General features: G+C 64.0%; 32 protein-coding genes and 13 pseudogenes (2 of these 45 cut by a window edge). 19 read left to right on the top strand and 26 right to left on the bottom strand.

The features are described 5' to 3' along the window. A protein-coding gene (locus CKW46_RS22210; RefSeq protein WP_482052409.1) for an acyl-CoA dehydrogenase family protein crosses the window boundary here: on the top strand, positions 1–78 show its 3' end. Its footprint begins 1,104 nt before the window's first position; the window shows 78 of its 1,182 coding nt (coding positions 1,105–1,182); its start codon lies off the left edge, out of view; its stop codon occupies positions 76–78. A 21-nt stretch (positions 79–99) separates the two neighbouring features. Here the strand turns inward: CKW46_RS22210 and CKW46_RS22205 are convergent, their stop codons facing one another. The 3 genes from CKW46_RS22205 to CKW46_RS22195 all read right to left on the bottom strand — a co-directional run bounded on the left by CKW46_RS22205 (position 100) and on the right by CKW46_RS22195 (position 4,031). Next, positions 100–1,314, bottom strand: a complete 1,215-nt coding sequence (locus tag CKW46_RS22205) for a CaiB/BaiF CoA transferase family protein (RefSeq protein WP_482053460.1) — start codon at positions 1,312–1,314, stop codon at positions 100–102. 8 nt (positions 1,315–1,322) lie between these two features. Further along, positions 1,323–2,537 carry a cytochrome P450 gene (locus CKW46_RS22200; protein ID WP_117437088.1) on the bottom strand — a complete coding sequence of 405 codons (1,215 nt, stop codon included), beginning with the start codon at positions 2,535–2,537 and terminating at the stop codon, positions 1,323–1,325. 78 nt (positions 2,538–2,615) lie between these two features. Beyond that, on the bottom strand, positions 2,616–4,031 hold the full coding sequence (locus CKW46_RS22195; protein ID WP_117437089.1) for an AMP-binding protein: 1,416 nt from the start codon (positions 4,029–4,031) through the stop codon (positions 2,616–2,618). Between the two features lie 80 nt (positions 4,032–4,111). Between CKW46_RS22195 and CKW46_RS22190 the strand changes: the two genes are divergently transcribed. Continuing rightward, complete coding sequence (locus CKW46_RS22190) at positions 4,112–4,279, top strand: hypothetical protein (RefSeq protein WP_153269198.1); 168 nt, start codon at positions 4,112–4,114, stop codon at positions 4,277–4,279. Positions 4,280–4,291: 12 nt separating this feature from the next. On the opposite strand, the gene CKW46_RS22185 is transcribed toward CKW46_RS22190, so the two are convergent. Then, the gene (locus CKW46_RS22185) at positions 4,292–4,759 is read right to left on the bottom strand and encodes an STAS domain-containing protein (protein ID WP_499019323.1); all 468 of its coding nucleotides are present in this window, start codon (positions 4,757–4,759) and stop codon (positions 4,292–4,294) included. Further along, positions 4,754–6,174, bottom strand: a pseudogene (locus CKW46_RS22180) (ATP-binding SpoIIE family protein phosphatase); the annotation flags it as partial. The pseudogene CKW46_RS22180 and the gene CKW46_RS22185, both read right to left, overlap by 6 nt. Positions 6,175–7,429: 1,255 nt before the next feature. Between CKW46_RS22180 and CKW46_RS22175 the strand changes: the two are divergent. Together CKW46_RS22175 and CKW46_RS22170 are read left to right on the top strand one after the other, a co-directional pair. Next, entirely contained in the window at positions 7,430–7,741 is a 312-nt protein-coding gene (locus tag CKW46_RS22175; protein ID WP_482052408.1) for a PE family protein, read from the top strand. Continuing rightward, a complete protein-coding gene (locus CKW46_RS22170; protein ID WP_499019322.1) occupies positions 7,638–9,554 on the top strand; it encodes a PPE family protein in 1,917 nt (638 codons plus the stop codon). The genes CKW46_RS22175 and CKW46_RS22170 overlap by 104 nt, the downstream gene beginning before the upstream one ends. 135 nt (positions 9,555–9,689) lie before the next feature. Here CKW46_RS22170 and CKW46_RS22165 read toward each other — a convergent pair whose 3' ends face one another. The 6 genes and pseudogenes from CKW46_RS22165 to CKW46_RS22140 all read right to left on the bottom strand — a co-directional run bounded on the left by CKW46_RS22165 (position 9,690) and on the right by CKW46_RS22140 (position 16,044). Next, entirely contained in the window at positions 9,690–10,895 is a 1,206-nt protein-coding gene (locus tag CKW46_RS22165) for an amidohydrolase family protein (RefSeq protein ID WP_482052406.1), read from the bottom strand. Between the two features lie 71 nt (positions 10,896–10,966). Beyond that, positions 10,967–11,986: a hotdog fold thioesterase gene (locus tag CKW46_RS22160; RefSeq protein ID WP_117437092.1), complete on the bottom strand. Its 1,020-nt coding sequence runs from the start codon at positions 11,984–11,986 to the stop codon at positions 10,967–10,969. A gap of 80 nt (positions 11,987–12,066) precedes the next feature. Beyond that, on the bottom strand, positions 12,067–12,510 hold the full coding sequence (locus CKW46_RS22155; protein WP_020786628.1) for an Rv1419 family lectin: 444 nt from the start codon (positions 12,508–12,510) through the stop codon (positions 12,067–12,069). Between the two features lie 286 nt (positions 12,511–12,796). Further along, a pseudogene (locus tag CKW46_RS22150) lies at positions 12,797–14,000 on the bottom strand (ISAs1-like element IS2404/ISMul1 family transposase). Positions 14,001–14,061: 61 nt separating this feature from the next. After that, positions 14,062–14,475 (bottom strand): Rv1352/Rv1906c domain-containing protein, encoded by a 414-nt coding sequence (locus tag CKW46_RS22145; protein ID WP_117436635.1) that lies wholly within the window; start codon positions 14,473–14,475, stop codon positions 14,062–14,064. A 300-nt stretch (positions 14,476–14,775) separates the two neighbouring features. Continuing rightward, a complete protein-coding gene (locus CKW46_RS22140; RefSeq protein WP_235065723.1) occupies positions 14,776–16,044 on the bottom strand; it encodes a PE-PPE domain-containing protein in 1,269 nt (422 codons plus the stop codon). A 252-nt stretch (positions 16,045–16,296) separates the two neighbouring features. Between CKW46_RS22140 and CKW46_RS22135 the strand changes: the two are divergent. Further along, positions 16,297–17,500: pseudogene (locus CKW46_RS22135) on the top strand (ISAs1-like element IS2404/ISMul1 family transposase). Here CKW46_RS22135 and CKW46_RS22130 read toward each other — a convergent pair. The 6 genes and pseudogenes from CKW46_RS22130 to CKW46_RS22105 all read right to left on the bottom strand — a co-directional run bounded on the left by CKW46_RS22130 (position 17,497) and on the right by CKW46_RS22105 (position 23,883). Continuing rightward, positions 17,497–17,937 carry a PE family protein gene (locus CKW46_RS22130; protein WP_482052405.1) on the bottom strand — a complete coding sequence of 147 codons (441 nt, stop codon included), beginning with the start codon at positions 17,935–17,937 and terminating at the stop codon, positions 17,497–17,499. The pseudogene CKW46_RS22135 and the gene CKW46_RS22130 overlap by 4 nt on opposite strands. Positions 17,938–18,140: 203 nt before the next feature. After that, positions 18,141–19,634, bottom strand: coding sequence for a class I adenylate-forming enzyme family protein (locus CKW46_RS22125; RefSeq protein ID WP_117436194.1), 1,494 nt, complete (start codon positions 19,632–19,634; stop codon positions 18,141–18,143). Then, entirely contained in the window at positions 19,631–20,566 is a 936-nt protein-coding gene (locus CKW46_RS22120; RefSeq protein WP_020786633.1) for an acyl-CoA dehydrogenase family protein, read from the bottom strand. Before CKW46_RS22120 ends, CKW46_RS22125 begins: the two co-directional genes overlap by 4 nt. Continuing rightward, positions 20,563–21,720 (bottom strand): acyl-CoA dehydrogenase family protein, encoded by a 1,158-nt coding sequence (locus CKW46_RS22115; RefSeq protein ID WP_117436195.1) that lies wholly within the window; start codon positions 21,718–21,720, stop codon positions 20,563–20,565. Before CKW46_RS22115 ends, CKW46_RS22120 begins: the two co-directional genes overlap by 4 nt. 3 nt (positions 21,721–21,723) lie before the next feature. After that, a pseudogene (locus CKW46_RS22110) lies at positions 21,724–22,832 on the bottom strand (acyl-CoA dehydrogenase family protein). Next, positions 22,829–23,883, bottom strand: a pseudogene (locus CKW46_RS22105) (acyl-CoA dehydrogenase family protein). The pseudogenes CKW46_RS22110 and CKW46_RS22105 overlap by 4 nt, the downstream one beginning before the upstream one ends. Positions 23,884–23,966: 83 nt before the next feature. On the opposite strand from CKW46_RS22105, the pseudogene CKW46_RS22100 reads away from it, so the two are divergent. Further along, positions 23,967–24,815 (top strand): annotated as a pseudogene (locus tag CKW46_RS22100) (LLM class flavin-dependent oxidoreductase). Positions 24,816–24,937: 122 nt separating this feature from the next. Here CKW46_RS22100 and CKW46_RS22095 read toward each other — a convergent pair. Together CKW46_RS22095 and CKW46_RS22090 are read right to left on the bottom strand one after the other, a co-directional pair. Continuing rightward, a complete protein-coding gene (locus tag CKW46_RS22095; protein ID WP_193376235.1) occupies positions 24,938–25,624 on the bottom strand; it encodes an MFS transporter in 687 nt (228 codons plus the stop codon). A gap of 24 nt (positions 25,625–25,648) precedes the next feature. Further along, entirely contained in the window at positions 25,649–26,149 is a 501-nt protein-coding gene (locus tag CKW46_RS22090; RefSeq protein WP_252872408.1) for an MFS transporter, read from the bottom strand. Between the two features lie 160 nt (positions 26,150–26,309). Between CKW46_RS22090 and CKW46_RS22085 the strand changes: the two are divergent. Continuing rightward, positions 26,310–27,512 (top strand): annotated as a pseudogene (locus CKW46_RS22085) (ISAs1-like element IS2404/ISMul1 family transposase). Positions 27,513–27,528: 16 nt separating this feature from the next. On the opposite strand, the pseudogene CKW46_RS22080 reads toward CKW46_RS22085, so the two are convergent. The 3 genes and pseudogenes from CKW46_RS22080 to CKW46_RS22070 all read right to left on the bottom strand — a co-directional run. Next, positions 27,529–27,813, bottom strand: a pseudogene (locus tag CKW46_RS22080) (MFS transporter); the annotation flags it as partial. 89 nt (positions 27,814–27,902) lie between these two features. Continuing rightward, the gene (locus CKW46_RS22075; RefSeq protein ID WP_015356624.1) at positions 27,903–29,168 is read right to left on the bottom strand and encodes a cytochrome P450; all 1,266 of its coding nucleotides are present in this window, start codon (positions 29,166–29,168) and stop codon (positions 27,903–27,905) included. A gap of 742 nt (positions 29,169–29,910) precedes the next feature. Further along, the gene (locus tag CKW46_RS22070; RefSeq protein ID WP_020726071.1) at positions 29,911–30,732 is read right to left on the bottom strand and encodes a FadR/GntR family transcriptional regulator; all 822 of its coding nucleotides are present in this window, start codon (positions 30,730–30,732) and stop codon (positions 29,911–29,913) included. Between the two features lie 97 nt (positions 30,733–30,829). Here CKW46_RS22070 and CKW46_RS22065 point away from each other — a divergent pair. The 4 genes and pseudogenes from CKW46_RS22065 (at position 30,830) to CKW46_RS22050 (ending at position 35,540) form a co-directional block, all read left to right on the top strand. Further along, positions 30,830–33,236, top strand: a pseudogene (locus tag CKW46_RS22065) (CaiB/BaiF CoA-transferase family protein). 17 nt (positions 33,237–33,253) lie between these two features. Beyond that, positions 33,254–33,445 carry a ferredoxin gene (locus tag CKW46_RS22060; RefSeq protein WP_117438190.1) on the top strand — a complete coding sequence of 64 codons (192 nt, stop codon included), beginning with the start codon at positions 33,254–33,256 and terminating at the stop codon, positions 33,443–33,445. A gap of 534 nt (positions 33,446–33,979) precedes the next feature. After that, entirely contained in the window at positions 33,980–35,155 is a 1,176-nt protein-coding gene (locus CKW46_RS22055; protein ID WP_482052403.1) for an aromatic ring-hydroxylating oxygenase subunit alpha, read from the top strand. 64 nt (positions 35,156–35,219) lie between these two features. After that, positions 35,220–35,540: a hypothetical protein gene (locus CKW46_RS22050; RefSeq protein ID WP_036426428.1), complete on the top strand. Its 321-nt coding sequence runs from the start codon at positions 35,220–35,222 to the stop codon at positions 35,538–35,540. 113 nt (positions 35,541–35,653) lie between these two features. On the opposite strand, the gene CKW46_RS22045 is transcribed toward CKW46_RS22050, so the two are convergent. After that, positions 35,654–37,342, bottom strand: a complete 1,689-nt coding sequence (locus CKW46_RS22045) for an MDR family MFS transporter (protein ID WP_482052402.1) — start codon at positions 37,340–37,342, stop codon at positions 35,654–35,656. Positions 37,343–37,369: 27 nt separating this feature from the next. After that, complete coding sequence (locus CKW46_RS22040) at positions 37,370–38,380, bottom strand: cytochrome P450 (protein ID WP_482052401.1); 1,011 nt, start codon at positions 38,378–38,380, stop codon at positions 37,370–37,372. Between the two features lie 243 nt (positions 38,381–38,623). Between CKW46_RS22040 and CKW46_RS22035 the strand changes: the two are divergent. The 6 genes and pseudogenes from CKW46_RS22035 to CKW46_RS22010 all read left to right on the top strand — a co-directional run bounded on the left by CKW46_RS22035 (position 38,624) and on the right by CKW46_RS22010 (position 45,156). Further along, positions 38,624–39,827 (top strand): annotated as a pseudogene (locus CKW46_RS22035) (ISAs1-like element IS2404/ISMul1 family transposase). A 519-nt stretch (positions 39,828–40,346) separates the two neighbouring features. Then, positions 40,347–41,550, top strand: a pseudogene (locus tag CKW46_RS22030) (ISAs1-like element IS2404/ISMul1 family transposase). A gap of 519 nt (positions 41,551–42,069) precedes the next feature. Further along, positions 42,070–43,272, top strand: a pseudogene (locus tag CKW46_RS22025) (ISAs1-like element IS2404/ISMul1 family transposase). 473 nt (positions 43,273–43,745) lie between these two features. Next, complete coding sequence (locus CKW46_RS22020) at positions 43,746–44,171, top strand: nuclear transport factor 2 family protein (protein ID WP_015356618.1); 426 nt, start codon at positions 43,746–43,748, stop codon at positions 44,169–44,171. A 68-nt stretch (positions 44,172–44,239) separates the two neighbouring features. Continuing rightward, complete coding sequence (locus CKW46_RS22015; protein ID WP_051153784.1) at positions 44,240–44,713, top strand: MaoC family dehydratase; 474 nt, start codon at positions 44,240–44,242, stop codon at positions 44,711–44,713. Then, the gene (locus CKW46_RS22010; protein ID WP_011741521.1) at positions 44,710–45,156 is read left to right on the top strand and encodes a MaoC family dehydratase; all 447 of its coding nucleotides are present in this window, start codon (positions 44,710–44,712) and stop codon (positions 45,154–45,156) included. Before CKW46_RS22015 ends, CKW46_RS22010 begins: the two co-directional genes overlap by 4 nt. On the opposite strand, the pseudogene CKW46_RS22005 reads toward CKW46_RS22010, so the two are convergent. Continuing rightward, positions 45,128–46,618 (bottom strand): annotated as a pseudogene (locus CKW46_RS22005) (aldehyde dehydrogenase). The gene CKW46_RS22010 and the pseudogene CKW46_RS22005 sit on opposite strands and share 29 nt — an antisense overlap. 126 nt (positions 46,619–46,744) lie before the next feature. Beyond that, positions 46,745–47,887 carry an SRPBCC family protein gene (locus tag CKW46_RS22000; protein ID WP_015356615.1) on the bottom strand — a complete coding sequence of 381 codons (1,143 nt, stop codon included), beginning with the start codon at positions 47,885–47,887 and terminating at the stop codon, positions 46,745–46,747. Between the two features lie 241 nt (positions 47,888–48,128). Between CKW46_RS22000 and CKW46_RS21995 the strand changes: the two genes are divergently transcribed. Both CKW46_RS21995 and CKW46_RS21990 read left to right on the top strand, forming a co-directional pair. After that, positions 48,129–48,851 (top strand): DUF1906 domain-containing protein, encoded by a 723-nt coding sequence (locus tag CKW46_RS21995; protein ID WP_015356614.1) that lies wholly within the window; start codon positions 48,129–48,131, stop codon positions 48,849–48,851. Between the two features lie 513 nt (positions 48,852–49,364). Then, positions 49,365–57,671, top strand: the 5' portion of a protein-coding gene (locus CKW46_RS21990; protein WP_482052400.1) for a fatty acid synthase subunit beta domain-containing protein. The gene runs 900 nt beyond the window's last position; the window shows 8,307 of its 9,207 coding nt (coding positions 1–8,307); it begins with the start codon at positions 49,365–49,367; its stop codon lies beyond the right edge, outside the window.

The raw sequence follows: 57,671 nt of genomic DNA, 5'->3' as shown, positions 1-57,671 counted from the left end.
ACGCTCGAGGTGTTCCGCAACATGATCGCCCAGCACGTCCTGGGGCTCGGCAAACCGAGTTACCCGCACCGAACGTGAACAGGCTGCGATGGTAGCCGGTTATGAAATGGCACCGGATCGCTTGAGCTGATCGATGCGGTCCCAATCCATACCCAGCTCGAGCAGCACGGTTTCGGTGTGTTCGCCGGGCTGTGGGGCCCGGGTTGTGGTAAGCGGTTCGTGGTTGAACTGGACCGGGCCGCGTACCACCCGAAACGGTGGGCCGCCCGCACCGAGGTCGACCTCGGCCACCATGTCATTGGCCAGGGCCTGCTCGTCGTCGGCCAATTCGATGAGGCTCTGGAAGGGCGCCCACTGGCCTTTCATCGTTTTCAACCGCTGTCGCCAGTATTCGAAGGGCCTAGCGGCAACCGCTCTAGCGATCAATGCTCCGGCCGCATCGGCATTGCGTAGCAATTGCTCGGCTTCGCCAAACCGCGGGTCGTCAGCGGCCTCGGGGATTCCCAGATGCTCAAAGGTGTCGCGTATGTAGCCGGTCGGGCTGAGGATGCAGAGGTTGATGGTGCCGCCGTCGGAGGTTTGATAGTTGCCCATGAACGGGTTCATCGGCATGCCGCCGGATTGCGGCATGCGCGAACGCATCGTCTCACCGGTGTCCATGCCTTGAGTCACGCTTGCGCCCGCCGCCCACCACGCGGTGCTCAGCAAGGACACATCGACCTCCAGCGCTTCCCCGGTGCGCTCCCGATGCAACAGGGCGGCCGAGATGCCGCCCGCGATGTTCATCCCGCCGATGGAGTCACCGAAGGCCGGAATTCCTTGTGCCAGTGGAGCACCCAATTCGGGAGGGGTCAGCGCATGTCCCACGCCGCTGCGGGTCCAGAACGCTGTCCCGTCATAGCCTCCGACATCGCGCTCGGCGCCCTTGTCGCCATAAGCGGTGCCGCGCGCGTAAATGATGTCCGGGTTCGCGCCGCGGACGTGTTCCACGTCAAACTTGTTCTTCTGCCGCGCGCTGGGCAAGTAGTTGGTCAAGAACACGTCGGCAGTGCGGGCCAGTTCGTGCAGCACGTCTTGGCTATCGGAGGTGGCGAGGTCGATGCCGACACTGCGTTTGCCCCGGTTGGGGTGCTCGATCAGCGGGTGCCGCTCGGGATCGAGTGCGATGCCCCCCACGTTGAGAAAGCCACGCTGGGTGTCGCCGCGTCTCGGGTGTTCGACCTTGATGACGTCTGCTCCCCAGTCGGCGAGGATCGCGCCCGCCGCCGGGACGAACGTGAACTGCGCTACCTCGAGGACCCGGTAGCCGGCCATGACCTTGATCAAGTCGGCACGGCTTCGAACGTCACCGGAAGGGCTTTCGGCGAACGGAAGGGCTGGCCGTGGATGTGCGGATCATCAGCTGTGGCCAGATCGATGTTGGTCAACCGATCCAGCAGGCATTCGAGCGCGACCCGAGTCTCCAGCCGGGCCAAGTGAAGCCCCAAGCAGGTGTGCTCGCCGGCGGCGAAGGAGATGTGCGGGATGCGCTCGCGGAAAATGTCGAACACTTCTGGCCGTTGCCAGCGGTGCTCATCGCGATTGGCCGAACCCATGCACACCCCGATCACCGAACGGGCCGGAATTGGAACGCCTTGCACTTCGGTGTCTTTGGTGGTGAATCGCTGCACGGTGGTCAGCGGCGTCTCGAAGCGCAGGCCTTCCTCGATCGCTTGCGGGATGAGTTCACGGTGCGCCCGCACGGCCATGAACTGGTCCGGATGGGCGAGCAGCAGGTAGAGCAGGTTGCCCGAGGATCGGTAGGTGGTTTCCAGCCCGGCGGGCAGTAGCAGACACAGAAACGAGTAGATCGCTTCCTCGCTGAGCTTTTCGCCGTCGATCTCTGCGGTGACCAAGTCGCCGATGATGTCCTCGCTGGGTTTGGACCTACGTCTGTCAATCTGCTCGAGAAAGTACTCCTTGAGCGCGGCTGAGGCTTCGAAGGCGAGTTGATAGTTGACGATATAGCTGATCAACTGCACCGCTCGCTGGTGAAACATCGCGAGGTCCTCGTCGGGCAGTCCGAGCAGCCTGGCGATGACCCGGGTCGGGAACTCGAAGGTGAAATCTCCGACTAGCTCGGCTCTACCGGCATCAATGAAATCGTCGATCAACGCGTTGCAGATCGGCCGGATGACGGCTGGCTCCCAGCGAGCCAGAGCTTTGGATTTGAACGCGGCTGAGACCAGGTTGCGATGGTCGCGGTGCTGCTTGCCCTCCATCGCCAGGATGGTGGGCCCCATGAATAGACCGATCGTTTTGTCGTAGGTCTTGGAGGTGAACGCCCGACTGTCGCGAAAGACCGTGTTGACCGCGGCAAACGACATCGCCGAGAACTCGCGTCGCGGCCGCAAGGACTCGGGCGTCTTGGAGTAGTCCATCACCGTGCCTGGAAATACGCCGCCGCGTCGACGCTGTTGGGCAAAAAAGGGGTAGGGGTTGCGCGGATTGACAGCTTGGTCGCCGGTGCCGGCGACGGAGTGAACCGGGCTTGTCACCTGATCTCCAGCATTCTCCAGCGGCTTAGTACCTGTTGGAGATCGTACTGTAATGGTTACAGTAGCCAATATGGTTGGCTAGCCGTCAGCCGCCTGCTCCTTTGCCCATCGGTAGTCGGCTTTGCCGGACGGACTGCGTTGGATCCCGGCCCGGAACACGATCGCTTTGGGAAGCTTGTACCGCACCAACGATTTCACGGCATGCGCGACCAGTTCTTCGGCATCGGCAGCGGCATCGGGGTCGAGCGCGACCACGGCGACGACTTCCTGGCCCCAGCGTTCGCTGGGGCGTCCGGCGACCACCACGTCGGCGACCGCGGGATGGGACGCGATCGCGGTCTCGACCTCCTCGGCGAAGATCTTCTCCCCACCGGAGTTGATGGTGGCCGAGTCGCGGCCCAGCAACTCGATGCATCCGTCGGCGCGGTGGCGGGCGCGATCCCCGGGCACCGTATAGCGGACGCCGTTGATCACCGGAAATGTCGCCGCGGTTTTGGCGGCATCGCCCTTGTAGCCCAGCGGAACGTACCCGCGCTGGGCCAGCCAGCCGATTCCCTCGTGGCCCGCAGGCAGGATCGCGGACAAGTCCTCGGCAGCCACATTGGTATCCGGGCCGGCGTTGAAGGTTCCGGTCGATACCGCACCCGACGCGGAGAGATGGTGCATCTGTGCGCCGGTCTCCGAGGATCCGACCCCATCGATGATGACCGCGTTGGGCAGCGCCTCGATCAACCGTTGCTTCACGTCGGGCGTCAGCAGCGCACCGCCGTTGGCGACCGCGACCAACGACGACACATCCGCAGTGCCCTTCTCGATCGACGCGACCAAGGGCCGCGCTATCGCGTCGCCGACTACGGTCACCACCGAGACGCGCTCCCGCTCGATGGTGCGCACCACGTCCCGTGGGTCCAAATGATCGACAACCGAGGCGAATACGACCGTCTGTCCGGTGGTCAGTGCCGTCATTACCGTCCACTGCGCGGCGCCGTGAATCAACGGCGGCAAGACCAACAGCTTGGTCCCCGGCCCGGCGGTCGTTCGCGCCACGATCTCGTCGACGGAGTTCACTGGCTGGCCGCTGTAGAGGTCGCGGCCGCCGAACGATGTCATGAAGATGTCGTGCTGGCGCCACAACACCCCCTTCGGCATGCCGGTGGTGCCTCCCGTGTAGACGACATAGAGATCGTCGGGGGAGGGCTGCACCGGTAGCGGTTCGGGTGAGCTGTTGGCGATGATGCTCTCGTAATCCACCGCGCCGTCCAGCAAGCCGTTCCCGGAGTCGGCGCGGGCAGCGAGGGCGGTCACGCGACGCCGGTCGACTATGTCGCACTCGCGGAGACCACAGGCCAGGCGCACAGCGATCGGGTGCGAGAGATGGCCGGGCGCGCGCTGGTGCACCGCGCTGTCTGCGAGCAATTGATCGACCACGTGTATCGCAGTGTCCGCGACGGCACGTTGCCGCCCGCCGCTGGAACGCTGATCAGGCTTTTTCATGCCGAAACGGTGATGTGTGAGATGGATACCTCGTTGGCGATCGCCGGGTCCGGCGGCGTAGTCGGGCAACCCGGCGAGGCTTGCCGACCGGCCTGCGCTATCTGGCCCGGCAGTCGGTTGCCATCGGCGGTGGCACCACCGAGATGGCGCGCAACGTGATCGGCGAACGGATGCTGAATTTTCCCCGCGAATTCGCCGCCGACCGCGGCGTGCCGTTCAACCAGGTGCGCCGCGGCTCACCACGGTGACCGGGTGCGTTTCTAGTCCTCGGCGAAGACATTCTCGGTTTCGCCGCTGATCACCGGTATCTGCACCAGTGACAAGACGTGGTGCGCGGGGCTTCCCGGCGGCGCCATCAGTACGCACCTGCCGCCCTGTTTGCGCGCCCGGTCGCGGGCGGTGACCAGGGCGCTGACGCCGGCCGATCCAAGATGGGTGACCGCGCTGAGATCGATCGTCAAAGACGCTATACCGGAGCGGCTTTCGACCGCGATCTGCCGGTCGAGGGTGGGGGCGGTGTTGCTATCGACGTCGCCGCGCACGACGATGTGGCCGGACTCGGTGACCGTGGAGGCGAACTCGCTATCGATGGCTGGTCGGTTTGGTGCTCTGCTGACGACCGGGTCGGTGACGAACTGGGCCGGTCGTGAGAGTCGGTGCACGACGGTCGCGGTCGTCCCTGCACCGTCGTGGCTGACATGCGTCTCCGAGACCAAGGCTTCGGCCATGGCCAGTCCTCGGCCCCGGCCCCTCTCGCCTTCGCGGTGATGCTTCCAGGTGCCGTGGTCGATCACCGCGACCCGCAGCTTGCCATCGCCGCCCAGCGCCGCCGCTACGGCCAGGCCATCGGAAACATCAGTGCTATAGCCGTGCTCGACCGCGTTCTCGACGAATTCGGAAATCGCGTGGACGATGTCGGAGATGTCGCCGGAGTCAGCCCCGATCTCCGAAAGCCATTGGCGTAGCCGGGAGCGAATGGCCCGGGCGGCGTGGATCGTCGCATCCTCGGTAATGTTCAGCGGCGGCGTTGGTGCCCGGCGCTGCACCGCGAGCAGCGTGATGTCATCGTTGTATCCGGTGGAGCGCAGCAGTAATTCGAGTGTCTCCGAGCAGAGCCGGTCGATGGGGCGTGACTGTGCATCGATCACAAACCCGCCGCCGCTAGTTATGTTTGCCGCCAAGTCAGCGAATTCCGCGGTGCTTGCCCCCAGCGGCCGACCCGGGCGTTCGATCAGACCGTCGGTGTAGAGCAGTACCACGTCGCCCACCCCGATCAGCTCGGTGCGGACCGGGAATCCGGTATCGCTGCCCAGCGGGCCGGCGCCGGACGGTTCTAGATAGCGGGCCTTGGCCTCGGCGGTCACCACCAAGGGGGCGGGTGTCCGGCCGTGCAGTACTGGAATTCTCCGGTGGTGAAGTCCAGGGATCCGACACACAGGGTCGCCGAATTGGAGCCGGGCATGTGCTCATGAAAGGCGTCCAGCGCCTCGAGCGCTTCGCCGATGCTGCGTCCGGCAGCGATCTGCAGCCGCAGCGCGGTACGCAACTGTGACATCACCGCGGCGGCCTCCACCCCATGGCCGACCACGTCACCGACGATCAGCACGAGCCGATCCCCGAGGGCCACGGCGTCGAACCAGTCCCCACCGGCCGCGGTGTCCTGTGCGGCGACCAGATACTGTGCGGCGATATCGGCGCCCGAAACGACGGGCACCGACGGCGCGAGCAGCGCCTGCTGCATCACGATCGCCGGATCTCGCAGATGGCGGTACCGCTCGGAGAGCTCCTCCACGCGCGCCTCGGCGGCCAGCCGCGCTCGCACCCTGGTCGTGACGTCGTCAAAGAGAATCTGCACGCCTTCGATGGACCCGTCCTCGCGGCGGCGCGGCGTCACCAGGAAGTCGAAGTATCGTTCGTCGATTCCAGAACCGTCGAAATCCGCCTGCAGTCGCCATTCGGCCCCGGACTGTGGCTCGCCGGTTTCATATACCCGGTCGAGCATGTGATAAATCTGCTGGCTTTCGAGTTCGGGATAGACCTCTCGCGCTGGTTGACCTACCGCGGTAAAAGTCGGGCTGAACCTGCGATATGCCGCGTTTGCGGCGACGAAGCGGTGCTCGGGTCCCTCCAAACCGACAAGCATGGTGGGGACATTCTCGAAGATACGACGGACCGTGTTTGCTGTACCTACGCTTTTATCCCAGTCCATTTCGGCCGCCATGTGGCCGTCCCTCCTGTGGACCGAGCGAACAAACGAGTATGTGCGTTGACGCAGCAGGTCAAGCAGCAACATCTAGGCTATCAATATCTGCTACCTGCTCGCGTCACCAAAATGCGGCCGGTCGTGGCCGCGACCACCAGGGTGATGAGGACAGGGTGGATTCGGCGGTCGATTCTGGCCCCGCGGATGCGGCCGAAAAGCAAGGCTGCAGCGCTTTGGCGCGCGGTGGAGGCGGCGAGTCGGGGTGGTTCGGTCGGCCGGCGATCGGGAAAAGTCACTTTGGTCAAGTTCGGCTTTGACGCGTCGCCGCGGCGGTTCGGGCGGTCCAAATCGCGGTGCGGCACCGGAGCTATTGGGCAGCGCCTGCTACGGAATTTCTCAGCGGTATCCGGATCGTCTTCGGGAACGTGATTGCGGCAGCGAATTCGTCGCTAGCTGACCCACATCGGTGCTGCGCACAATGGATTCGATGACTCAGCAGCGGGCAACCATGACACATCGGGCGCAGGGATGTGATTGAGGCACAAGATCGATTGGTAGTGCGGCCATCATGGTGGCCAGGCCAGCAGAGTTTCCATGATGCGGTGAGCGGTAAAAGGCATGGCATTGAAGCGTCTACGAAACTCGTTGAGGTCAACATCATCACACCATTCGGTGTTGGTTTGGTATCACTTTCGGGCGCGGCGGGCTTGGGTCGGCAGGCTCGCCGTTGGCGGCAACGCGCGGGATCAGCAGATGGTGACCGCCGGTCACGGACCGCATCGGTATCCTGCCGGGGCCGCGCCAATAGCTGCTGCGGCCCAACGGGGTTGGCCGCGCCGAGTGTTCAGCGATGGTCCGGCAATGCTTGCGGTCCAACCCAGCAACCCGGGCGAAACGCGAGTCGATCGATCACCGCGAAACTCGGGTTGCCACCGGTCGGCGCCTCTGCCTGGGCCGCTTTCACCGCATCTAGCAGCGCAGAAACGCGAGCATCAGCACACCCGGTCTGCGGTGGGCGACGTCCTCCACACCTTAGTGCGCGCCGTCGAGGCCTGGCAGGAAACGAATTTCGCCGCCGGCGGACCGGGCTGCCCAACGCCCGCGGGCAGGCTGCTGCTAGCGTCGGTCCCGTTTTTCGGTTGGCAATTCAGTGCCAAGCATCAGCGGTACCAGTGACCTCAAGAGGCGGGAAGTGATGACACTGCAAGTAGTTCCCGAAGGCTTGTTGGCGGCCAGTGCGGCGTTCCAAGCAATCACCGCTCGGCTGGCGGCCGCGCATGCGGCTGCGGCGCCGGCGATTTCGGCGGTAGTGCCACCGGCGGTCGATCCGGTCTCGCTGCAGACCGCGGTCGTGTTCAGCGCCCAGGGCGGGGAACGCGCCCTGGTGGGTGTCCAAGGAGTCGATGAACTCGCCCGTTCGGGGGTCGGTGTTGCCGAGTCCGGGGCCGCCTACGCGGCCCGTGATGCCATGGCGGCGGCTTCGTATACGTTTGGCGCGCCGAGGTGACGCTTCCATTCTTGCTCTCGATCTTCACGGTGGTGCCGACGTTTTGGATGGGCCAGCCGCCGGAGGTGCATTCGGGTGCGCTGAGCCCCGGTCCGGGCCCTGGCCCCCTTTCGGGGGCGGGCGCGTTTCTGAACCAGCGGGCCTCGAATACGATTGGGCAGCACAAGATCTCAGCAATGAGCTGGCTGTGGTGCCGTGGCAGGGCGTGGGTTCGGAGAGCTATCGGGGTGCATTTGGGCCTTACCTGGAGTGGTTGGAAGAGGCCGGTCAGGAATGCCAACAGCAAGCTATTGCACACGAGCAAGCGGCGGTGGCTTACTCCGTTGCGTTGGCGGAGATGCCAACGCTGGCGGAGTTGTCGGTCAACCGCGCCAGCAATATGGCGTTGCTTTCGACGAACTTCTTTGGGATCAATACGATCCCGCTTGCGATCAATGAAGCCGACTATGCGCGGATGTGGGTTCAGGCGGCGGGCGTCATGCAGTTGTATCAGCAGCAGGCAAATATGGCGGTGGCGTTGAACCCGCCACGCAACCGCCTGGCGCCGCTGATGCTGCGAGGTCCTGATCAGCAGGAGCCTGCCGGACCGATTATTGAGGAACCCGAAGACGATCCAATCGAGGACGGCGGTGATGCGAACGGCCTAGTGGAACGTCCCGACAATGAGGCCGGACCGATCATCGAGGAACTCGCAGACGACGGTGCTGAGGTGGGCGCCGACCGAGCGCTAGTCGTTTTCGACAACGCCAACGTGGTGGAAGGCGAGCCCGCCACGATTCCCCAACTGTTGGTTGCGGCGCTCGGGCAAATCGCTAACTTCGTCGGCCAGACGTTTAGCCTGATCGGCAACATCATCAGTTTTGTTGATCGTGCTCTGGGCTGGGCGCTGTGCTTTTTCGCCGCTGTTGCCGTCTATAACGCGGTCAGCATGATCGCATCGGCGATGGCATTTATCTATAACCTTGTCACCACCATTGCGCAGATGGTGTATGCCGTGTACACGGCGGTCGCATACTCGTTAACGATGTTCATGCAAGCGATTTCCTACATCACGTCACTTGTCACGCAGTTCGCGGCCACTCTGACGCAGCTCACGGCCGCGTACGTACCGATGCTGCTCGGGGGCGTTCTGACTGGCGTGGCTCCGTCGGTGGCGCTGACGTCGAGTGCCGGCTTCGTCCTGCCGGATGGTTCATCGCTGGCCGCCGGTCCGCCACCCGCGCCGCCCGGCGCAACGCTGGCGCCGCCACCGCCCTCGGCCCCGCCCGCCACCTTGGGCACGGAACTGACTCCCGCGGCGGCGACGGCGCCGGCCGCGCCGGCCGCCGCGTTCGCGCCACAGCCGGTGGCCGGTGTGGGCATGGAAGGCTACGCGTACCTGGCGGGCGGCATGACTCCCATTGCCAGGAAAGCGTTCGGTGCCAGCGCTCGAACGAAGGCGCCGGAGCCCTGTGACGCGGAGGCCGCGGCGAGCACGGCGCCGGCTCAACAACAACCCCGATCGCAGCGCCGCCGGCGGGCCAAGATCGAAAAGGTCGGCCGCGGTTTTGAATACGCGGACCTGGAGCCCGATACCGACCACGACCCGAGTCGTTCGTGCAACGAGCAACGGGTTGCAGCTGCCACCTCTGATCGGGTCGCGCGAAACGGGGGTTTCGCCGGAACCGGGCACAGGCAGACCACCACCGCCGCGTCGGGCCTGACCACGCTGGGCGACAATGCGTTTAGCGGCGGCCCGCGCATGCCGATGATTCCGGGAACGTGGGGCGCCGACTCGGCGCCCTCCTCAGGCGCGATTAGCGATGCGCAATAGCCCCCTCAGCATCGCGTCTCACCCGGTGCAGCTAGGGGACTCGAACGTGAGTTTGGGCAATCCTGACGGTCGCCGCTACCGCGCAGCCTCGTCGCTGACCGGCGTCCGCTGTCTTGTACGGCGGGAGGCCTACGGCTAGGCGTTGACCGGTTTGGGGGCGGCTGTGCCGATCTTCATGACATCCATCATGTTGCCGCCCATGATCTTTGCGACATCTTCTGGTGGGAAGCCGGCAAGCTCGTCAACGAATGAGATGGGGTCCTTCAGGCCTTCGGGGTGCGGCCAGTCGGAGCCGAAGACCACCCGATCGGTGCCGACCATCTTCACGATCTCGACGAATCGGTCTTCCCAGAACGGGCTGATGTATACGCATCGCTTGAACGCCTCGATCGGATCTTCCATGAACGCGTTCGGCATCTTCTTGTAGACACCCTTGAGGCCTTTGAACAGTGTTGGCACCCAGTCGGCACCGTTTTCGATCGACAGGATGCGCAACTCGGGGTTGCGTGACAACGCACCGTGGCAGACCAGCGCGCCCATCGCATCTTCGATGGGCCGCTTACCCATGGCCAGCATCCGAAACGCGGTGGGCTTGAACGGCAGGAATTCGTCGCCGGGCTCCCAAACGTTGAGGAACTCGGAGTAGCCGCTGTCGGAGGCGTGCATCGAGACCGGGATCCCGGCCTTGGTACAGGCCTGCCAGAACGGATCGAACTCCTTGAAGCCGAACGAGCGGCTGCCACGATAGCCGGGAACTGGTGCTGGGCGGACCAGCACGGTGCGAGCACCGCGCTGCAGGCACCATTCCAGTTCTTCAAGTGCCCGATCGACGATGGGCAGGGTGATCACCGGGGTGGCGAAGATGCGGTCTTTGTAGTTGAACGCCCACGTCTCATACATCCATTGGTTGAGCGCATGGATGACGTCGTGGGTCATCTCCGGGTCGTCTTTCATCCGCTCTTCGACCAGGCTGGCCGGCGTGGGAAACATCAGGGCGTAATCGAGGCCGAGCTCGTCCATGACCTCGAGTCGCGGCCCCGGCTCGCGAAACGCTGGAATCGCCTTCATCGGCTCGCCCATCACCTCGCGGTAGCTCTTGCCGCCGCTGCCGTTGCGGAAGTACTCCTCCTGGGCTCCGGGCCGGGCGACCACCTCGAATGTCGGGTTGGGAATGTAATCGCTGATCTGGCCGCGCACCACGATCTTGGTGCGGCCGCGAACCTGCACGTAATCGATTACGTGTTTGCGCTTGTCCGGGAGGAACTTGGTCAGGGCCTCCTGCGGCTCGTACATGTGGTTGTCGGCGTCAAACACCGGAAAGGGAAGCTCGCGAGAAGGCATGGCGATCTCGTTGGAAAAGTCTCGATTCTCACCTAGTGGTAATGACGTTACCACTAGGTGCAAGGCTGCCGCTAACCCGTTTCGGTGGTGTCATTACGGTCGATGATGGCGAAATTCACCGTCGCCGTTGCGGCAAGCTCGTCGGCGCTATCGACGAAAATATCGACTTGCATGACCAGCGCTCGCCGGCCGGCCCTGAGCATTCGCGGCACCGCGCGGGCGGCGCCCTGTCGGATCGGGCGCAGGTAGCGGATGAACAGGTCGGCTGTGGTCATGGCCGCGCCGGGCGGCAAGTACTGCAGGCCGAGCTGGCCGCCCGCGACGTCTGCGAGCGTGGCGATCAGGCCGCCTTGGAGGGCTCCGGAGGTGTTGACCACCTGTGGGCTGACGGGCATCGTCATCGCGAACCCGTCATCGTGGGAAGGTTCTTGGCGCATCCCGATCTGCGCGAACAGCTCGGTCAGCGAGGATGCGGCCGACTCCTCGGTATCACGAACTCCCAGGGCCCGGCTGCAGAACTCGTAGAGTTCGCCGAAGTCTATCGGCGTTGCATTCAATTCAGTTCCGAGCCAACGTAATCGAAGCGCACCGAGCACGGTTTGCATGACGATCGCGGCCGCGGCCCCGACGTCGAGACCGGGATTGAACATGCCTTCGGTGATGCCTTGTCCGACGATGTCGCGAATCAACCGATGCAGCGGGGAAAGCACTCGGGCGTATTCGCGAGGCCGGGTTTCGGCGAGGTGCCGATTGTAGAGGCTCAACGCACGATTGAGGCTGTCCTGGGTGCCGGACTCCGGTTGTGCGCTGATGCGATCAATGACTAGTTTGAGTGCGGCGGTGCTGTCGAGTCCGGCGGCCTCGGCGCGCCATAGTTGTGCGGTCTGGGACATGGTCCGGTCGAACAGTGCCAGCAGCAGCTCGTCCTTGCTGCTGAAGTGTTGATAGAACGCTCGCAGCGACGTCTTGGAGCGGGTGACGACTTCCTGCACCGTGAAGTCGGTGCGTCCGGTCTCGCCCAGGATTTCCACCGCCGTTTTGATGAAGCGGTCGGCGCGCGTCGCTTCAACTTGCTCGCTGGGGCCGGCCATGGGCGGATTCTCCTCTTTGGATGCGTTGTCCGGAACGCTTTGAGAATGAGGTTACCGCGATTTGCCGGCTATCCGAGCGACTAGCGGCTCTCCGGTGGTGTGGCCACCCACGTCCCAGGGGCCGGGCCGCCGAGGACCGTGAGGCAGCCGCCGAATTCATTGGTGACCTGGCCGTTGGGCTGGATGGTCCAATGCTGGCTGAACCAATCGACGCAGGGCTGTAGGTGCACCGCCCAACTTTGCCCCGGCATGTTTAGACATTCCCCGGGGAAGGCGACGCTTTCGAGCTGCTGGGCGTCGGTGAGATTCCAGCGCTGGAAGTCCGTCCCGTTGCAGGGGTTGATCACCACCGGCGTGATCCAGCTCCCGCTCGGGGCATCCAGACACACATCGCCCAACCGGCTCTTCAACTGAACCGGGCCGTCGGCACCTGCCTGACCAGCGTTGAACGTCGCGGCGCCGAACACCATGCTGACCACGACAATCACCCGGCGCAGTCCGCCCATCAACTGCGACTGACCCATCTCGGTTCCACCTTTCAGCTTTGGTACACCGAAGTCGCCACCGGCTTGGTGCACACCGAGACCACTACCGCTGCAAACGATCGGTCGCAAGCAGCAAGTTTGGTGCACCGCCGGGCCGCTCCTTGTCGCCGACCCGCGGCGGATTTTGCTAGCCGGGCGGTCGGGCGGACCCCACCCTGGTCGATGGACTGGAGGCAGCACGCTGGACCCGCTGGCAATTCAGGTGACCCGAGTCCAGGGTTGGCAGTTCTGCGACTCGAAGGCCTCAGGGCTCCGGCGTTGTTGATTAGCAGGCTTGTGAGCTGGAGAATTGTGGATTGAGGAGGTCTAGGCGGCGGTTGGCGGTCAAAGCGGTGATCCGGCAGGCTTCGGCGATGTTGTCGGCGCCGTTGAGGCGGTGCAGATTGATCGCGGTGTTGCGTAGCGTTGCTAGGACCTGTGCGCCGTTTCCGGTATGTGCCCTTTGACGGTCTTCGTCGAAGGTGACGTCGCGTATCCAGTGCAGGCTGTTCTCGATTCCCCAGTGTTGACGCATCCAGGTCATGATCGCGGTAGGGCGGGCGTGCTCGAACGGCAGGCTGCAGATGGCATAGACCACCTCCACGCTGCGCTGGTCGGTGGCGGTGATCAAACGTTCACGAGTGATCCGGATGATTTGTTTTGCGTAGGGGAAGCCGATTCCTCGTACAGCGGTGATGATTTGCAGGGTGCGGGTCTCGACACGGCCGTGGCCGCGGGAGTCGTCGGTAGCGGCTGCGGGCACCTCGGCCCAGGGCAGCGCGGTGATACGCGCAAGTATTTTGGCTTGGTTGGACTTGACGATCATCAGGTAGTGCGACTTCAAGGTGGCGCAGATCAACTTCGCGGTGACGACCTGGGTATGCATCGCATCCACGGTGACCAGCCACCGCAAGCTACCCGGCAGCAGCGTGAGCAGGGCACGTACGCAGGGAATTTCATTGCTTTTCTCGGCGACAGCGAGTTGACCGAGCACCAATCGGGCACGGTGGGCGAACACCGACACGAGATGCGTGGCTGTCGCTTTGGCGCGTAAAGGCACCACGCAGCATCTTGCCGTCCAACGCGATCGGCACCAATCCACTGGGGTCGCTGCTGGCCACGTGTGCAGTGAAGTAACTGCCCATCCTGGCGTTGAGGTCGGCGGGGTCTAGCCGAGACAAAACAGCGCGGAAGGTCTTCTCACTGGGCCGCCGGAACCGGACCCCTAATTAGGCCAACACATCATCGGGAGCGGTGGCCGCCCATGTGGCAAAACCAGCATAGCCGCGCATCCCCGCGGCAGTGGCCAGAACCGCGATCGCCAACAAAGCCATCAGCGAATACCTCCGACCGCGTGGGTCCCTCGGGTCTGGCACCGAGGCCAACACATCGAGAAACTCCGATCCGATGAGCTCGCTGCGCTCACCAGGACTCCAGCGGTCGAACACCTCTGGAACCGACGACACAGGCAATACTGAAACGGTAGGCACGGGCAACTCCAGACCAACGACGAACAGTAACCAACTCGATCGTTCTCCAGATAGCCCGTGCCTACACTCCGGCCCCAATAGCGCGGCACCAAAGATCATCAACCCAGCTCACAAGCCTGCTAATCAACAACGCCGGAGCCCTGTCGAAGGCCTTGACCGTCGAATTGATATTTGCATACATCGGGCCGACAGAAATATTCGTTTCGACGACGTGATCCTTGTTCGCATCGGGCGTGCTGTAGGTGAACCACACGCACATCGAGTCCTGTGTCGGCACATTGTTTATCCACACCGTCCAGTCCGATGCCGACCCGACAGTGTGGTAGAGGCCGGTCGCAATGTCGGGCCCGACGAGAAAGAATCCGTTGCCCGGAATCGGGTCTATCGGGTCCGCGAGGGCCGGTGGCGCGAGAGCGATGGTGGCCACCCAGGTGACGAGGCCGGCGGCCGTCCGGCGCAGACGCGGTAGGGGCATGTTTCCTCACCAGATAGTTGCCGATTCCATTGGCAGCGTATGCCCGGGCGCGCCGCGCCTCAATAGTTCTTGAAGAGCCTTAACCGGACGGTGCGGCGTCCGCAGTCGTGCGGTGCCGGCGTTCTGGGCGCCCATGGAGTCTTAGCCGAGAACTCCGCCAGGGCATTGCCCAGCGCGACAACGAGATTCGCTGCTGAGGAGGGCGACACCGGTCGGCGCGGGCGTCCACCCGCCGATGGCTGGGCCGTCGCGAGAACGCGATCGGCTGCCGGCCGGCGGGGCCACCCATCAGAGCAGGGGTCAGAGGAACTGGCTGGCAACTCCCAAGAAAGCCCTCAACTCGAAACCGCCCGCGAGCGTGCCCAATGCGATGTTGGCGGCGATGGGGGCGCCGAAGGCATAGACCAACCCGCCGGCAGGGTCCCCATTGATCGCTTGCTCGATCCCGCTCAGGAACAGGTTGAGGTCGTAGGACGGGACAGAGGTGACGAGCGCATTGGCGATGTCAGCGGTGGGAAGCAAGAACGCGTAGGTGTTGGCGGCGGTGTTCGAAATGTCGTTGACGATGGTGGTGTTTGCCGACTGTAGGAAGTGGATAAAGTCATTGGGGGAGAACGTCGCTGGCGACAGCCCGGCCAGTAGCGTGCCCCCAGCGCCCGACGCCCCTAGTGGAGCGGACAGCAGCGTCGACGGCAGGTTGGAGTACGCCGATATCTCGGCGTTGATGTCACTGACGAAGGCGTTGACTCCTTGCTGGGTTCCGATGGCCAGATAGCCCGGCAGTGAAGTGGTTGCTTGCAGCGGCGGGAGGACCCCGAACGGGGTGGGCACATTCGGCGGCGAGGTCGACCATCCATAGGCGGGATCGCCGTAGCCCCAGTTGACCAGATACCTCAAATCAGGCTCGATCAGGTCCGCAATCGGCGTGCCGATGACCGGGATTGCCCGCACTGGATCCAAGAGCGGCAGATGGGGGCTGGGGATCATGTAGTAGTTGGTCGATGTGGGGCCCACCGTGTTCGTCAATGGGATTGCGGTATCCAGCTGTTCGGGGGTAAGACTCGGGTACTGGCCGTGCAAGGACTGGATCCCCAGGAAGGCATTGAGGTCCGCCAGGAAATTGATGGGGTATCGAGGGAAGTCCGCGGCGCCATCGTATTCGAGTGTGAAAACGTTGGTGGGAAACGAATTGTCTGGCGTTGAGCCGTAAAAGTCGAGACCCATACTTGGCAGGCTGAGGCCGGGGAAGCGGGCAAACAGCCCGCCGTTGGGGTTCATTGGGTTGCCGAACAATGAGAAGGTCAGATCGTCGAAATATGGGCTGCCCGCGGCCCCTGAATTGGTGGGATTGAGTGCTCGCATCACCAGCGAAGCGATCATGGCGCTCTGCGAGTCGCCCGTGACGTTTACGGTGTTTCCGCTGGTGAGCAGCCCTAGGTAAGGCGGATTCGTGCCGACCAGGGTGTTGGTGAGGATGGCTACGCCCTGGGGGACCGACACGTTGAGGGGCAAGGTCTTGATACCGGTATCGATGTAGAACTGGGCGGGTGTGAACAGCCCCTGAACCAAGGCCGGGTCGACCGGAAAATACGGCGCGACGAATTTGGAAACAACATTGCTGATGTAGGCGGGCGACGGGATCGGGTTTCCGCTGCCGCCGACGACCAGGGTGTAGATCCAGGGCTCCGGCGTTGTTGATTAGCAGGCTTGTGAGCTGGGTTGATGATCTTTGGTGCCGCGCTATTGGGGCCGGAGTGTAGGCACGGGCTATCTGGAGAACGATCGAGTTGGTTACTGTTCGTCGTTGGTCTGGAGTTGCCCGTGCCTACCGTTTCAGTATTGCCTGTGTCGTCGGTTCCAGAGGTGTTCGACCGCTGGAGTCCTGGTGAGCGCAGCGAGCTCATCGGATCGGAGTTTCTCGATGTGTTGGCCTCGGTGCCAGACCCGAGGGACCCACGCGGTCGGAGGTATTCGCTGATGGCTTTGTTGGCGATCGCGGTTCTGGCCACTGCCGCGGGGATGCGCGGCTATGCTGGTTTTGCCACATGGGCGGCCACCGCTCCCGATGATGTGTTGGCCTAATTAGGGGTCCGGTTCCGGCGGCCCAGTGAGAAGACCTTCCGCGCTGTTTTGTCTCGGCTAGACCCCGCCGACCTCAACGCCAGGATGGGCAGTTACTTCACTGCACACGTGGCCAGCAGCGACCCCAGTGGATTGGTGCCGATCGCGTTGGACGGCAAGATGCTGCGTGGTGCCTTTACGCGCCAAAGCGACAGCCACGCATCTCGTGTCGGTGTTCGCCCACCGTGCCCGATTGGTGCTCGGTCAACTCGCTGTCGCCGAGAAAAGCAATGAAATTCCCTGCGTACGTGCCCTGCTCACGCTGCTGCCGGGTAGCTTGCGGTGGCTGGTCACCGTGGATGCGATGCATACCCAGGTCGTCACCGCGAAGTTGATCTGCGCCACCTTGAAGTCGCACTACCTGATGATCGTCAAGTCCAACCAAGCCAAAATACTTGCGCGTATCACCGCGCTGCCCTGGGCCGAGGTGCCCGCAGCCGCTACCGACGACTCCCGCGGCCACGGCCGTGTCGAGACCCGCACCCTGCAAATCATCACCGCTGTACGAGGAATCGGCTTCCCCTACGCAAAACAAATCATCCGGATCACTCGTGAACGCTTGATCACCGCCACCGACCAGCGCAGCGTGGAGGTGGTCTATGCCATCTGCAGCCTGCCGTTCGAGCACGCCCGCCCTACCGCGATCATGACCTGGATGCGTCAACACTGGGGAATCGAGAACAGCCTGCACTGGATACGCGACGTCACCTTCGACGAAGACCGTCAAAGGGCACATACCGGAAACGGCGCACAGGTCCTAGCAACGCTACGCAACACCGCGATCAATCTGCACCGCCTCAACGGCGCCGACAACATCGCCGAAGCCTGCCGGATCACCGCTTTGACCGCCAACCGCCGCCTAGACCTCCTCAATCCACAATTCCCCAGCTCACAAGCCTGCTAATCAACAACGCCGGAGCCCTGGGTGTAGATCGGGTCCCCGGCTGCGGCCATCGGCGCGGCGGCCGCCATCGCACCCGACGTGCTGGCCGCCGTGCCGCCCAGCAATGCGCGGATGGGTGAGCTCAGCGTCGTCAACGCCTGCGACAAGGTGGCCGCGCCGGCGGCCTCGGCCTGCGTGTAAACGCTTCCCGTCGCGGCGAGCGTGGCAGCGAAGTGGTCGTGAAACACCGCGGCGTCTGTGATGACGGCTTGGCACTCCTGGCCGTATGCACTGAACAGCTTCGCGATGAGCTGTGATACCTCATCGCCGGCCGCGGCCATCATTGCGGTTGTCGGGCTTGCCGCGGCAGCGTTGGCCATGCCGATCGCCGACCGGATGTCGGCGATGTCCGCGGCCGCGGTCGTCAGAATGTCTGGCTGCGTGATCACATAAGTCATCGGACCGTCCTTCGCAACGATGAAGGCCATCCGACAGTTGCCGGTACTCGGTTGTGCTGATCGGCAAAAGCCGGCCACCGGGAAGGCGCTACTTGAGCGTAGAGGGATATATCCGGTGTGTCCGGGGTTTGCGCGGCGAGCGTTCGGGGCCCGGCTTTCCCAACGTGGAAGACCCGCTTGTCGATCACGATCCGCCGTTGCGGTCAGCCGCCGCGGGCGGCGATCATCGCCGATCGATTCACTTTGGTGGCTGCCGTGCGCGGGATCTGGTCGACGAATTCGACCGTCTTGGGCACCTTGTACGGTGCGAGTCGATTCTTGGCATACTCGATCACCTGCTGCTCGGTCAGCGGTGCCGCGACTTGTACCACCGCGTGTACCCGACGTCCCCAGCGTGCGTCGGCGATGCCTATCACCACGACGTCGGCGATGCCTGGATGCCCGGCCAGTGCCGACTCGACTTCTGCCGGAAAAACATTCGCTCCGCCAGTGATGATCATGTCGACGCGGCGGTCGACGATGTAGAGGTAGCCATCCTCGTCCAGATATCCGATGTCGCCCGCACAGCGATAGCCTTCGCCGGTCGACGGCAGCGGCGGTGCTCCACCGAGATAGCGGTATCCCGCGCTCATCGGCGCGCGCAGATAGACGTCACCGTGCTCGCCGGGGCCCACCGGCTGCTGCTGGGAATCCAGGATCTGGATCTCGGTTTCCCGGAAGCCGCGACCGACGCTGCCCGGATGGGAAACCCATTCGTCGCCGCGTAGCGCGGTGAGCCCGAGGTTCTCGGTCATTCCGTAGGCGGTCACGATCTTCTCCGGGCCGAGTAGTTCGAACCAGGTGTGCAACAACGACGGTGGCATCACGGCGGCGCCTTGCAGGATAAAGACGATGCTGGACAAGTCCCGCTGCCGGATACCCGGGATCGCGGCAATGCGCGCCAGCATGGTGGGAGTCGCGGTGAAGTTGGTGACCCGAAAGCGTTCGATCACATCCACCACCAATGCCGCATCGAACTTTTCGAGCACCACCAGATGGTCGCCCCCCAGCAGCATCAGGAAGGTGGCGAAACCGTTGGTGTGATACATCGGTGCCGGCACCATGATGGTCTGCGGCTGGGCTACCGGGGTCCAGGCCGACAGGAACGGTTCGCCGTGTTCGGGGGTCCACAGTGACGGAGCGAGATTGAGAATCACCTTGGGTACTCCGGTGGATCCGCTGCTGCAGATGCCGTTGGCGGTGGGCGAAACAGCCGTGGGCAGCGGATCCCGGGATTCACCAGCCGCGTGGGCCTGTAGCCGCCAACGGTTGTGTTCGTCGACGATCACGGCGGGATCGATTACCGCGCGTACCCGGTCGCGCTCCCATTCGGGCAGATCCCAGTGCATGGGAATGGGAATCGCGCCGATTTTCCAGCACCCCAATGTGGCCAGCACCAGATGCTGCGAGTTCGGAATCGCCAAGGCCACCAGGGAGCCCGTCTGGGCGCCATGGGCGGCCAGAGTCCGTCCCCACTGGTTGGCAAGGCGGTCGAGTTCACCGAAGGTCATCGATTGCGTGCTGCCCTCGGGTGCGACGATGGTCACCGCAGTCTCGTCGCGACGTTGTTCGGCAAGCTCCTCGAGCCTGGTTCCGAAGGGCACCCCGTCCGCCAACGGGTTCGTCGTGGTGCCGGGCCCCATCGGTTGGGTGCTCATGCCGATACCGGTGCGCTGAAGAGAGTTTCCAGAGAGCCGTCCGCCGCGTCAGGTATCAGCCGGATGGCCAGCGCTTCGGCGCACAGAGGTAGCCGGATGAGTGGTTGGGTATGCCGATCCAGCACGCTGATGTCGGACTCGTCGCAGAATCCCAGGGCGCCGAGCAGTTGGTGTGAGATGCGCAGCACCTGGCGCGCGGTATCGGCGGCCTTGAGCCGTAGCAAGAGCGCATCGGCTGAACGAACCCGCGCCGCATACGATTCCGTGCGGCTGATGGTGTACTTGGCCAGTTCAGCGAGTCCGCGCACCGCGACGGCCGCATCCGCGACACAAAACCGCACTGTCTGGAAGTCCGCCAGCGCCTTGCCGAATTGGATCCTGGTCCGTACGTGGGCGGTGACGATGTCCAGTGATTGTTGCACCGCTCCCAGGATGCGCCACGATCCCAGGACGAGATGAAGATCGATGTCACTGGCCGCGACGGTTCCCTCTGGGGCACCCAGCGTGGCTGGCACCAGGAACGGGCCCAACTTGGCGGCCGTGCGTGCCGCCGGCTGTGGCCGATAACGGGCTCCATCGAGATCGGCGGCGATCCAGGAGCCGGGCAGATCGCCGTGGTCAATGCGCGGTAGATCTGGGTTCACCAAGGCCAGCCGGGCCCCGTCGATGGACAGCAACTCCTCGACGAGCGGGTAGGGGAGCGCTACGGTGCCGGCAGCCCGGCAGAGCACGGCGGCGGCCAGCAGGTCATCGGGCCCGGATCGGACGTCCAGTTCAAATGCGCCAAGGTCGTCGAGGGCGGCACGGGCCGCGCGGCGGATGCCGTCGTCGGTCTCGGCTCTTAGCGCCGCTGGTGGCCCACCCACCCGCGCCAGGCGCTTGGCCGCGACGCGGGCAAAGTCGATAACATCTTGCGGCAGTTCGGTATTCACCGGTGTTCTCCCAAGACATCACGTGCAACGAGCATTCGTTGCACCTCAATGGTGCCGGATGCGACGGTGGCTGCCTGTGCGTAACGCCAATGGTCCTCGATCGCCCCGTGCAATGGGGCCGTGGCGCCGCTGTCCAACGCGGCCGGTCCGAGCACGTCCAACAGCAACTCGGCGACCTGTTGATCGCAGGTGGTGGTGACGATGCGGGCGGCGCTTGCCGCGGCACCCGCGGTGGGATCGTCGCGCAGCGCGACCGCGCGGTAGGCCAGCAGGCGCGCGACGCGCAGGTCCGCTAGTGCCCGCACCCAGCGGACCCGAATCGACTCGGGTAATCGCGCCCAGTCGTCGCCGAGCTCGGTGCGCATCCGATCCAGCAATGATTCGCACCGGGCGTAACGGGCGATCCCGACACGTTCAAATGCCAGCGCTTCGCGCATCACTCGCCATCCGTCACCGGGCTCACCCAACACGTCGCTGGGCGACGCCGGCACCTCGTCCAGGAACATCTCGTTGAGGTGATGCGGTCCCAGCATCGAGGGGATCGGCCGGACCGTGAAACCCGGCCGGTCCATGGGAAGCAGAAACAGGGTGAGGCGCTTGGGTTTGGGCGCGTCCGGATGAGTGCAGGCCGCCAGCACACACCAGGACGCCATCTGCGCATATGACGTCCAGACCTTCTGGCCAGTGATACGCCACCCCGGGCCGTCAGGAGCTTCGGGTACCGCACGGGTGCGCAGCGACGCAAGATCGGTTCCCGCCTCAGGCTCGGAGAATCCTTGGCACCACACCACCTCGCCGGCCGCGATTGCGGACAGGTGCTGTGTCTTCTGCGCCGGGGTTCCGTAGCGCATGATCGCCGGGCCGACCCAGTTGATTCCCATGTACTGCGGACCGCGCGGTTCATGGCGGGCCCACATCTCTTCGCGCAAGACGGTCTGCTGCCAGATCGAACCGCCACCACCACCGTGCTCCTCCGGCCACGCCAGTGCCAGCAGATCCTCGGCGGCCAACAGTTTGCAGAATGATTCGGTGGTCGCGAGATCTTGCGGATCGGTGGTGCACGCACCGAGGAAGTCGTCGGGGATGTGCTCGGATATCAGCCTACGCAGTCGGTCTCGCAGTTGGCGGGCGTCATCGCCGAGGTCGTAGTCCATCGGTCATCCCTTCGGCAGCCCGAGTAGTCGCTCGGCGATGATGTTGCGCTGGATCTCAGATGTTCCGCCGTAGATGGTGGCGGCCAGCGCGTCCTGGCGTTCGAGGAGCAGATCAGCGTCGCCGGCCCAGGATAGCCTCGCGGCCACGGCGGCAAGGTCCCAAACCCGCTGCAGCGTAACCGAACCAACAGTTTCACGATGTCGGCCTCCGGGCTGGGGCGCCCGGCGAGCTCGTTGTCCAGAGCGCGGTATCCGGTGGCACGCAGTGCTTCGGCGTCGGCCAGTAGCGAGCCCAGCTCGCTGTAGACGTCGTCGTCCTGGGTGTTACGTGCCACCTGCAGCCCGCGCTTGATTTCGACCCAGTTCATGATCCAGATCATCTGACGTTCATGGTGCAGTGAGGACAATGCGACATCCCAGCCACCGTGCAGAGGGCCCAGCAGGTTGTCGAACGGCACTTCGACATCGTCGAGGAACACCTCGCAGAAGATCTCATCGGAGACCGATGCCATTCGAATGGGTTCGACACGGACCCCGGGTGACTGCAGGTCAAGAATCAGGCAGGAGATGCCGCGGTGTTTCGGCGCATCCGGGTCGGTACGCGCATACAGCGTGCACCAACGCGATTCGTGAGCTTGGGTGGTCCAGATCTTGTGGCCGTTGACCCGAAACAGCGCGCCGTCGAGTTCGGCGCGGGTGCGCAGACCGGCGAAGTCCGACCCGGCTTCCGGTTCGGACATGCCCAATGCCCACCATTGGTCGCCGCGCAGCAGCGGCACCATCAGGCGATCGATCTGGCTGGGTGTACCGAACTGACGAAGACCCGGCGCAACGACGTTTGGTCCGGCGATGTTGGGCAGCTTGGGCGCCGATCGCAACGCGGCTTCGATCCGGATCTCCATGGCTTCGGCCAAGCCCAGCGAACGCCCGCCGTGGCGGCGGGGCCAGGTGGGTTGGATCCACCCCGCCTCGAAGGCGGCACGTTGATAGTCCCGCCGCAGGGCAATGTCCCAGCGGCACCGGGGGTATCGCTGGTAGTAGTCCCTTGGCAGGAAGTCGGCGAGCCAGCTCGCGAATTCTTCGGCGACTGGCACCGCTGGAGCCGGCGTCATTGCGGGCCTCCGGCAAAGCGGCGTCCCACCTCGTGGTAGAGCGCCCGACTGTCGCCCAACTGTGCGGCCCCCTGCCACGCATGCCGGACGTAGAGGTGGATGTGGTGTTCCCAGGTTTGAGCGATGGCGCCGTACACCTGGACCGCGGTAGTCGCGCAGCGAACCGCCGCGTCGGCCGCCGCGGCCTTGGCCAGTGCGGCAGCGGTCCAGTCCGGCGCGGGATGCGAGGCTGCCGCGTAGGTAAGACTGCGGGCGCGCTCCACGCTGACGTAGTTGTCGGCCAGCGCGTGCTTGATCCCCTGGAACCCGCCGATCGGCACTCCGAATTGATGTCGCGACTTCGCATGCTCGACGGCATGTTGCAGGACGGCGTCTGCCACGCCTACCAGGTCGGCGGAAACGGCCAGTAGCGGTGCGGTGACCACGGATTCGATCGATGCAACGGGCGCAATGAGCGCCGGGATGGCATCGACCTCGAGGTCGGCAAGGGGCTGGGCCGGGTCGGATGACTGCATTGTCCTGGTCGTGACGCCATCGCCGCGGCGTAGCACGGCGGCCACCGGCCCGTCGGCGGTGGTGGCGAGTGTGACGATCAGCGCGGCGCGCGCCAGATTGGGGACCGCGACCGCATGCCCGCGCAGCCGTCCGTGCTGCAGCACCATGGGTGGGCGAGCCAACCGATGGCCGGGGGACTGCACGGCCAGAGTGGCGACGACACCCGCGGCGATCTCGCTGAGGACGTCCTTTGCGGCAGGGCCGCAACCGCGCAACACGCCCGCGGCCATACCTATGCTGCTCAACAACGGGATGGGGCGATGGCGCGACCACATTCTTCAAGGACCAGCGCCCGTTCGACCGAGCCGAAATCATCCCGGCAATCCGATGCCGCGAGTGAGGTCCAGCCGAGGTCTACCAAGGTCTTCCACGGTGCACGCCAGCATTGCGGATCGGTCATCGCCTGCCGGGCGGCGTCCGGTGGGCACGCGGCGCGCAGGATGTCGCGAGCGTTGTGGCGCAGCTCCAGCTGCTCCGAGGTCAGATCCACATCCATAACACCCCTAACATAATAAAACTAGTAAACTAGGCGATCGGACGCAATCGAGCGAACGGTCCAGGACACACACGGGTGGATGCATGATCGAGTGGTTCTTGTTCCTGCCGCAGCTGCGGTTGGCGGTGTCGGAGTTCGTGCAGCGGGCGATGTGCGCGGAAGATGCCGGGTTTGACGGGGTGGCGTTCATCGATCATCTCGAAGCTCCCGGGCAGCGCGATGAAAGCATCTGGGAAGCAATGAGTATCGCCACTTGGGTGGCGGCCAAGACGTCGCGATTGCGGGTCGGGCACCTGGTGCTCTGCGACGCGTTCCGACACCCGGCCGTGCTCGCCAAGCAAGCCGTCACCCTATCGGCCGCGTCGGGCGGCCGCTTGGAGCTGGGCCTGGGTGCCGGATCCTGGCCGGTTGAATTCACCAGATTCGAGGTTGGACAGCAGAATCCGGTGGACCGGGTGCGACAGCTCGAACGAGATCTTCGGCTGATCATGCGGTACTGGGGGGACACCGATGAAGCTCAACGCCCCCGGCCTTGGTACCCGATTCCGCTGCTGTTGGGCGGTAGCGGGCCCCGAATGATGAGACTCGTTGCACAGTAAGCTGATTGGTGGAATCTTCAGGCGAACCAGCTCGACCGATTGCCACGGTTGGCCTCGTCGGTTGGGTCAGCCCGAATATCGGTTCAACAGATGGTGGGCTTTGTCCGTAGCGGTGAAGATTCGGCCAGCGTGCGTGAAGCGAGCACCCGCAGATTCGCTCACCTTGGGACGGGGTTGGTCTGCGGCGGCGCCGGAGAAATGATCGAACACTTTGCCGGCCTGGCCGCGCAGGGAGTCCAACGGTTCTACGTTTGGTTCGCCGACTTCGCGGCTGCGGATACGTTGGCCGAGTTCGGCGAATCTGTCATCAAGGAGTTTGCGGATCCCCGTTGACCGTGACCCGGGGCCGGTGGGCTTTGTTGAGGGCACCGACAGGCGGCAGGGGGAACCATCCACAGCGCGCGCCGAACTGGACGTCGAGGCCGGGGCGTTGATCGATACCGGTGAATCGGGGTTCAGTCGGCAATGAAGAATGCGGTGGCCATGCCGATCAGCGCGATCAACGCCAGCAGGAGCATTGACTGCGACATCACGGCCGCGAAGGGCTCCCGCAAAGACTCGACCAGTTGCACACCGGTCTTCTCGGCTTCCCGGAGCGCGGATAGCTGCGCGCTATCGGAAGGGGTCGGCATCTCGGCCGCGGTCCGCGATGCGATGAATGCGGCCATCGAGGCACTACCCAGCAGCTGGCCGAGGCTTCCCGCTGTGTTGTACACACCCGAGCCGGCGCCGGCCAGCTGGGGCGCCAGTTTGCGGGTAGCGGTAGCGGTCAGTGCTGGCCTGATGAACGCGAGCCCGAGGCCCAGCACGATCGTCGGCATTATCAAATGCGATATCGAGGTATCGGGGACCATCTCGAACGACAGCCACGCCAACGCTACTGCCACCGTGGCGAAGGCGCACCCGAGCACCGGCCGCTGATTTGATCTATCCACGATCTTGCCAACTATGGGCGTAACCAGAAACGCCGCGATTGGCATGGGTGAACACAGCAGTGCCGTTCCCATCGGGGATAGTCCACAGACCATCTGCGCATAAAAGATTGTCGGCAGTCCCAGCGCCATGATCAAGAGGCCGTAAACGACGATCCCGAGACTGGACCAGGCAAACTCCCTATTGCCGAAGATTCGTAGCGGAATCAATGGCTCACCAGAGCTGATTGCTTGTCAATAAACGAATAGCGCCATGAGCACAACGCCCGAAAGCAGCATGATCCAGATCCAGAGTGCCCAACTTGCGGATTGCCCCTGCTGGAGGGCGAAAACGACTAAGAACATGCCGATTCCGGACAACCCGAGGCCGAGCAGGTCGAACTGGCGAGCCTGGGTGGGCACCGCCGGGATGAACCACGCCGCGAGTATCAGCCCACAAATTCCGATGGGGACATTGATGAGAAAGATCCATTGCCAACTTAGCCCGCTGACCAGCGCACCGCCGGCGAACGGGCCCACGAGAAGGGCGAGGCCACCGATGGCACTCGAGATGCCCAACGCCATACCCCGGCGCTGTGGCGGGAGTATCTGAGTAATCGTCAGCAGTAGCTGTGGGGCCAGCAGCGAGGCACCGAGGCCCTGCGCGACTCGCGCGCCGATGAGCATTGTCACGCCTTGCGACAAGCTGCACCACAACGAGCCTACGGTGAATATCGTGAGGCCGATCAAGTACATTTTCTTCGGGCCGAACCCAGGGCTCCGGCGTTGTTGATTAGCAGGCTTGTGAGCTGGGTTGATGATCTTTGGTGCCGCGCTATTGGGGCCGGAGTGTAGGCACGGGCTATCTGGAGAACGATCGAGTTGGTTACTGTTCGTCGTTGGTCTGGAGTTGCCCGTGCCTACCGTTTCAGTATTGCCTGTGTCGTCGGTTCCAGAGGTGTTCGACCGCTGGAGTCCTGGTGAGCGCAGCGAGCTCATCGGATCGGAGTTTCTCGATGTGTTGGTCTCGGTGCCAGACCCGAGGGACCCACGCGGTCGGAGGTATTCGCTGATGGCTTTGTTGGCGATCGCGGTTCTGGCCACTGCCGCGGGGATGCGCGGCTATGCTGGTTTTGCTACATGGGCGGCCACCGCTCCCGATGATGTGTTGGCCTAATTAGGGGTCCGGTTCCGGCGGCCCAGTGAGAAGACCTTCCGCGCTGTTTTGTCTCGGCTAGACCCCGCCGACCTCAACGCCAGGATGGGCAGTTACTTCACTGCACACGTGGCCAGCAGCGACCCCAGTGGATTGGTGCCGATCGCGTTGGACGGCAAGATGCTGCGTGGTGCTTTACGCGCCAAAGCGACAGCCACGCATCTCGTGTCGGTGTTCGCCCACCGTGCCCGATTGGTGCTCGGTCAACTCGCTGTCGCCGAGAAAAGCAATGAAATTCCCTGCGTACGTGCCCTGCTCACGCTGCTGCCGGGTAGCTTGTGGTGGCTGGTCACCGTGGATGCGATGCATACCCAGGTCGTCACCGCGAAGTTGATCTGCGCCACCTTGAAGTCGCACTACCTGATGATCGTCAAGTCCAACCAAGCCAAAATACTTGCGCGTATCACCGCGCTGCCCTGGGCCGAGGTGCCCGCAGCCGCTACCGACGACTCCCGCGGCCACGGCCGTGTCGAGACCCGCACCTTGCAAATCATCACCGCTGTACGAGGAATCGGCTTCCCCTACGCAAAACAAATCATCCGGATCACTCGTGAACGTTTGATCACCGCCACCGACCAGCGCAGCGTGGAGGTGGTCTATGCCATCTGCAGCCTGCCGTTCGAGCACGCCCGCCCTACCGCGATCATGACCTGGATGCGTCAACACTGGGGAATCGAGAACAGCCTGCACTGGATACGCGACGTCACCTTCGACGAAGACCGTCAAAGGGCACATACCGGAAACGGCGCACAGGTCCTAGCAACGCTACGCAACACCGCGATCAATCTGCACCGCCTCAACGGCGCCGACAACATCGCCGAAGCCTGCCGGATCACCGCTTTGACCGCTAACCGCCGCCTAGACCTCCTCAATCCACAATTCCCCAGCTCACAAGCCTGCTAATCAACAACGCCGGAGCCCTGGGGCCGAACCGATCACCGAGCCGGCCGGTCGTTAGTAGCGGCACCGTGCTCGCCAGCAAGTATGCGCTGGTTACCCAGATCACTTTGCTGTAATCGGCGTCGAGGCTAACCTTGATGCTCGGGTTGGCGACCATGACGACGGTGATGTCGAAGCCGATCATGAACCAGCCGACCATCAATGCCCAGAGGGCATACCAGGGTTTCTGCGAGTCTGCCGGGCTTCCGAGGAGGGCCGATGTTGTTGATCTGGCGCGCCGCACGGCGTTGGATAACTGAACCATCGCAGTAATCGCCTCTCTTGGCCGCAGCTGTCTAGGGGTGATCCGCAGGGTTCGGAACTTGTTGAGAGCAAGCGGATGTCGCCTGCGGTCTAGTGGCGTCGGTGTACGACAATCTGCCCACCGTCCTTCGGCGTAAATGCAATCCCGCGGTTGTGCCAGCGCTCGTCAGGTGCCGCATTGGGTTCGATGGTGAAGTGTTGCAATACCGTGCGTAGCACCACGTCGATCTCCAGATTGGCTAAGGCAGCCCCGATGCAGCGGCGAGTCCCGCCACCGAATGGGATCCATCCGAGCGACGATGGCTTGCCCCCCATGTGGCGATGCGGATCGAAGCGCTCCGGGTCGGGAAAGACCTCGGGATCGGATTGAACTTGTTCGATATGAAGGTGGACCGAATACCCTTGGGGCAGAACCCATTGACCGAGCCGGTAATAGGGCGAGCAGGCGCGTCGAACTACTCGATCGATCGCCGGCCTGGTCCGCTGGACTTCCAGGATCGTCGCCTGCCGGAGGGCGCGACCGCCCCGGTCGGCCTCCTCAACCAGGGCCGCCAGCACATCGGGGTGCCGGCCCAACCGCTCGAACGCCCAGGTGAGCGTAGCTGCAGTGGTTTCATGCCCTGCGGCCATCATTGTCAACAGTTCATCGACAATATCGTTGTGCGACATGGCCGAACCATCGTCGTAGCAGCTGCGCAGCATCAGCGCGAGCACGTCGGTTCGTTCGGCTAGATTGGGCCCGGTCCGAGCCGCTTCAATCAGTTTCTCGATGACGATCTCGCACTGGTGGCGCATTTCCGCCAGCCTTGCCCACGGACTGTAGCGGCCGTAGTCTCGTCTAGGCCTGGGCAGCAATGCGATCCGCAAGCCGAGAGTGACCCATGGCGGAACGAGTCGCCGTAGTTCATCGAGTTCGGCGCATTCGGGCCCGAAGAGGGCGCGCAAGATGCCACCTAGTGTGATTTGAGCCATCGCGGGCATGGCGGGAAACGACTGGCCCTCGGGCCAATTGGCGACTTCACGAAGCGTCTCGTCTTCGATGATGGACTCGTACGACTTCATGAGGTTGCCATGGAACAGCGGCATCAGTAGACGCCGGCGCTGCCGATGTTCCTCACCGTCCAGGGAGAAAATCGACCCCGGGCCGAACAGCCGGCCGAGATTGGGCTCGATGTTGCCCAGCTCCTCCGGGCTGGTGGCTAGGACTTGCTTAGCGAGTAGGGAGTCACCGACGACCACGATATGGCCATAGAGCGGCAAGTTGACCGAGAAGACTTTTCCGTAGCGGCGCGCCAATCGCAACAGCAGCCAACGGCGTAGTGCAACGTAGGTAATGGCCTGCAGCGCCTTCGGCATTCGGAACTCCGGGGGCAGCCTGACGGCGGGGGTACTGCGGCGGCGGCAACTAGTTCGGTCATGGCTGCGCTCCGAGCGACTGGGAGGGGGGAGCCGGTCAACTCACGGAAGAACTATGAACTGCTAACACTGTTTCTATGGTTGTTAATTGTTTCTATTAATTGTCGTTTTCGTCAATGATGCGACATGTAGGACAAAAAGTGAACCCATCGAAAACTTTTCTCGGCTTCGCGCGCGAGGCATTGTCAGCTGGGGCGCGTGCTCCCCGCTCCGACCGGCTCGGTCATGGCAAGCCGATCATGGTCGCGGGGCAAATCCAGCCTCGAGTGTCCGCGACACCGCGACGGATTCCGAGATGCACTCCGCGGCACGGGAATCAAAGAGGCCGATGTTGTCCTATCTGGGCAGATCTTGATGTGCTTCGCAACCACTCGATCGTGCCGTTGTGGCGCGGGTGGTCGGTGCCGGCAGCGCGCAGTTTGGCAGAAGTGTGGGTGGCTTCCCTGCCCCTGGGGGTTTCCTGTAGATCTCCTGGTAATGCCTGGCCATCCCGATGGTGTTTGGGTGGTGGCCAGGCAGGGTCAGACATTTTTGGGGTTGGTCGGCGCTGTTCGTCGTGGCGCATCAACCGCAGTTGCGATAGGAGCGGGCTTGGTCACCAGTCCTGAAGCCGTGATTGCCGCAGCGTGGACGAGTTGGTTCGGTACCGGTAGCCAACGCGGCTTCGCAGGGCGTCAGGATTTCAGGGACGGCGCATATCACGCGGGCGAGACAATGCCTGGGGCGAAAGCGCGTAGATGCGTTGTTCGGCGCGACCCGACAGGACGTAGGTCTGGGTGTCGGCCAGGTGCCGGCCGGCGATGCGTCGGGCTCGGTCCACGTCGCCTTCGGCGATCGTCTCGGTGAGCTTGATGTGCGTATTGAGTACCGCGCGGCGTTTGGCCAGTGACGGGTAGGTGCCGCGGGCCGCGCTCTCGTCCGCCCATTGCTGTTCGTGACTGGTCCACAGCGTCTCCAGGCTGCCGACCACCGCGATGATGGTGTGGTTGCCGCAGCCGCGCACGATGAGGTCGTGGAACTGCCGGCCGATCTCGGTGAACATCGCGCCGTCGTCGAGGTGCTCAGACATGGCTTCGTTGACCCGTTTGAGTTCGGGCACCAGCGTGTCGGCCCGGTCGGGCCGCTGCGCCGCCAGTGCGGCACAGGCAGGTTCGAGTTCCTGCAACGCCGCGCCGAGGTCGCTCACGGCCACGGACTCGCTCTGCAGGAGCAGCCCAAGCATGTAAGCGGCGCTGGTCTTGGCCGGTGCGTGCACGACCGCACCGCCACGATTGCCCCGCCGAACCGAAACCAATCCCTCGGTTTCCAAGATCCGCAGCGCTTCTCGCAGGGAAACCAGACTGACGTTGAACTGTTCGACCAGCACTTCCTGGCGTGGCAGCAGGTCGCCGTCGGCAAGCTCGCCGTCGATGATCTGCCGGCGCAACTCGTCGGCTACTATTTCGGCAATTCTCGGTGCTGACAGTCTGCGTCGGGGGTCAGGGCCAATACCCAAGGCGGTCATCCGGTCCTCGCGCTAGGCAACAGGGGGAGCGCACGGCCGCTGGCTCCGCGAACTCGATTTGCTTAGCTATCTTAGCAGTGATGGCATAGATAGAACTATGCTCGGCAGCGTGAGTCATGGGTCTGAGGGCCGACCAACCCCGCTGGACAAGTTGCACGTACTCGAGATCAGTGACCGCATGGCCGGTAGCTATTGTGGCAAGCTGTTGGTTGATGCGGGCGCCCATGTGCGCAAAATTGAACCGCCACAAGGTGATCCGCTAAGGACCTACTCGGCGAGCTGTGCTCCGGTGCCAGAAGGTGCGCCAGCCGCACCGTTGTACTGCTATCTCAACGCCGGCAAGCAGAGCCTGACCCTGGCGCCGGATTCGCAGCGCTACCGCGCCGAGCTGGCCGCAGCAGATGTTCTGATCGTCACCGCCGGGCGCTCGCAGGCCGGGGGGCTGGGCATCGATCCGGTGCAATTGCTTGCTGACTCGCCGCAGGCCATCATCGTCACGATCTCCGACTTCGGCTGGGCCGGTCCGTTCGCTGAGCGTGCCGCTAGCGAGTTCACCCTGCAGGCGTGGGCGGGCTCGCCTGGCTTTCGCGGTGATCCGGCTGGACCGCCCATCTCGATCGGCGGAGACCTGGGCGAGTACATGGGCGGCGCGTTCGCCGCATTCGGTGCGCTGGCTATAAGTCGCCGTGTCGAACGTGGCGGTCCGGGGGAGCACCTTGACTTGTCGATGCTCGAGGCGATGGCGCTGATGCAGAGCAGCGAATGGCTGCATTCGCAGCTGCTGCAGGTTCCGTCGGTTCGACGCACCCTCGAGGTCCCCTCCATCGTGCCCGTCAAAGACGGTTACGTCGGCATTACCATGGTCACCGGTCAGCAGTGGCTCGACTTCTGCGCGATGGTGGAATGCCCCGAACTGGAAGATATTCCGCAGTTGCGCTTCCAGATCGGCCGATGGGAATACCGGGACCTGATCCGAGAATCGATCGGTCCCTGGATGGCCGAACGAACCGTCGAGGAGATCGTCGAACTGGGACAGCTCTTCCGGCTACCCATCGCGGCGTTGGGCAACGGTGCCACCATCCGCAACATGGACCACATCACCGCGCGTGGGGTCTTCGTGGAAAATCCCGCGGGCTTTCACCAGCCTCGCCCGCCGTGGTTGATGTCGCGCTGCGCCCCGGCGCCGGTTGGACGCACCGCTGCGCCCGGTGCGGACGTCGACGACGAGCCCCGCTGGTCCGCGGCCGAATCCAAGCCCAAGCCGGTAGACCAAGGCCTGCCGCTGGAGGGGGTTCGCGTCATCGATCTCACCGCTTTCTGGGCCGGCCGCGCCGCCACCCACCTGCTGGCCGGCGTTCGGAGCCGACGTCGTCAAGATCGAGTCGATTCAGCGTCCGGATGGCATTCGCTATTCGGGGGGCATGCGCACCGACGTGGATGACTGGTGGGAATACGGCTGGGTGTTCCATGCAATGAACACCAACAAGCGTTCGGTAACACTGGATTTGGGCTCGGTTGAAGGTCGCGGTCTGTTCCTGAGGTTGATCGCCGATGCCGATCTGGTTATCGAGAACTTCTCGCCGCGGGTAATGGACCACTTTGGTCTCAGCGCCGACGTGCTGCTGCAGGCCAATCCCAAACTTGTTGTCGCCAGGATGCCGGCGTTCGGACTGGACGGCCCGTGGCGCGAACGGGTCGGGTTCGCTCCCACCATGGAACAGATCGGGGGCCTGACCTGGTTGACCGGATTGTCCGACGCGCCACCGGTAACGCCGCGGGGAGCCTGCGACCCGCTGGCCGGTGTCCATGCCGCTTTTGCAGTGCTTGCCGCGCTGAGCTTTGCCGACCGAACCGGGTTGGGTCAACAGGTCGAACTGCCGATGGTCGAAGCGGTACTGAACACCACCGCAGTTCAGCCCATCGAGTTCGAGATGTTCGGGACTACCCTGGGCCGAAGGGGTAATCGTGGCCTAGGCGGGGCGTTGCAGAACATTTATCGCTGTGCCGGTGACGACGATCATTGGATCGCGGTCAGCGTGTGCGACGACCGGCAATGGCGGGCACTGGTTGACCTGATGGATGATCCGCCGTGGTGCGATGCGGGCTTATCTACCGCGGCCGGGCGGCGAGATCGTGCCGACGAAGTCGACGGCATGTTGCGGGAATGGTTTGCCATCCAGCCGCGGGACTCGACAGTGGAATTAATGGCCGCAGCCGGTATTCCAGCCGCGCCCGTCGTGTCGCCTTCGTCGGTGACCGAAAACCCGCAACTGCGCGGCCGCGGGTTCTTCGAGGGGCTGCTCCACCCACGCACCGGCCCGATGCTCTATCCCACGCCGCCGTTCGCCCGGCTGGCCGGCCAGAGCGAATGGTTACGGCGCCCGCCGCCAACATTGGGCCAGCACACCAAGGAGATCCTGCGGGATCGGTGCGGGCTGAACGAGCACGAACTGGAGCGACTCAGGGCCGGTGAGGTAATCGGGACCCGTCCCAAGGGCGTCTGATGGCAAAGGAGTAGCCGATGCGAGTGATCGTTGACGAGACCTTGTGTGAGGCGAATGGATTCTGTGAATCGCTCGCCCCGGGCATCTTTGCGCTCGGAGATGCTGACGTGGTGCAGATCGCCGATGGCCCGGTGCCTGCGGATCGTCAGATCGATGTGCACGCTGCCGTCGACCAATGCCCGAAAGCCGCACTGCGGCTCATCGACTGACGTCCGAACTACCGTGCGCCCGGAGCGGCCGCATCGCAGTCATTGAAGGTGCTCCGAGCTGGGTGAAGCGCAGAGTTGGATGACTCCGCACCCTGGGGGGCTTGGCGGCACTCGATACGCGAAACCCCGCATGGATTGATCTCATCGCCCTCGCGCCCCCGTAGGGCAGGTGCAGACTTTGCCGCCCGTACCTTCAAACTCGGCCACATCAGACACATGTCGCTGCCGCTCAGCGGGAGTCGAAAAGCGCTGACGGTACCAACGTCTGCAACTGCGGTGCCTCTTGGGCGGTTGCCAAAGAAGGGGCGCCATCGGGGGCTGTAGGCCGGCAAGGTGGCGCTGAGCCGATTCCGAAACGGATTGCTGCACAGTGGTAGAGAACCGAGAGCCGGACGCGCGAGAGTGAATGACTCCGCCGCGCCGCGCGGCGCCGGGGCCTACCCTGTTCGGACAGCGGCCTTGCCCGGTCCGCTCCCGCGTTGACGTGTGGTGCCTAAAATAGTAAAAATAGGCATGGTCGTCGGACCACGAAGCATGAGCGCGGCTCGGTTGCCGCTTGGCCGCCTGGGAAACGGAGGCCTTGTGGCGCCTTCCACCTCGAACTCGGCCTCAAACTCGGCCGAAGAACTCTCCGAACAAGAATTCGGTCCCTCCGGCATCGCGCTGTCGCCGTACCGGTTCCCGACGGGGTGGTTCATCGTGGCGTTCTCATCCGAGCTGGGTGCCGGCGAAGTCAAGCGAGTGCACTATTTTGGTGAAGAGCTGGTGTTGTTCCGCACCGCGTCGGGACGGGTGCATGCGCTGGACGCCTACTGTCAGCACCTAGGCGCGAACCTGGGCGTCGGCGGCACCGTCGAGGGTGAACACATCGTCTGCCCATGGCGCGGGTGGCAGTGGCGCGGTGACGGCACCAACGCGCTGATTCCCTACAGCAAGATCGGCTGCAAGAAGAACGTACGAATCCGCAGCTACCCGAGCATCCAGTGGTACGGCTTTATCCTGGTCTGGCAGGAGCGCCACGGCCGGCCGCCCTACTGGCAGCCGCCAGTGCTGCCCGAGCTGGAAACAAATGAGTACTACCCGTTGCACCCACATACCCGGATGCTCAACCGGGTCAAGGTGCATCCGCAGATGATCATCGAGAACGCCGCGGACCCCTACCATGTTCAATACGTGCACAAGGCGGCCAGTCCCGCCAACACGGCCTCGTTCGAGGTCTCCGGCTATCACCTGCACGCGACAGTCAATGCGAACTTCGGCGGCGGACGGACCAAGACATGGCTGACCCCGAATGGCCCGGTTGATGCGAAGATCGTCTACGACAACTATTCACTGGGCCTCGGCATTGTGCGCTTTCCAAGCGGATTGGTGGCCACCGTTCAAGTCACCGGACAGACACCGGTCGACGAGGACTACACCGACTACTTCTACACCCAGGCTTCCATCCGCGAACCCGGCGACGCCGGCGACGTACCGACCGGTCGCGCCGCAAGGTTCCTGGCGCTGCAGCAGGAAGTCATCAAACAAGACTTCTTCACCTGGGAGAACATGAAATACCTGGAGAAGCCGAACCTGGCTCCCGAAGAGGCGCGCGACTATGCCGCCCTTCGTCGCTGGGCGCACCGCTTCTACCCGGGGGCGCAAACCTCGCCCGCCGATTTCGGATACACCGCCGACGGCCTGCCCGATTCGGCCGCGTCGAAAGCCTGATCGGCAGCTGAGCGGGCCCTTCGGTCCGTCTGATCTCGGAGTCGATCGCTTCACGGTCCCGGCGGTGCGCGACCGGCGTGCGGCACGGCCGAATCCGAACTTCGACGTCCGGATCGTCGACGACGACGGCACCGGACTGCCTACCGGCATGGTCGGTGAGATTGTCTGTCGGCCCGGCTACCCCAACGCGATGAGCGCGGGGTACCTACGTCAGCACAGCGGCTTCGGGTTGCACATTGCCCCGCACCCGGACGGGTTTCACATCGGCCCCCCGGACCGCGAGAAGAAATGCCTCAGGCAGTACATCGTGACGATAACCTGGTGGTGTTCTGGCGCCGGCTGGGCTGCCCGCCTTCTGCACGGCACGCATGCGCTAGGGGATTGAACCCAGGGCCTGGGATCGCGACAAAATGGCTACATCCTCGGCCGATGAGTTGGTGTGCCGCGCAGTAGTATCGACAAGCGCCACCAAGGCATGCAGGTGACGGTGGGCCGGGACTATCGAACCGGCCCCATGGCGGGATCAACACCGAAATCCGGCTCCTTGCCCGGCGCGCCTACGGATTCGCCGGTGTCCAAGTCGCCCTCGAGCTTGTTCTGCTGACCCGACCCATCGCCGGGCGGCACGCGTGCGTCGTGGTCCCTGTTGTGGATATCGCGCAACGGGACTTCGCGCATGAATAAGGCCAAGACGAAACCAATGGCGGCGACCGGTGCCGCGCAAAGGAATACCTGGGCTAGTGATCCGGCGTAGGCGTGCACGATCGGCGCCGCCACGGCAGGGGATTGTCGGTGCAGCGCTTCGGGGGAACTAGCCACCTCGGTGGCCGCGCCGGTGGCCGTCAGCGCCGAAGCCAGCCGCGAGTTGAGGAAGTTGACGAACAAGGAACCGAAGATGGCGGCCCCGAACGAGCCGCCGATGGTTCGGAACAGGCTAACGCCAGAGGTCGCAACGCCCAGGTCTTCGAACTCCGACGTGTTCTGCACGATGATTACCAGCACCTGCGAGGACATCCCGATGGCGGACCCTAGGATCAGCAGGTAGACCGACTGCACTGCCGCAGAGGTCGATTCGTCCATGCGAGACATCAAAAGAAACGCGAGTGTCATCAGCGCCGTGCCCAGGACTGGAAAGATCTTGTAGCGGCCGGTGCGCCCCACCATGCTGCCGCTACCGATGGACGTGATCAACATGCCGATCACCATCGGCAGGATGCGCAGTCCCGAGGCGGTTGCCGAAACGCCGTTGACGTACTGTATGAATGTTGGCACGAAGATCAGTGCGCCCAGCATCGCGAACCCCACGACGAACCCCAGCACGCAGCTCACGCTGAATACCGGCGCGGCGAACAGGCGAATTGGCAGAATGGGCTGCGCGGCGGTGGTTTCCACCCAGACGAACACGGCTAGAGTCACGCCGGCAGCCGTGAACAGACCAATGATGGGCGCCGATCCCCACGCGTAGACCGACCCGCCCAAACTGGTAGCCAGGGTCAAGGCGGCGAGGCTCAAGCCAATGAACATGATTCCGGCATAGTCGATTACGGGTCGGGTTGTCGCCGCCAGCGCCGGGATCGCCGCCGTCGCTACGCAGATCACCACCGCCGAAACCGGGAGGTTGATCCAGAATGCCCACCGCCAGCTCAGGCAGTCGGTGAAGTAGCTCCCGAGCAACGGGCCGCCGATCGTCGCGATACCGATTACCGCGCCGAGGATCCCCTGATACCGACCCCGATCTCGAAGTGGCACCACCTCACCGATCAGGGCGATAGCGGTGACGGTGATGGCGCCTCCGCCGACGCCCTGTAAGGCACGGGATGCGACCAGCATGGTCATCGACTGCGTCAGCCCACACGACACCGACCCCGCCACAAAGAGCAGCACGGCGACTTGAAATACCCTCTTGCGTCCGAACATACCGCCGAGCTTGCCGACCAGCGCGGTGGCGATCGTAGAGGCCAGCAGGTAGCTGGTGACCACCCACGATTGGCGCCCCGCCTCTCCCAGGTCGGCAACGATGGTTGGCAACGCGATGGCGACGATGGTCTGATCCAGGGACGAGAGCAGTATTCCCAACACGAGCGCCACGAAGATGAAGTTGCGCCGCCTCGGGGTGATCAGCGCCCTGCCGGCCGCGAGATCGGTGGTCGGCGTGGCCGCGGCGACGGTGGCTCTCGGGCGCATCATGGCAGCCTCTCGGTCGTCGTCAGGGTGTCACCAACGCACTGGCAGCGACAGCATGCCCTCGTTCATCATCCCGGTACGAACCTTCAAGTCGTTTACATCCGCCGCGAGTTCGAGTGTCGGCACCCGGGTGACCAGACCGCGAAGCAGCGACTGCATCTCGCAACGAGCCAGCCAGGCCCCCGGACACAGAAACCGGCCGTGGCCGAAACTGACATGCCGATTCTCCGACCGGTCGACCAGGAACTCGTCTGGGTCGTCGAAGAAACGGGGGTCGCGGTTGGCCGCAGTAGTACTGACCGCAATCGTCGTTCCCTTCGGGATCACCGCGTCGTCGAGTTCGATGTCCTCGACTGCATAACGGAGAGCACCGAGGTTGGACGGCGGCAGGTAGCGCAACACCTCCCCGACCGTCGGCTCGATCAGTTTGGGATCGGCAACCACCCGGCCATAGCAACCCTTGTGCAGCAGTAGACCGATCATCCGGGAGACCATCACCCAGGTGGAGTCGATGCCGGCGGCGAAGAGGGCCTGTGCGAGGTAGACTAGTTCGAGGTGACTGAGCTGCCCGTCGTCGACGTCGGACACCGCGACTAGATCGCTGAAGAAGTCGCCGGTCGGCTCGGCCCGCCGTTTCTCGGCCAGCTCGCAGATGAACGCCGCGAACTCCTGCTGGCCGGCGGCCATTTCCTCGGCCGTGTGGAGCGAGAGGCTGAACAGCCGCTCCGCCCAGTATTGGGCGCGGTCGCCCTCGCCCGGTGGAAAGCCGAACATCTCGCCGATGATCTGCCGCGGCAGTGGGCGGGCGAGGGCATCGACGGCGTCGGCGGGCATCGGCCCGGCCAGCATTGCGTCCAGCAGCTCATCGACGATCGTGACGATCCTCGGCCGCAACTCTTCGATTCGCCCCCGGCGCAGTGCCTTGGCGAACAGCCGGCGGATCCGGGTGTGATTGGGCGGGTCAACCAGCGTCGAGACGAACTCCAGCTCGAGCATGTTGAGCTGGGTGGTCGACAGCCTGGCGGCGTCCGTGCGGTACATGTTCCGGCTGACTCGAGGGTCGTCCAGCACTCGCTTGGCATCGTCGTAGCGGGTGACGACAACCGCCGGGTCGCCACCGCGGTCGGCTTTGGGCCGGGGGCAGGGCTCCGGCGTTGTTGATTAGCAGGCTTGTGAGCTGGGTTGATGATCTTTGGTGCCGCGCTATTGGGGCCGGAGTGTAGGCACGGGCTATCTGGAGAACGATCGAGTTGGTTACTGTTCGTCGTTGGTCTGGAGTTGCCCGTGCCTACCGTTTCAGTATTGCCTGTGTCGTCGGTTCCAGAGGTGTTCGACCGCTGGAGTCCTGGTGAGCGTAGCGAGCTCATCGGATCGGAGTTTCTCGATGTGTTGGCCTCGGTGCCAGACCCGAGGGACCCACGCGGTCGGAGGTATTCGCTGATGGCTTTGTTGGCGATCGCGGTTCTGGCCACTGCCGCGGGGATGCGCGGCTATGCTGTTTTTGCTACATGGGCGGCCACCGCTCCCGATGATGTGTTGGCCTAATTAGGGGTCCGGTTCCGGCGGCCCAGTGAGAAGACCTTCCGCGCTGTTTTGTCTCGGCTAGACCCCGCCGACCTCAACGCCAGGATGGGCAGTTACTTCACTGCACACGTGGCCAGCAGCGACCCCAGTGGATTGGTGCCGATCGCGTTGGACGGCAAGATGCTGCGTGGTGCCTTTACGCGCCAAAGCGACAGCCACGCATCTCGTGTCGGTGTTCGCCCACCGTGCCCGATTGGTGCTCGGTCAACTCGCTGTCGCCGAGAAAAGCAATGAAATTCCCTGCGTACGTGCCCTGCTCACGCTGCTGCCGGGTAGCTTGTGGTGGCTGGTCACCGTGGATGCGATGCATACCCAGGTCGTCACCGCGAAGTTGATCTGCGCCACCTTGAAGTCGCACTACCTGATGATCGTCAAGTCCAACCAAGCCAAAATACTTGCGCGTATCACCGCGCTGCCCTGGGCCGAGGTGCCCGCAGCCGCTACCGACGACTCCCGCGGCCACGGCCGTGTCGAGACCCGCACCCTGCAAATCATCACCGCTGCACGAGGAATCGGCTTCCCCTACGCAAAACAAATCATCCGGATCACTCGTGAACGCTTGATCACCGCCACCGACCAGCGCAGCGTGGAGGTGGTCTATGCCATCTGCAGCCTGCCGTTCGAGCACGCCCGCCCTACCGCGATCATGACCTGGATGCGTCAACACTGGGGAATCGAGAACAGCCTGCACTGGATACGCGACGTCACCTTCGACGAAGACCGTCAAAGGGCACATACCGGAAACGGCGCACAGGTCCTAGCAACGCTACGCAACACCGCGATCAATCTGCACCGCCTCAACGGCGCCGACAACATCGCCGAAGCCTGCCGGATCACCGCTTTGACCGCCAACCGCCGCCTAGACCTCCTCAATCCACAATTCCCCAGCTCACAAGCCTGCTAATCAACAACGCCGGAGCCCTGCCGAGGCGCCGACAACGCGTCCGGCTGAGTGAATGGGTAGTCCGTTGCAGTATTGTTTTCAGGATAGGCCAAAATGTCACCCCTTCAGATCTTGAGACGGATATGTCGGTCTTGGGAAGAATATGTCGATCCAGAACTGACTGCGAAATGGCGTTCAGAATATGAGTGTCGCTGATATGCGAATCTATTCCATGCAACAACCCGCTGGCAAGGGATTGCGATTATTTCCCAGAGGGGGCGGACAACGTGCGGCGGCGCGCCTCAGGGGCTGGCGTAGTCCCTCGGCCGGTGTGACTTCGTTATCCACTGCAACAACGTTTTTAGCATCAACGGTCTGGTTGTTCAGCCCCGGAGTCCAGGGCTCCGGCGTTGTTGATTAGCAGGCTTGTGAGCTGGGTTGATGATCTTTGGTGCCGCGCTATTGGGGCCGGAGTGTAGGCACGGGCTATCTGGAGAACGATCGAGTTGGTTACTGTTCGTCGTTGGTCTGGAGTTGCCCGTGCCTACCGTTTCAGTATTGCCTGTGTCGTCGGTTCCAGAGGTGTTCGACCGCTGGAGTCCTGGTGAGCGTAGCGAGCTCATCGGATCGGAGTTTCTCGATGTGTTGGCCTCGGTGCCAGACCCGAGGGACCCACGCGGTCGGAGGTATTCGCTGATGGCTTTGTTGGCGATCGCGGTTCTGGCCACTGCCGCGGGGATGCGCGGCTATGCTGTTTTTGCTACATGGGCGGCCACCGCTCCCGATGATGTGTTGGCCTAATTAGGGGTCCGGTTCCGGCGGCCCAGTGAGAAGACCTTCCGCGCTGTTTTGTCTCGGCTAGACCCCGCCGACCTCAACGCCAGGATGGGCAGTTACTTCACTGCACACGTGGCCAGCAGCGACCCCAGTGGATTGGTGCCGATCGCGTTGGACGGCAAGATGCTGCGTGGTGCCTTTACGCGCCAAAGCGACAGCCACGCATCTCGTGTCGGTGTTCGCCCACCGTGCCCGATTGGTGCTCGGTCAACTCGCTGTCGCCGAGAAAAGCAATGAAATTCCCTGCGTACGTGCCCTGCTCACGCTGCTGCCGGGTAGCTTGTGGTGGCTGGTCACCGTGGATGCGATGCATACCCAGGTCGTCACCGCGAAGTTGATCTGCGCCACCTTGAAGTCGCACTACCTGATGATCGTCAAGTCCAACCAAGCCAAAATACTTGCGCGTATCACCGCGCTGCCCTGGGCCGAGGTGCCCGCAGCCGCTACCGACGACTCCCGCGGCCACGGCCGTGTCGAGACCCGCACCCTGCAAATCATCACCGCTGCACGAGGAATCGGCTTCCCCTACGCAAAACAAATCATCCGGATCACTCGTGAACGCTTGATCACCGCCACCGACCAGCGCAGCGTGGAGGTGGTCTATGCCATCTGCAGCCTGCCGTTCGAGCACGCCCGCCCTACCGCGATCATGACCTGGATGCGTCAACACTGGGGAATCGAGAACAGCCTGCACTGGATACGCGACGTCACCTTCGACGAAGACCGTCAAAGGGCACATACCGGAAACGGCGCACAGGTCCTAGCAACGCTACGCAACACCGCGATCAATCTGCACCGCCTCAACGGCGCCGACAACATCGCCGAAGCCTGCCGGATCACCGCTTTGACCGCCAACCGCCGCCTAGACCTCCTCAATCCACAATTCCCCAGCTCACAAGCCTGCTAATCAACAACGCCGGAGCCCTGCCGAGGCGCCGACAACGCGTCCGGCTGAGTGAATGGGTAGTCCGTTGCAGTATTGTTTTCAGGATAGGCCAAAATGTCACCCCTTCAGATCTTGAGACGGATATGTCGGTCTTGGGAAGAATATGTCGATCCAGAACTGACTGCGAAATGGCGTTCAGAATATGAGTGTCGCTGATATGCGAATCTATTCCATGCAACAACCCGCTGGCAAGGGATTGCGATTATTTCCCAGAGGGGGCGGACAACGTGCGGCGGCGCGCCTCAGGGGCTGGCGTAGTCCCTCGGCCGGTGTGACTTCGTTATCCACTGCAACAACGTTTTTAGCATCAACGGTCTGGTTGTTCAGCCCCGGAGTCCAGGGCTCCGGCGTTGTTGATTAGCAGGCTTGTGAGCTGGGTTGATGATCTTTGGTGCCGCGCTATTGGGGCCGGAGTGTAGGCACGGGCTATCTGGAGAACGATCGAGTTGGTTACTGTTCGTCGTTGGTCTGGAGTTGCCCGTGCCTACCGTTTCAGTATTGCCTGTGTCGTCGGTTCCAGAGGTGTTCGACCGCTGGAGTCCTGGTGAGCGTAGCGAGCTCATCGGATCGGAGTTTCTCGATGTGTTGGCCTCGGTGCCAGACCCGAGGGACCCACGCGGTCGGAGGTATTCGCTGATGGCTTTGTTGGCGATCGCGGTTCTGGCCACTGCCGCGGGGATGTGCGGCTATGCTGGTTTTGCCACATGGGCGGCCACCGCTCCCGATGATGTGTTGGCCTAATTAGGGGTCCGGTTCCGGCGGCCCAGTGAGAAGACCTTCCGCGCTGTTTTGTCTCGGCTAGACCCCGCCGACCTCAACGCCAGGATGGGCAGTTACTTCACTGCACACGTGGCCAGCAGCGACCCCAGTGGATTGGTGCCGATCGCGTTGGACGGCAAGATGCTGCGTGGTGCTTTACGCGCCAAAGCGACAGCCACGCATTTCGTGTCGGTGTTCGCCCACCGTGCCCGATTGGTGCTCGGTCAACTCGCTGTCGCCGAGAAAAGCAATGAAATTCCCTGCGTACGTGCCCTGCTCACGCTGCTGCCGGGTAGCTTGTGGTGGCTGGTCACCGTGGATGCGATGCATACCCAGGTCGTCACCGCGAAGTTGATCTGCGCCACCTTGAAGTCGCACTACCTGATGATCGTCAAGTCCAACCAAGCCAAAATACTTGCGCGTATCACCGCGCTGCCCTGGGCCGAGGTGCCCGCAGCCGCTACCGACGACTCCCGCGGCCACGGCCGTGTCGAGACCCGCACCTTGCAAATCATCACCGCTGTACGAGGAATCGGCTTCCCCTACGCAAAACAAATCATCCGGATCACTCGTGAACGCTTGATCACCGCCACCGACCAGCGCAGCGTGGAGGTGGTCTATGCCATCTGCAGCCTGCCGTTCGAGCACGCCCGCCCTACCGCGATCATGACCTGGATGCGTCAACACTGGGGAATCGAGAACAGCCTGCACTGGATACGCGACGTCACCTTCGACGAAGACCGTCAAAGGGCACATACCGGAAACGGCGCACAGGTCCTAGCAACGCTACGCAACACCGCGATCAATCTGCACCGCCTCAACGGCGCCGACAACATCGCCGAAGCCTGCCGGATCACCGCTTTGACCGCCAACCGCCGCCTAGACCTCCTCAATCCACAATTCCCCAGCTCACAAGCCTGCTAATCAACAACGCCGGAGCCCTGCCCCGGAGTCCCGCTTGTGAACACGTTGTTAATTGTCCGTTGTGCATTGTGCAGAGTGCACTGTTTGTGAAACAAGACTGTGCACTGTGCACTGCTTATGTCTCATTCACCGTGTCAAATAATTTGACTGCTATACGCTCGCGCGTTTGGCGATGGTCATGCCTGGAATGTGAATAGATGGTGACCGGCTAGGCGAATCCCTGGCGCCCGGATCTGATGATGGATGGTTGTGGACTCGGATTTACGCTCGGGCCGGGCGGGGTGAACCGGGGCCTTGCCGGGCTTGTCATGCCGCCTGGTGTAGCGCGGCCTGCCACGGTGTTGCTGAGTCTTACCTCTGGTGGGGGAGCGGCATTCCGTCGGGTCGCTGCGGCCACTGCCGCGGCCAGTGATTTGGGTTACTGTTACGTCAGTTGGAGCTGTTGTTTCCCGCGAGTGCGGCTGGAGAGCAAGATGACCATGTCCTATCAGGAACAGCAACTGCTGCAGGCCGCGACGGGCCGTGCTGCCATCCTGGATCTGACCGCCCGGCACAACCGCGCCTACTCCGATGGCGACCGTGACGGCTGGATCGCTACTTTCCGTCATTCCGGGGCCAGCTACACCCGTGATGGCGAGTCATTCACCGACCTGCGGGCCGCCTTCGATGGTGGTGATGGTCAACGCCTGGTCAGTCTCGACCACGAGGTTCAGGTGGACGGGGTCAACGCGGTCCAGCGCTGTGTTGCTGTGCTTTTCGCGGCTTTGCATGGTGACACGAACCTGCGGGCAACCGGGATCTTCCGGGATAAATTGGTCTACGAGCGCGGTGGCTGGTACTTCACTTCCCGTGTGCTCGAGTGGGATTCGGTGCCCAGCCGTCATCCGTTGGTCATGTAGACGGCGTGGCTCCCGGTAGCCAGGTGGGGTACCGACTGGCCTTCGGCACCTACCAGGACGCACTGCAGATGGTCGGCACTGCGAGCCCGCCACGAACCGCGGCCACCGCGGTCAGCGGAGCGCGTATCCAGCTGTTCGCCGCCCTCGTTCACGACGGTAACCGCTCGTACTGGGATGAGGACTATGCGCGGGCGCACTGGGGAGGCCTGCTGGCTCCGCCGGCACTGCTGATGGGCTGGCTGACAACTCCGCCCTGGCAGCCCGCGGAGCGGGACTCGGCAGGGTCGTTGGCGCTGCGAGTGCCGTTGCCGGGAACCGCATTTATCAACGCGGCAAACGATGTCGAGTTTCTGCAGCCCATCGTCGAGGGGGACCGTCTCTGCGTAGTCGAGGAGCTGGTGTCGGTTTCTCCGGAGAAGCGAACGCGGCTTGGCGTCGGTCATTTCGTCGAAACCCTGGAGACTTACCGGCGCCAGGACGCCGTGGTGGTCGCCAGGTCGCGGAATACCTTGTTTCGCTTCACCCCCGGGCCATCGTCATGACAAGTTCGGAGCTGCATTGGGACGAGATCAGCGTTCCGTTCGACCTGCCCGAGGTCGTTGATGAGATCAGCTACCAGCGTGTGGTGGAGAACGCCGGGGCGACATGGGACTACTTTCCCGGCCACTTCGATCCGGGCTATGCCCGGGATCAGGGCAGCCCGACGATTTTCGTCAACACCATGCACCTGGCCGGATTCGCCGACCGGATCGCGACGGACTGGGCGGGGCCGGCCAGCCGAGTAATACGTCGCCGGATGCGATTGACCGGGTCGATCTATGCCGGTGACACGATGGTGGGCCGCGCAAGGGTGGTGGCCAAACGGCGTGACACCAGCGTTGACCCGCCGCAGTACCTCCTAGAGATCCAGATCGAGGTCCAAAACCAGCACGGCGCGCTGTGCTGTCCCGTCGAGATCACCCTGCAGGTTCCTCAAAGCCCTTGAGTGGTGGCATTTTTCCGCTACACAGCACCGTCTGCAGCTCGACGTATTCGGCAAGCCCCTCGGGTCCGAACTCACGCCCGATGCCCGACTGCTTGAACCCGCCGAATGGTGCGCTGATGTCCAGCGTGTACATGTTGATGCCATAGGTGCCGATACGCACCGCCGCGGCGATTTCGAGTCCGTGCGCGGTATCGGCGGTCCACACCGAACCGGCCAGGCCGTAGTCGCTGTCGTTGGCGATCCGGATCGCGTCCTGTTCATCCCGGTAGGTCAGGACAGTCAGGACCGGTCCGAATATCTCCTCCCGGGCGATGCGCATGTCGTTGGTGGCGTCGGTGAACAGGGTGGGCCGCACATACCAGCCGCGGTCCTGTGGGTTGTCCTGGCCGCCGAGCACGATGCGTGCGCCTTCCTGCTGACCGGAGCGAATGTAGTCACGAACCCGACGTTGTTGTCGCTGCGCGACCAGGGGCCCGACGTGGGTCTTCTCATCGGCGGGATCGCCGACCTACAGCGCCGACATCATGTCGGCCAGGGCGTCGACGACTTCGTCGTGACGGCGTTCGCTCACCAGGATGCGGGTCTGAGCAACGCAGGCCTGCCCGTTGTTCATCAATCCTGCTGTTTTCAACCCGGCGACGGTCTTGCCGACGTCGGCGTCGTCGAGGATTATCGCCGCGGATTTTCCGCCCAGCTCCAAGCTCACCCGTTTGAGTCCTTCGCCGCACAGGGCGGCGATCCGACGGCCCGTGGCGCTGGACCCGGTGAACGCGATCTTGTCGACCCCGGGATGGCGAATCAGCGCCTCGCCGACCGTCGGTCCGCCGGGAAGCACCGATACGACGCCCTCGGGTAGCTCGATCTGTTCGATCATCTCGGCTAACCACAAAGCGTCCAAGGGGGTTTCGGGAGCCGGCTTGATGATCACGGTGCAACCGGCGATCAGTGCGGGGATCAGCTTGGGCATGATGAGGAATTGCGGCACGTTCCACGGCACAATCGCCCCGACTACCCCGACCGGGGCCCGACGCAGGTGCGCCTGTCCGCGTATTCCCTGGCGCCGCTCCACCCAGGGGAAGTTGCGGCCCGCCGCCAGTGCCAGCTGCATCAGGCCCGCTGCTCCGGCCGCTTTGCCCAGCCTGCTGAAACTGTGCGGCGAGCCCATTTCCGCGGTGATCAGGTCAGCCATGTCATCGAGGTGGCTCGCGTAGATCGCGGCCAACTCTTCGACTTTGCGTATCCGCTCACCCGGATCCAGCCGTGGCCACGGACCGTAGTCGAAGGCGCGCCGGGCGGCGGCCACGGCCGCCTCGACTTCGTCGGGGCCAGCCGCCGGGGCCCGCCCAATCGCCTCCTCCGAGTGTGGGGAAATCACGGTGATCGGCTCCGCGATGGTGGGTTTGCACCAGCGTCCACCGATGAACAGCTCGTCAAACGAACGGTGCGTGGAATCGGCCGTCATCGGGGCACCACCTCGGGGCAGGCGACGGTAACTTCGCTATTGATGCTAACATAGCGAAAAAGCGGCTCCGGGCTGCCAGGGGAAGCCAGTCATGGCGGCCCGCGCGGTACTGGGGACGGCTGCGGCTCAGCCGGGTGTCTCGAGGGCCTGTGCCCAGGTGATGTGGCGATGCTGTAGCCCGGGCTCGTTTCGCCCAAACACCAATCGTTGCCGGGCACCGGATTCGAGGTTGGTCTGCAGCGTTTCGGCCAGCCGATAGTCCTCATCGCGCACGGTTGCGTGCGCGTAATCGAAGACGGCCTGAGCGCCGGTGGCGACGGATTCGTCGGAGAGGTCCAACGGAGTCGAGTTCTGGTGCACCGTAATAGAGCTGCCAGGCCGGTCGCCCGGATAAATGCGGAACAGCTCGCCGTTGGCGATGGTTACCGACAGTACGACGTTGGGGAACAGGGCGTAGATCACCACCATGTGGTGGAACGGGTCCCACTGGCCCTCGGGGACGTTCTCCAGTTCCAGGATTGTGTTGAGCGGGAAGATCAATCGGTGGTGCGGTCCGTACGAGTCGAAGACGGTGCAGTTGCTGCGCGCAATGGTGGCGAAGGTCCGCCGATGCACCGTGGCGAAGTGATAGTTCTCCGCGAAGGTATCGGCGGCAAGTTTCCAGTTGATGGGCGAACCGAGCACCTTCTCGCCCAATGGAGACCACCGGCCGATGCCCCACGACTGGAGCTCGCCGGCGAGGGGGCCCAGATGTGCGGGGACGTCCAGCCTCGCGGCGGGATGTAATGACACCCAGAGGAACCCGGCGAACTCGGTGGCCGGAAGTTCGGTCAGTCCGTCGGACCCCACCGCGATCCCGGGGAACCCTTCACGGCCCGGCAGCCCGACTAGGCGTCCGCCATTGTCATAGGTCCACCCGTGATAGGGACAGGTAAACCGCAGTGCGGTACCGCAACCCGTCGCCACCCGGGACTGTCGATGCAGGCAGACGTTGTCGAAGGCCCGGACCGCCCGATCGGCAGCCCGGGTCAACAGGATGGATCGGCCCATGATCGTCTTGGTGCAGTAGGTGTCGGGACCGGGTAGTTCGGATGAGTAGCCGACCAGCTGCGGGCTGTCGAGCACCATGGCTCGGTCGCGCTCGTGTCTGTCCAGTGACGTGTACTCGCGCGCGTCGACGGCGTGCTGATGCGGGGCGAGGTCGGTGGTCTTGTCTCGGGCGAGTTTCAACGCCCGTCGGGTGAGGTCGATGAGCTGATCGCGATCCATCAGATCCCCCGTTGCAGTCAAGCCAACCGAGCCAGCTGCAGCCGTAGCAGTAACTTTACTAACTTTATAGTGAAAGCGAATCCGTGCCAACGATGCCCGGCGGCGCCGGTGCTGGTGCGGTCGGGCGCGCTGGTGTGAATCGGCCCCGCGGGCTCGCGATGGCGAGGATGCGGCGATGTGATGCAGATGTGATGGTTGTGGCCAATGTGTCATGTGTTACTTGTGAAGTAATCTGGGGCATGTGTCGGTTTCGCGGCGTCAGGTGCTCAAATTCGCGGCGGCGACGCCCGGGCTGGTAGGCTTGGGGGCTGCTGCCGCGTCGTTGCGCGCTGCGCCGGTGTCGGCGGCGTCGCTGGGCACCCTGCTGGACTATGCCGCGGGCGTCATTCCGGCCAGTCAGATCAGGGCGGCCGGCGCGGTCGGGTCGATCCGGTATGTCTCCGACCGTCGGCCCGGCGGAGCCTGGATGCTCGGTAAGCCGATCCAAATCGGTGAGGCGCGCGATCTGGTCGGTAATGGGCTCAAGGTCGTCTCCTGTTATCAGTACGGGAAGGGGAGCACCTCGGACTGGCTGGGTGGTGCTGCCGCGGGCGTACAGCACGCCAGGCGGGGCGTGGAGCTGCACACGGCGGCCGGCGGCCCGCCAAGTGCCCCCATCTATGCCTCAGTCGACGACAACCCGTCTTATGAGCAGTACAAGAACCAGATAGTTCCGTATCTGCGGGCCTGGGAGTCGGTGATCGGCCATCAGCGCACCGGTGTGTACGCCAACTCGAAGACGATCGACTGGGCGGTGCGCGACGGCCTGGGCTCCTACTTCTGGCAGCACAACTGGGGCTCGCCGAAGGGATACACGCACCCGGCCGCCAATTTGCACCAGGTCGAGATCGACAAGCGCAAAGTTGGCGGAGTCGGCGTGGACATCAACGAGATCCTCAAGCCCCAGTTTGGGCAGTGGGCCTGACCTTCGGCCTAGCCACCCCTTGGGTGGCCATCACTCCAGCAAACACTTGTTCGCTCGCTGGGCAGCGCCGTCCGCGCCGATGCCCACGCGCTGAAACGGCTGAGACGATGTCGCACGGTGGCCTTGGCGCTAACTTTTAACATAACGATTTGGTAACAATACTGCCTTGATCAGCGCAGTTATAGCTACTCAGGCGTAACCACCTGCATGCAGGACGTTTGTTCGGCATGCCTGTGCCGTCGGTTAAACGCGGTGTTACCCATGACACGGTTACCCGTGCGTAGAACTCGCCAGTAACTTATTGGCGTCAAAAGAGTGGACGGATCCTTATGACACTCTTATATGGCCGATGCAGTCCATCGCGCCGCCCGATCCATGGGCCGGCCCGCCGACAACACACCGGTCACAGGATTTTTCGGCTGCGATTCGACGCGGAATCGAGCAACCCCCGCAGGGAGTCCGGGCGGCCGAACGAGCTGAGATATACAGACGCACAAACAGGAGATGTTGAACGTGACGATCCACGAGCACGACCGGGTGTCAGCTGACCGCGACGAGACTGGCCCGCACAGCACCCATGCTCTGGTCGATCGTCTGACCGTGGGTGAGCCGTTCGCGGTGGCATTCGGGGGACAGGGCAGCGCGTGGCTCGAGACTCTCGAGGAACTGGTTTCGGCGGCCGGAATCGAATCAGAACTGGCCGCCCTGGTGGGCGAGGTCGAGCTGCTGCTCGAGCCGGTGTCCAAGGAACTGGTTGTGGTCCGCCCGATCGGCTTCGAGCCGCTGCAGTGGGTACGTGCGTTGGCCGCTGAGGATCCAGTCCCGTCCGACAAGCACCTGACATCGTCGGCGGTGTCGTTGCCGGGCGTGCTGCTTACCCAGGTCGCAGCCGTCCGCGCCTTGGCACGCCAGGGTATGGACCTGATTGCGACCCCTCCGGTGGTGTCGGTGGGGCACTCGCAGGGCGTGCTGGCGGTGGAGGCACTCAACGCCGGTGGGGCGCGCGACGTGGAGCTGTTGGCCCTGGCTCAGCTGATCGGTGCGGCGGGAACGCTGGTGGCGCGGCGACGTGGGATATCCGTCCTCGGCGATCGCCCGCCGATGGTTTCGGTCACCAACGCCGACCCCGAGCGCATCCAGCAGCTGCTGGAGGACTTCGCCCAGGACGTGCGCACCGTGCTTCCGCCCGTGCTGTCCATCCGCAACGGTCGGCGTTCGGTCGTCATCACCGGCACCCCCGAGCAGTTGTCTCGCTTCGAGCTGTATTGCCGCCAGATATCGGAGAAAGAAGAAGCCGAGCGCAAGAGCAAGGTCCGCGGCGGCGATGTCTTCGCGCCCGTGTTCGATCCGGTAAAGGTCGAGGTGGGCTTCCACACTCCGCGGCTGGCGGACGGAATTGACATTGTGGGCGGCTGGGCCGAAAAGGTTGGCCTCGACGTCGCCCTGGCCCGCCAGCTGGCCGAGGCGATCCTGGTTGACACGGTGGACTGGGTCAGTGACATCAACCGGGTCCACGAGGCCGGCGCACGCTGGATCCTGGACCTGGGGCCCGGTGACATCCTGACCCGGCTGACCGCGCCGGTGATCCGGGGCTTGGGCATCGGCATCGTGCCCGCGGCAACGCGCGGCGGCCAGCGCAACCTCTTCACCGTCGGAGCCACGCCCGAGGTTGCCAGGGCCTGGTCGAGTTATGCCCCGACCGCTGTTCGTCTCCCCGACGGCAGGGTGAAGCTCTCGACGAAGTTCACTCGGCTGACCGGTCGGTCGCCGATCCTGCTCGCGGGCATGACGCCCACCACCGTGGACGCCAAGATCGTCGCCGCGGCGGCCAACGCTGGGCACTGGGCCGAGCTGGCCGGCGGCGGGCAGGTCACCGAGGAGATCTTCGCCGACCGCATCAACGAGATGTCCGGTCTGCTCGAGCCGGGGCGCACCTATCAGTTCAATGCATTGTTCCTCGATCCCTACCTGTGGAAGCTCCAGCTCGGTGGCAAGCGGCTGGTGCAAAAGGCGCGCCAGTCCGGCGCGGCAATCGATGGTGTGGTGATCAGCGCGGGCATCCCGGACCTCGAAGAAGCCGTCGAGCTGATCGACGAACTCAACGACATCGGAATCAGCCACGTGGTGTTCAAGCCCGGCACCATCGAGCAGATCCGCTCGGTGATCCGCATTGCCACCGAGGTGCCCACCAAGCCGGTGATCATGCACGTCGAAGGTGGGCGCGCCGGTGGCCACCATTCCTGGGAAGACCTCGACGACCTGTTGTTGGCGACCTATTCGGAGTTGCGGTCGCGCGCCAACATCACCGCCTGCGTCGGCGGTGGCATCGGTACCCCGGAGCGCGCGGCCGAGTACCTGTCCGGGCGCTGGGCGCAGGCCTATGGCTTCCCGCTGATGCCGATCGACGGGATCCTGGTCGGCACCGCCGCCATGGCCGCACTGGAGGCCACCACCTCGCCGTCGGTCAAGAAGATGCTGGTCGAAACCCAGGGCACCGGTGAGTGGATCGGCGCCGGAAAAGCTCAGGGCGGCATGGCTTCCAGCCGTAGCCAGCTCGGTGCGGACATCCACGAGATCGACAACAGCGCGTCGCGTTGCGGGCAGCTGCTCGACGAGGTGGCCGGAGACGCGGATGCGGTCGCCGAGCGTCGCGACGAGATCATCGCCGCGATGGCCAAGACCGCCAAGCCTTACTTCGGCGACATCGCCGACATGACATATCTGCAGTGGCTGCAGCGCTACGTCGAACTGGCTATCGGCGAAGGCAATTCGACTGCCGACACCGCCGCGCCGGGCAGCCCGTGGCTGGCCGACACCTGGCGAGACCGGTTCCAGCAGATGCTGCAGCGCGCCGAAGCGCGTTTGCACCCACAGGATTTCGGTCCCATCGAGACCGCATTCGCCGATCCGGCGCTGCTGGAGAATCCGACGCAGACCATCGCCGCGCTGCTGGCCCGTTACCCGGACGCCGAGACCGTCCAGCTGCACCCGGCGGACGTGCCGTTCTTTGTGACGCTGTGCAAGACCCTTGGCAAGCCGGTCAACTTTGTGCCCGTCATCGACAAGGATGTTCGGCGCTGGTGGCGCAGTGACTCGCTGTGGCAGGCCCATGACGCCCGCTACGACGCTGACCAGGTGTGTATCATTCCCGGCCCCGCGGCGGTCGCCGGTATCACCCGGATGGACGAGCCGGTCGGTGAGCTGCTGGACCGCTTCGAGCGGGCCGCCATCGATGAGGTGCTCGGTAGCGACGGTGACGCGAAGGCGGTCACATCGCGCCGGTTGGGCCGTCCCGATGTGACCGGGCCGCTCGCCGTTGTGCTGGATGCCCCGGACGTGTTGTGGGCCGGGCGTACCGCGACGAATCCGGTCCACCGGATCGCCGACCCGAGCGAGTGGCAGGTCCACGACGGACCCGAAAGTCCCCGCGCCACGCACACGTCCACTGGCGCTCGGCTGCAAGTCCAGGGCAGCGACGTGGTATTGAGTGTGCCGGTTTCGGCCACCTGGATCGACATCCGGTTCACCCTGCCCGCCAACACCGTTGACGGCGGCATCCCGGTGGTCTCCACCGACGACGCCACCACCGCGATGCGCTCGGTGCTGGCGATCGCGGCCGGTGTGGACGGGCCGGAGTCATTGCCCTCGGTAACCGATGGAACGGCGACGGTGACCGTCGACTGGGACCCCGAGAAGGTGGCCGACCACACCGGGGTCACGGCCACTTTCGGTGAGCCGCTGGCACCTAGCCTCACAACCGTTTCGGACGCACTGGTCGGGCAGTGCTGGCCGGCGGTTTTCGCAGCGATCGGTTCCGCGGTGACCGACAGCGGTATGCCGGTGGTGGAGGGGCTGCTCAGCCTGGTCCACCTCGACCATGCGGCTCGCGTGGTCGGCGATTTGCCCAAGATTCCTGCCCAATTGACCGTTACGGCAACGGCTTCCAATGCCACCGACACCGACATGGGTCGTGTGGTGCCGGTCTCGGTGACAGTTGCCGGGCCCGACGGTGCGACGATCGCCACTCTCGAAGAGCGGTTCGCGATCCTGGGCCGTACCGGAACCGCTGAACTCAGCGACCCGGTTCGGGCCGGTGGCACGGTATCGGAGAACGCCACCGACACCCCGCGGCGTCGTCGGCGCGACGTCACCCTCACGGCGCCCGTGGATATGCGTCCGTTTGCGGTGGTGTCCGGCGACCATAATCCCGTCCACACCGATCGTTCCGCGGCGTTGCTGGCCGGCCTGGAATCGCCCATCGTGCACGGCATGTGGTTGTCGGCCGCAGCGCAGCACACCGTGACCGCCACCGACGGGAAAGCTCGCCCGCCGGCCCGCCTGGTCGGGTGGACCGCGCGTTTCCTGGGCATGGTGCGCCCCGGTGACGATGTGGACTTCCGTGTCGAGCGCGTTGGAATCGACCAGGGCGCAGAGGTTCTGGAAGTGTCAGCGCGCATCGGTTCGGATCTGGTGATGTCGGCGTCCGCACGACTGGCCGCGCCCAAGACTGTCTATGCATTCCCGGGTCAGGGTATTCAGCACAAAGGCATGGGCATGGAGGTCCGAGCACGCTCCAAGGCGGCCCGCAAGGTGTGGGACATCGCGGACAGGTTCACCCGCGACACGCTGGGTTTCTCGGTGCTGCACGTGGTTCGGGACAATCCGACCAGCCTCATCGCCAGCGGTGTGCACTACCACCACCCCGACGGGGTGTTGTACCTGACGCAGTTCACCCAGGTTGCGATGGCCACCGTGGCGGCCGCGCAGGTGGCCGAAATGCGTGAGCAGGGTGCCTTTGTCGAGGGCGCGATCGCCTGTGGACACTCGGTGGGTGAGTACACCGCACTGGCCTGCGTGACGGGTATCTACGAACTAGAAGCCCTGTTGGAGATGGTGTTCCACCGCGGCTCGAAGATGCACGACATCGTGCCTCGTGACGAGCTGGGGCGGTCCAACTACCGGCTGGCGGCCATCCGGCCGTCGCAGATCGACCTCGATGACAACGACGTTCCGGCCTTCGTCGCCGGGATCGCCGAGAGCACCGGTGAGTTCCTGGAGATCGTGAACTTCAACCTGCGCGGGTCGCAATACGCGATCGCGGGCACGGTGCGCGGGCTAGAGGCGCTGGAGGCTGAAGTGGAGCGGCGCCGTGAACTCAGCGGCGGACGACGCTCGTTCATCCTGGTGCCCGGTATCGACGTTCCGTTCCACTCGCGGGTGCTGCGGGTTGGTGTCGCGGAGTTCCGCCGTTCGCTGGACCGCGTGATGCCGCGCGACGCCGATCCGGACCTGATCATCGGGCGCTACATCCCCAACCTGGTGCCGCGGCTGTTCAACCTGGACCGTGACTTTATCCAGGAGATCCGGGATCTGGTGCCGGCCGAGCCGCTCGACGAGATCCTGGCCGACTACGACACCTGGATTCGGGAGCGCCCGCGCGAGCTGGTGCGCACCGTCTTCATCGAGCTGCTGGCATGGCAGTTCGCCAGTCCGGTGCGCTGGATTGAGACCCAGGATCTGCTCTTCATCGAGGAGGCCGCCGGCGGGCTCGGCGTGGAGCGGTTCGTCGAGATCGGCGTGAAGACCTCGCCGACCGTGGCGGGTCTGGCTACCAACACGCTCAAGCTGCCCGAATACGCCCACAGCACAGTGGAAGTGCTCAATGCCGAGCGCGATGCCGCGGTGCTGTTCGCCACCGACCCCGAACCGGAGCCGGAGCCCGAGGCAGAGGAGCCCGCGGCGGAGGCGGGCGACGCGGCCGCTGCCGCGGCACCGGCCGCCGCCCCGGCCGCACCTTCGGGTGGCCCGCGGCCCGACGACATCGGGTTTGACGCCGCCGATGCCATTCTGGCGCTGATCGCGCTGTCCGCCAAGATGCGCCTGGACCAGATCGAGCAGCTGGACTCCATCGAGTCCATCACCGACGGCGCGTCGTCGCGGCGTAACCAGCTGCTGGTGGATCTGGGCTCCGAATTGAATCTGGGTGCCATCGACGGCGCGGCCGAGGCCGACCTGGCCGGGCTGCGCTCGCAGGTCACCAAGCTGGCACGGACCTACAAGCCTTACGGCCCAGTGCTTTCGGATGCGATCAACGATCAACTTCGCACGGTGCTGGGACCCTCGGGCAAGCGCCCGGGTGCCATCGCGGAGCGGGTCAAGAAGACCTGGGAGCTTGGCGATGGCTGGGCAAAACACGTCACCGTCGAGGTGGCGCTAGGCACCCGCGAGGGCAGCAGCGTTCGCGGCGGCGCCCTGGGCAACCTGCACGAGGGCGCGTTGGCCGATGCGGCTTCCGTCGACAAGGTGGTCGACGCCGCGGTTGCATCGGTTGCCGCCCGCCGTGGTGTCGCCGTGGCGCTGCCGTCGGCCGGCGGTGGCGGTGGCGCTACCGTCGACGCGGCGGCGCTCGCCGAATTCACCGATCAGATCACCGGTCGCGACGGCGTGCTCGCCTCGGCTGCTCGTCTGGTGTTGGGCCAGTTGGGTCTCGACGCCCCGGCCACCGCGCTGCCGGCCGCGACCGACGCAGACCTCATCGAACTGGTCACCGCTGAATTGGGCTCGGACTGGCCGCGTTTGGTGGCGCCGGTGTTCGACGGGAAGAGAGCAGTCGTGTTCGACGACCGCTGGGCCAGCGCCCGCGAAGACCTGGTCAAACTGTGGCTAACCGACGAAGGTGACATTGACGCCGACTGGGCGCGGCTATCGCAACGCTTCGAGGGAGCCGGCCACGTCGTCGCGACCCAAGCCACCTGGTGGCAGGGCAAGTCGCTGGCGGCGGGGCGGCAGATCCACGCGTCGCTGTACGGCCGAATCGCCGCCGGTGCGGAGAACCCGGACCCGGGTCCGGACAGCAGCGAAGTGGCGGTGGTGACCGGCGCTTCGAAGGGTTCGATCGCGGCATCGGTGGTGGCACGACTGCTCGATGGCGGTGCCACCGTCATTGCCACCACGTCCAAACTCGACGACGAGCGGCTGGCGTTCTACCGCACGCTGTACCGAGACCATGCCCGCTACGGTGCGGCGCTGTGGGTGGTGGCGGCCAACATGGCCTCCTACTCCGACATCGACGCCCTGGTCGAATGGGTCGGCAGCGAGCAAACCGAAAGCCTTGGGCCGCAGTCGATTCACATCAAGGACGCGCAGACGCCGACGTTGCTGTTCCCGTTCGCGGCGCCGCGCGTGGTCGGCGACCTGTCGGAGGCCGGCTCGCGCTCCGAGATGGAGATGAAGGTGCTGCTGTGGGCAGTGCAGCGGCTGATCGGCGGGCTCTCGACGATCGGCGCCGAGCGCGACATCGCCTCGCGACTGCACGTGGTGTTGCCCGGCTCGCCCAACCGCGGCATGTTCGGTGGTGACGGCGCCTACGGCGAAGCCAAGTCGGCGCTGGACGCGGTGGTGAGTCGTTGGCACGCCGAGTCCTCGTGGGCGGCCCGGGTCAGCCTGGCGCACGCGCTGATCGGATGGACTCGCGGCACCGGCCTGATGGGTCACAACGACGCCATCGTCAGCGCTGTCGAAGAGGCCGGCGTCACCACCTACTCCACTGACGAGATGGCGGCGATGCTGCTCGGCCTGTGCGATGTGGAGTCCAAGGTCGCGGCGGCCAGTACCCCGATCAAAGCGGACCTCACGGGTGGGCTGGCGGAGGCCAACCTCGACATGGCCGAACTAGCCGCCAAGGCGCGTGAGGAGATGTCGACCGAGGCGACCGCAGATGACGAAGAGTCAACTGAGGGGGCAATTCCCGCGCTGCCGTCACCGCCGCGTGGATACACGCCGGCGCCGCCACCGCACTGGGACGACCTCGACGTGGACCCGTCCGACCTGGTGGTGATCGTCGGCGGTGCCGAGCTCGGTCCATACGGCTCCTCACGGACGCGTTTCGAGATGGAGGTCGAGAACGAGCTCTCCGCCGCCGGTGTGCTGGAGTTGGCCTGGACCACCGGGCTGGTCCGGTGGGAAGACGACCCGCAACCGGGCTGGTATGACACCGGAACCGGTGAGCTGGTCGACGAAGCCGAGTTGGTCGAGCGTTATCACGATGTGGTGGTGGAGCGCGTCGGCATTCGGGAGTTCGTCGACGACGGCACGATCGACTCCGACCACTCGTCGCCGTTGCTGGTGTCGGTGTTCCTGGACAAGGACTTCTCCTTCGTGGTGTCCTCGGAGGCCGACGCGCGTGCCTTCGCAGACTTCGATCCCGAGCACACCGTCATCCGGCCGGTGCCCGATTCGGGTGACTGGCAGGTCATCCGTAAGGCCGGCACCGAGATTCGAGTGCCGCGCAAGACGACACTGTCGCGGGTGGTTGGCGCCCAGCTCCCGACGGGCTTCGATCCGACGGTGTGGGGCATCAGTCAGGACATGGCCAGTTCGATTGACCGCGTAGCGGTTTGGAACATCGTGGCCACCGTCGACGCGTTCCTGAGCGCCGGGTCCAGCCCGACCGAGGTAATGCGTTATGTGCACCCGAGTTTGGTCGCAAACACCATGGGCACCGGGATGGGTGGCGGCACGTCGATGCAGACGATGTACCACGGAAACCTGTTGGGCCGGAACAAGCCGAACGACATATTCCAGGAAATTCTGCCGAATATCGTCGCTGCGCACGTGGTTCAGTCCTACATCGGTAGCTACGGCTCGATGATCCACCCGGTCGCCGCATGCGCGACGGCCGCGGTGTCGGTCGAGGAGGGCGTCGACAAGATCCGCTTGGGCAAGGCCGAGATGGTGGTGGCCGGCGGTATCGACGACCTCACCTTGGAAGGCATCATCGGCTTCGGTGACATGGCGGCCACCGCCGACACCGCCATGATG

Origin of the sequence: Mycobacterium liflandii (assembly GCF_022354805.1) — a bacterium.
Classification (GTDB): Bacteria; Actinomycetota; Actinomycetes; order Mycobacteriales; family Mycobacteriaceae; genus Mycobacterium; species Mycobacterium marinum.
This window is presented reverse-complemented; position numbering and strand designations above follow the sequence as displayed.

Coding starts and splice junctions, on each gene's coding strand:
- CKW46_RS22040 (WP_482052401.1), bottom strand. CDS start 38,380: ATGTACCGCACGGACGCCGCCAGGCTGTCGACCACCCAGCTCAACATG.
- CKW46_RS22020 (WP_015356618.1), top strand. CDS start 43,746: ATGACCATGTCCTATCAGGAACAGCAACTGCTGCAGGCCGCGACGGGC.
- CKW46_RS22060 (WP_117438190.1), top strand. CDS start 33,254: ATGCGAGTGATCGTTGACGAGACCTTGTGTGAGGCGAATGGATTCTGT.
- CKW46_RS22045 (WP_482052402.1), bottom strand. CDS start 37,342: ATGATGCGCCCGAGAGCCACCGTCGCCGCGGCCACGCCGACCACCGAT.
- CKW46_RS22070 (WP_020726071.1), bottom strand. CDS start 30,732: ATGACCGCCTTGGGTATTGGCCCTGACCCCCGACGCAGACTGTCAGCA.
- CKW46_RS22000 (WP_015356615.1), bottom strand. CDS start 47,887: ATGGATCGCGATCAGCTCATCGACCTCACCCGACGGGCGTTGAAACTC.
- CKW46_RS22165 (WP_482052406.1), bottom strand. CDS start 10,895: ATGCCTTCTCGCGAGCTTCCCTTTCCGGTGTTTGACGCCGACAACCAC.
- CKW46_RS22055 (WP_482052403.1), top strand. CDS start 33,980: ATGAGCGCGGCTCGGTTGCCGCTTGGCCGCCTGGGAAACGGAGGCCTT.
- CKW46_RS22010 (WP_011741521.1), top strand. CDS start 44,710: ATGACAAGTTCGGAGCTGCATTGGGACGAGATCAGCGTTCCGTTCGAC.
- CKW46_RS22115 (WP_117436195.1), bottom strand. CDS start 21,720: ATGGACTACGACCTCGGCGATGACGCCCGCCAACTGCGAGACCGACTG.
- CKW46_RS22155 (WP_020786628.1), bottom strand. CDS start 12,510: ATGGGTCAGTCGCAGTTGATGGGCGGACTGCGCCGGGTGATTGTCGTG.
- CKW46_RS22185 (WP_499019323.1), bottom strand. CDS start 4,759: ATGGCCGAAGCCTTGGTCTCGGAGACGCATGTCAGCCACGACGGTGCA.
- CKW46_RS22195 (WP_117437089.1), bottom strand. CDS start 4,031: ATGAAAAAGCCTGATCAGCGTTCCAGCGGCGGGCGGCAACGTGCCGTC.
- CKW46_RS22205 (WP_482053460.1), bottom strand. CDS start 1,314: ATGGCCGGCTACCGGGTCCTCGAGGTAGCGCAGTTCACGTTCGTCCCG.
- CKW46_RS22075 (WP_015356624.1), bottom strand. CDS start 29,168: ATGCCGAAGGCGCTGCAGGCCATTACCTACGTTGCACTACGCCGTTGG.
- CKW46_RS22015 (WP_051153784.1), top strand. CDS start 44,240: ATGGTCGGCACTGCGAGCCCGCCACGAACCGCGGCCACCGCGGTCAGC.
- CKW46_RS22160 (WP_117437092.1), bottom strand. CDS start 11,986: ATGGCCGGCCCCAGCGAGCAAGTTGAAGCGACGCGCGCCGACCGCTTC.
- CKW46_RS22170 (WP_499019322.1), top strand. CDS start 7,638: ATGAACTCGCCCGTTCGGGGGTCGGTGTTGCCGAGTCCGGGGCCGCCT.
- CKW46_RS22090 (WP_252872408.1), bottom strand. CDS start 26,149: ATGTACTTGATCGGCCTCACGATATTCACCGTAGGCTCGTTGTGGTGC.
- CKW46_RS22130 (WP_482052405.1), bottom strand. CDS start 17,937: ATGACTTATGTGATCACGCAGCCAGACATTCTGACGACCGCGGCCGCG.
- CKW46_RS22175 (WP_482052408.1), top strand. CDS start 7,430: ATGACACTGCAAGTAGTTCCCGAAGGCTTGTTGGCGGCCAGTGCGGCG.
- CKW46_RS22125 (WP_117436194.1), bottom strand. CDS start 19,634: ATGAGCACCCAACCGATGGGGCCCGGCACCACGACGAACCCGTTGGCG.
- CKW46_RS22145 (WP_117436635.1), bottom strand. CDS start 14,475: ATGCCCCTACCGCGTCTGCGCCGGACGGCCGCCGGCCTCGTCACCTGG.